Below are 57,670 nucleotides of genomic sequence, written 5' to 3'. Positions count from 1 at the left end.
GGGACTCGCTGCGCTGCGACGTGGACACCGAGGCCGATCTGCGCGCCGCCCGCGCCCTCGGACTCGGTCCGCGAACTGCTGCCGCCACCGCGTGAACCACCGATTCCGCGCGAATCCGGCAGCGGGTCCCCGTCGGGGCACAACAGCGACGCGAAACGCCCATGAACTCTTTTCACAGAAATCGGCTGAACCGGTTCGATGAGCGACAATGGACGGGTGAGCACCGACAGCACCGGCCGGGCCGAGCAGCCCGCCGCACGAAGCACCAGTGGCCGGTCCACTCACCGCGCATCGAGCCCGGCGCAAGGTGATCCGAGCCCGGCCTCCGAGGGCGCCCGCGTCCCGTCCGCGCCGCCCGCGGTGACGCGCGCGGCGGCGACCACGGACCTGCCCGAGGACCGCTACCTCAACCGCGAGCTGTCCTGGCTCGACTTCAACGCCCGGGTGCTGGCCATCGCCGAGGACAAGTCGCAGCCGGTGCTCGAGCGCGCCAAGTTCCTCGCGATCTTCGCGTCCAACCTGGACGAGTTCTACATGGTGCGCGTCGCCGGGCTGAAGCGGCGTGAGGAGACCGGGCTGGCGGTGCGCAGCGCCGACGGGCTCACCCCGCACGAGCAGCTGACCCGCATCGCGGCCCGCAACCAGGACCTGATGGAGAAGCTCAGCCGGGTCTTCCTCGACGAGCTGGTGCCCGAGCTGGAGGCGCACGGCGTCCGGATCCTGAACTGGTCGGAGCTGGAGACCGCCGACCAGGAGAAGCTGACCCGCTACTTCGAGGACCACATCTTCCCGGTGCTCACCCCGCTGGCGGTGGACCCGGCGCACCCGTTCCCCTACATCTCCGGGCTGTCGCTGAACCTCGCGGTCACCGTCGCCGACCCGGACGCCGGGTTGCGCCGCTTCGCCCGGGTGAAGGTGCCGGACAACGTGCCGCGGCTGATCCGCGTCGAATCCGACCGGGAGACCGAACGCGCCACGTTCCTGCCGCTGGAGGAGCTCATCGCCGCGCACCTGGGGAAGTTGTTCCCCGGCATGCGGGTCGCCGAGCACCACATCTTCCGGGTCACCCGCAACGCCGACCTGGAGGTCGAGGAGGACCGCGACGAGGACCTGCTGCAGGCCATGGAGCGGGAGCTCGCGCGGCGCCGCTTCGGGCCGCCGGTGCGGCTCGAGGTCACCGACACGATGAGCGAGAACATGCTCGAACTCCTGCTGCGCGAGCTGGAGGTCGACCAGCACGACGTGGTGGAGGTCAAGGGCCTGCTGGACCTGTCGTGCCTGTTCCAGCTGGAGCGGTTGCACCGCCCGGACCTCAAGGAGCAGCCGTTCGTTCCCGCGACGCACCCTGCGTTCGCCGAGGGCCAGACGCCCAAGAGCATCTTCTCCACGCTGCGCGAGGGCGACGTGCTGCTGCACCACCCCTACGACTCGTTCTCCACGTCGGTGCAGCGGTTCATCGAGCAGGCCGCGGCCGATCCGCACGTGCTGGCCATCAAGCAGACGCTGTACCGGACCTCCGGTGATTCGCCGATCGTCAACGCCCTCATCGACGCCGCAGAAGCCGGCAAGCAGGTGGTGGCGCTGGTGGAGCTCAAGGCCCGCTTCGACGAGCAGGCGAACATCCAGTGGGCGCGCACCCTGGAGCGCGCCGGGGTGCACGTGGTCTACGGCCTGGTCGGGTTGAAGACGCACTGCAAGACCGCGCTGGTGGTGCGCCAGGAGGGCTCGACGATCCGCCGCTACTGCCACCTCGGCACCGGCAACTACAACCCGAAGACCGCGCGCATCTACGAGGACCTGGGGCTGCTGACCGCTTCCCCGGAGATCGGCGCCGACCTCACCGACCTGTTCAACGTGCTCACCGGGTACGCCCGGCACGGCGAGTACCGCCGAATCCTGGTGTCCCCGCAGGGCATCCGCAACGGCATCGTGGAGCGCGTGGAGGCCGAGATCGAGCGGGCCAGGCAGGGCCTGTCGTGCGGCATCCGGATGAAGGTGAACTCGCTGGTCGACGAGCAGATCATCGATGCGCTGTACCGGGCTTCGCTGGCCGGGGTGCCGGTCAAGGTCGTGGTGCGCGGCATCTGCTCGCTCAAGGCGGGCGTCGAGGGCCTCAGCGAGAACGTCGAGGTGCGCTCGATCCTGGGCCGCTTCCTGGAGCACTCCCGCGTGTTCCACTTCGTCGGCATCGACGAGCGCTGGATCGGCAGCGCCGACATGATGCACCGGAACCTGGACCGCCGGATCGAAACCCAGGTGCGGGTCACCGATCCCAAGCTCACCGCCCAGCTGGACGCGCTGCTCGACTCGGCGATGCACCCGGCGACGCGCTGCTGGGTGCTCAACGCCAAGGGCGACTGGGAAGCGTCGCCGCGCAGCGGGGAGCAGGTCCGCGACCACCAGGTGGAGATGCTGCGCCAGCACGGGGCGCGCGAAGGCGCCGTGGGCCGGACCGACCGCTGAGACTGCTTTAGAGGACGATGAGCGTGACCGAGAACCAGCCGGGTACCGAGAAGATCGACGGCGAACCGACTGATGTCCCCGGCCGAACGGTGCGGGCCGCCGGAGCGGTGCTGTGGCGCGACGGCAGCGGCGGCCCGGAGGTCGCGGTGGTGCACCGCCCCCGCTACGACGACTGGTCGTTGCCGAAGGGCAAGCTCGACCCCGGCGAGCTGCCCGCGCACGCGGCGGTCCGCGAGGTCGCCGAGGAGACCGGGTTTTCCTGCGTGCTGTCCCGTTTCCTCACCCGGGTGAACTACGCGGTGCCCGCTGCGGGCGGAACCGCGGAGAAGGTCGTGGACTACTTCGCCGCCCGCGCCTGCGGCGGGTCTTTCGCGCCGAACAGCGAAGTCGACGATCTGCGCTGGCTCCCCGTCGCCCGGGCGCGGGAACTGGTCAGCTACCCGCACGACGGCCGCGTGCTCGACGTCTTCGAGCAGCTGCCGACCGAGCTGGCGACGGTTCTGCTGGTCCGCCACGCGAAAGCGGGCAAGCGCTCCGACTGGAACGGCGACGACGTCCTGCGCCCGCTCACCGAAGCGGGACGGCAGCAGCGGGACGCGCTGCACTCCCTGCTGCCGCTGTTCGGCCCGACGCGCGTCCACTCCGCGCCGCGGCTGCGCTGCGAGCAGACGGTGGCGCCGATCGCGGCGGACCTGGGCGTCGACATCGAGCCCGAACCGCTGTTCTCCGAGGAGGGATTCGTCTCCGACCCGGCCGCGGCGGTCGAGCGGATGGTGCGCGTGGCGGCCGGGAACGGGCCTGCGCTGGTGTGCAGCCAGGGCGGCGCGATCCCGGACCTCGTGGCGCGGCTGGCGGATTCCGGCGCGCTGGGCGACCGCCCCGGGCTGCGGCCCGGCGAGGTCGCCAGCCGCAAGGGCAGCGTGTGGATCCTCAGCTTCCGCCGGGACTCGGCGACCAGCAACGGCAACGGCCCTTCGCTGCACCTCGCCGCGGCCGACTACCTCGAAGACCCGATCCCCTGATCGGCCTTTAAAGACAATTCGACGGTGGGATTGTCAGCAATGCATGGTTCGTGAGCGCTTTGTGGCGTTATAACGCCATTAAGCGCTCACGAGCTTCTGCTGGGCGAAACGATGTCGGTACCGCGCATCGTCCGGCCGCGTTGACAGCGGCGGGATGCCGGTGCCCGGTGAAGGCTGATTCGCGAACTCCGCTCGCAAGCGATTCGCCTGATGTCCGGGTCGGATGCGCCGGCAGAGAAGTGCCGACGCCCCGGCTCCGGAATTCAGCGGTCTGGCACCGCTGTTGGGCGCTGATCGCGCCGTGGGGGCGTTGCGAACGCCCGGCCGGGCATCGGTCGCGGCCGACCGGTGTTCCGGCGGCTGCAGACCGCTCAGGCCCGTTCTCGCCGCGAGCGGACGTCCGTGCGCAGTGTCGCACCTGGACGCCGCTCCGCCGCTGGCCGGAGCCTCCCCTCCGAGCGGATCGGAGGCTTCCAGCCGAGAGCGGGCGGCACCTCATCCCGATGGCCGGGTTCAGGTGGCCGCCCGCTCGGTCCACTGTTGCTCGCTGCAGCGGCGAGCACTCACTTCTTGGTGGACTTGCGAGTCGTCGTCGCCTTCTTGGTCGCCGGACGGGTCGTCTTGGCAGCGGTGGCCTTGGTGGTGCTGGCCTTCGCAGTGCTGGCCCGCTTGGTGGTCGCCTTGGCGGTGCTGGCCTTGGCGGTGGTCGCCTTGGTCGTGCTCGCCTTAGTGGTGGCGGCCTTCGTGGTCCGCTTCGGCGCGGCCTTGGTGGCGGTCGCCTTGGTGGCAGCGGCCTTCGGCGCAGCCTTGGTGGCGGCGGCCTTCGGCGCGGCCTTGGTGGCGGTCGCCTTGGTGGCGGCGGCCTTGGTGGTCGCGCGACCGGTGGTCTTGGTCGCGGCGGCGCGGGTGGTGGTCGCCTTCGCCTTGGTGCCGGCCGGAGCCTTGGCGGTGGTCTTGGCGGCGGCGGTCCGGGTGGTGGCACCGCGGGTGGTGGCCGCCTTGACCGAGGACTGGCGCGGCAGTTTCCGCTGTCCGCCCACGACTTCCTTGAACTGGGTGCCGGCGCGGAAGGCGGGGACGTTGGTCTTCTTGACCTTCACGGACTCACCGGTGCGCGGGTTGCGGGCGGTACGCGCGGCACGGGCCCGCTTCTCGAAAACGCCGAAGCCGGTGATGTTGACCTTCTCGCCCTTGTTGACGTTGCGAACGATGATGTCCACGACGTTTTCCACAGCCTGGCTGGCGGTCTTCTTGTCTCCGAGGCGTTCTGCCAGAGCCTCGATGAGTTGGGCCTTGTTCACTTCAGTCCCTCCCAGGACACAACAACGGCCCCGTTGGGCCGACTCAATGTCAACGGTAAAGCCCCGGATAAACAAATGCCAATCGCCACGCCCCATTTTTTCGTTGGGGGCGCGGGCATTCGTCTCCGGGCAACGGGGCCGCAGTGCTCGTGGAGCAACTGTTCAGTTGTGCGCCGGGTGGCGGATTTTTCCTTGCACAGCAGAAAGAATCCGCCACCCGGTCAAGCCGCGATCACTCCGCGGGAGCGGGCAGCGTGGCCGGTTTGAAGCTCGGCCGCTGCTGCTCAAAAGTGTCGATCGTCTCGGCGTGCCGGAGCGTCAAACCGATGTCGTCGAGCCCTTCCAGCAACCGCCAGCGGGTGTAGTCGTCGATGCGGAACGACACGGTGAGATCCTTGGCGTGCACGGTCCGTTGCTCCAGATCCACCGTGACGGCGGTACCCGGCTCGTTCTCCAAGAGCTTCCACAGCAGTTCCACATCGGACTGCTCGCACTCGGCCGCCAGCAGGCCCTGCTTGCCCGAGTTGCCGCGGAAGATGTCGGCGAAGCGGCTGGAGATGACCACCCGGAAGCCGTAGTCCTTCAGCGCCCACACGGCGTGCTCGCGCGAAGATCCGGTGCCGAAGTCCGGTCCGGCGACCAGCACGCTGCCGGCGCGGAACGGCTCCTGGTTGAGGATGAAGTCCTCGTCGCCCCGCCAGGCGGCGAACAGCGCGTCCTCGAATCCGGTCCGGGAGACCCGCTTGAGGTAGACCGCCGGGATGATCTGGTCGGTGTCCACGTTGGACCGGCGCAGCGGGACGCCGACCCCGGTGTGCGTCTTGAACGGTTCCATCGTCACTGCTCCTGGTGGGTGGGTTTCAGTCGAGGTCTTCGGGCGAGGACAGGGTGCCGCGCACCGCCGTGGCGGCGGCCACGAGCGGCGAGACCAGGTGGGTGCGGCCGCCCTTGCCCTGCCTGCCCTCGAAGTTGCGGTTGGAGGTCGAGGCGCTGCGCTCGCCCGGGGTCAGCTGGTCCGGGTTCATGCCCAGGCACATCGAACAACCGGCCGAACGCCATTCCGCGCCGGCGGCGGTGAAAACCTCGTGCAGCCCTTCGGACTCCGCCTGCTTGCGGACCTTCATCGAGCCCGGCACGACCAGCATCCGCACGTCCTGCGCGACCTTGCGGCCCTTCAGGACCTCCGCTGCGGCGCGCAGGTCCTCGATGCGGCCGTTGGTGCAGGAGCCCAGGAACACCGTGTCGACCGACACCTCGCGCAGCGGCGTGCCCGCCGTCAAGCCCATGTAGGCCAACGCCTTCTCAGCGGCGAAGCGCTCGCCCTCGTCGGCGATCTGCGCCGGGTCCGGCACCCGCTCGCCCAGCGGCAGGCCCTGGCCCGGGTTGGTGCCCCAGGTGACGAAAGGCGTGAGCTCGTCGGCGTTCAGCGTGACTTCTGCGTCGAAAGTGGCGTCGTCATCGGTGCGCAGCGTCTTCCAGTACTCGACCGCGGCGTCCCACTCGGCGCCCTCGGGGGCGTGCGAACGTCCCTTCAGGTACTCGAAAGTCGTTTCGTCCGGCGCGATCATGCCCGCGCGGGCGCCCGCTTCGATCGACATGTTGCAGATCGTCATGCGGGCTTCCATGGACAGCTGGCGGATCGCCTCGCCGCGGTACTCGAGCACGTAGCCCTGCCCGCCGCCGGTGCCGATCTTGGCGATCACGGCCAGGATCACGTCCTTGCTGGTCACTCCTGGACGCAGGGTGCCCTCGACGTTGATGGCCATGGTCTTGAACGGCTTCAGCGGCAGCGTCTGGGTGGCCAGCACGTGCTCGACCTCGGAGGTGCCGATGCCGAAGGCCAGCGCGCCGAACGCGCCGTGCGTGGAGGTGTGGCTGTCGCCGCAGACCACGGTGGTGCCGGGCTGGGTCAGCCCGAGCTGCGGACCGACGACGTGCACGATGCCCTGCTCGGCATCGCCCATCGGGTGCAGCCGGACGCCGAATTCCGCGCAGTTCTTGCGCAAGGTCTCGACCTGGGTGCGCGAGACCGGGTCGGCGATCGGCAGGTCGATCCCGGTGGTGGGCACGTTGTGGTCTTCGGTGGCCAGCGTGAGGTCGGGGCGGCGCACCTTGCGGCCGGCCAGCCGGAGCCCTTCGAAGGCCTGCGGACTGGTCACCTCGTGCACCAGGTGGAGATCGATGTAGAGCAGGTCTGGCTCGTGGCCTTCACCGCGGCGCACGATGTGCGCTTCCCAAACCTTCTCCGCGAGCGTTTTTCCCATCGCTGCTCCCAGTCGAGCCTGCCGAGACCCCGGAACGGGTCTTCCCACAGAGTGGACTTCCCAGATGCCGGGAAGTTAGTATCGGTACGTGGGACAGCATAGCGGCATCGGAGTACTGGACAAGGCAGTGGCCGTTCTGCAGGCCGTTGCCAATGAACCGTGCGGCCTCGCGGAACTGTGCAGCCGCACGGGTCTGCCGAGGGCAACGGCGCACCGCTTGGCGGTGGGCCTGGAGGTGCACCGCCTCCTGCGCAGGGATTCGGACGGGCGCTGGCGCCCGGGAGCGGCTCTCGCGGAGCTCGCGGGCGGAGCAGTGGACCCGTTGCTGGAAGCAGCTACCACGGTACTGCCCAAACTCCGGGACATCACGGGCGAAAGCGTCCAGCTCTACCGCCGGGACGGCATGCAGCGCCTGTGCATCGCCACCGCGGAGCCCCCGAGCGGTCTTCGGGACACAGTCCCGGTGGGCACGGCCCTCTCGATGTTCGCAGGTTCCGGTGCCAAGGTCCTCGCGGCCTGGTCGGACCCGGCCACGCAACGAGCGGTCCTAGCAGAAGCGGTCTACGGCGAGCGAACCCTCATGGAGGTCCGAAGGAGGGGCTGGGCCCAGAGCGTCGCGGAAAGGGAATCGGGCGTGGCCAGTGTGAGCGCCCCGGTGAAGGACGCCCAAGGCCAGGTAGTAGCGGCGATATCGGTCTCAGGCCCGATCGACAGAATGGGCCGCCGCCCAGGAGCCCGCTGGGCAGCAGACCTACTAGCAGCAGCAGAAGCCCTACAAAACCGGCTGTAAACCCCAAACCCAACTAAAGGCGCGGGCCCAAAAGAGGGCCCGCCCAAAACACCCCCCCAACCCCAGCCCCCAGCCAAGCTGGACCAACACACAAAGAAGCCCCCACTCGATGAGTGGGGGCTTCCGTGGTAGTCCCGACGGGATTTGAACCCGCGCTACCGCCTTGAGAGGGCGGCGTCCTAGGCCGCTAGACGACGGGACCGCGCTACGTCAAGAACTCTACAACACGAACCCAACCCCCAAAAACCCACCCCCCAAAACCCCAACGACCAGCAAAAACCCACCCCAAACCACACCAAACCCCCAAACCCAACCCCAAGAGAAAAAAAGGAGACCCCCACCACAAACCCCCAAAGACCCGCCCCCGCAACAGGAAGATCACCCCCGCCATCGGGCAGGCCCCGCGAGCCCACCCCCGACGGTGCATTGTTCGCGATGCCAGCCGGCCCCACCGAAACGCGACCCCCACAAGGCCCCAACCCCACCCAATCAACGCCCACAAAAGCGGAAACAGAACGAGCAACCAAAGACACCAATGCCAAAGCCCGATAAGCCACCAAGCGCAACCGCCAGGCGCCGATCCCACAGAAGCAGTTGAAGGTCAGCCTGCGTAGGGCTGGTCCCCACCCAGACCGGGAACCCCACCCCTCGCAAGGAGCAGATACAAAAGCAACCCCCGCACCGTGGGGGGCATGGGGGGCTCGGCCCCCCAATAGAAAAACGGAAAGGGCCCTGTCTACGCATTACGTAGACAGGGCCCTCCCACCCTTGTAGTCCCGACGGGATTTGAACCCGCGCTACCGCCTTGAGAGGGCGGCGTCCTAGGCCGCTAGACGACGGGACCACGCTTGAGAGATCATCTTCTCGGCGTGCCGAGCTTCCGACCTTCTCGCTGGGGTACCAGGACTCGAACCTAGACTAACTGAACCAGAATCAGTCGTGCTGCCAATTACACCATACCCCATGGTGCCACCCCGGCCAGTTGTCCTTTTCCGATCTCCCCGAGGGGTTTTCGGCTTTCGGACTGCTGTCCGCGGCGTTGATAAATACTTTAGACCATGCCTCCAAGGCCGTTTCCAGGGGGGTCGGTTTTAGGCATCTCCGCAGGTCATGACGGCCGCAGCGCGCTTTCAGCGGATCAGCTCGGGAACGGCCGGGATGGCGGGCAGATCGGCGACGAGCATCTCGGGGAGTTCGTGGAGGCTCGTGATGGTCGGGACGTCGGCGGCCGCGGGCGCGCCGTCGCGGTTGAGCCAGATGCCGTGGAGGCCGGCGCTGGCGGCTCCGCGGGCGTCGGTGTCGAGCCGGTCTCCGACGTGGGCGACTTCTCCCGGGCTCAGGCCAAGGGCGTCGCACGCGGTGCGGAAGATCCGCGGATCCGGTTTCGCGACACCGACTTCGCCGGAGATGACGAGCACGTCGAAGACGTCGGCCAGCCCGACGGCAGCGATCTTCTTGCGCTGGTAGGCGCTGGGGGCGTTGGTGATGACGGCGAGCCGCAGGCCGCTGTCGCGCAGCCAGTCCAGGCAGGGGCGGGCGTCGTCGAAGAGGCCCCAGCCGCGCTGCATCGCGGCCATCCGCAGGTCTTCCCGGCGGGCGGCCTCGGTGTAGTCGATCTGCTCGCCGAAGGCCGCGAAGAAGGCCTTGGTGCGCTCGACGCACATCACGTCGAAGCGGAGCTCGTTGTTGACGTACCGCCCGTAGTAGTCGTCGGTGACCCGCTCCCACACCGGCCAGGCCCGGTCGGTGCCGAGGAGCTCCCGCAGGGCTCGCCGCGACGCGCGCGGCCCGTCCATCAGGGTGTCGTCCACGTCGAGGCAAACAGCCTTGAGCTGTCCGAGTTCGTGGGTGAAGGAGCTGGGGGGAGCGGATGTCACTCCGAGAGGCTAGGCGCTCACCCGCTGCGTCCGATTCGGCCAACCCAGTGATCCTGTCGGCCTATTTCCGTGACATACCTCCCGCAGATGCAACCGCACCCCGCGTCGGGACCGTCAGTGGACAGCCGCGGCGCGGGGTGCGGAGGCGTCAGCCCAGGGCCTTGCGGAGGCGGGCGAGGGAGACCTCGCGACCCAGGAGTTCCATCGACTCGTACAGCGGCGGCGACACCGTGCGGCCGGTGACGGCGACGCGGACCGGCGCGAAGGCCTTGCGGGGCTTGATGCCCAGGCCGTCGACGACCGCGTCCTTCAGGGCCTGCTCGATGGCACCGGTGGTCCACTCCGGCAGCGCTTCGAGGGCGCTGATGGCCGCTTCCAGCACCGGCTTGGCGTCCTCGCCGAGGGCCTTGTCCGCGGAAGCCTGCTCCGGGGCGAACTCGTCGCCGGCGAACAGGAATCCCATCATGCCGACCGCGTCGGAGAGCACGATGAGCCGCTCCTGCACCAGCGGCGCGGCGGCGCGCACGGTGGCCAGCTGCTGCTCGGTCGGCTCGCTGGGCAGCACGCCGCCCTTGACCAGGTACGGCACGATCCGCTCGACGAAGTCGTCCGGCGCGAGGGCCCGCAGGTGCGCGGAGTTGATCGCGTCGGCCTTCTTCTGGTCGAAGCGCGCCGGGTTGGCGCTGACCCGGCCGATGTCGAAGGCCTCGACCATCTCGTCCAGGCTGAACACGTCGCGGTCCTCGGAGATCGACCAGCCGAGCAGCGCCAGGTAGTTCAGCAGGCCCTCGGGCAGGAAACCCCGGTCGCGGTGGTGGAACAGGTTGGACTGCGGGTCGCGCTTGGAGAGCTTCTTGTTGCCCTCCCCCATGACGAACGGCAGGTGGCCGAACTCGGGCGTGAAGTCGGTGACCCCGATGCGCTGCAGCGCCTCGTAGAGGGCGATCTGCCGCGGCGTGGAGGACAGCAAGTCCTCACCGCGCAGCACGTGGGTGATCCGCTGCAGGGCGTCGTCGACCGGGTTGGTCAGGGTGTAGAGCGGATCTCCGTTGCCGCGCACCAGGACCGGGTCCGGGACGCTGCCCGCGGGGAAGGTGATCTCGCCGCGCACCAGGTCGGTGAAGGTGATGTCGCGGGCCGGCATCCGCAGCCGCAGCACGGGCTTGCGGCCCTCGGCGCGGAACGCGGCGATCTGCTCTTCGGTGAGGTCGCGGTCGAAGTTGTCGTAGCCGAGCTTGGGGTCGCGGCCGGCCGCCTTGTGCCGGGCCTCGACCTCCTCGGGCGAGGAGAAGGACTCGTAGAGCTCCCCGGCGGCCAGCAGGCGCTGCGCGACGTCGGCGTAGATGTCGCGGCGCTCGCTCTGCCGGTAGGGGCCGTAGGGACCGCCGACCTCGGGGCCTTCGTCCCAGTCCAGCCCCAACCAGCGCAGCGCATCCAGCAGCGCCTGGTAGGACTCTTCGCTGTCCCTGGCTGCGTCGGTGTCCTCGATGCGGAACACCAGGGTGCCCTTGTTGTGCCGGGCGAACGCCCAGTTGTAGAGGGCGGTGCGGATGAGGCCGACGTGCGGAGTGCCGGTCGGCGAGGGGCAGAACCGGGCCCGGAGGGGCCTGGCGTCGGCTGTTGCTGCTGCTTCTGGCGTGCTCATAACACATCCAGCCTAGTCACCGGTCGGCGGCGCTTGACGAGCGCGTCCCGGCGAGTCATCCTGAGCTTATTCAACAGACGTTGAAATACATCGGGAGGGATCGCAATGGAGCGAACCACCTGCTGCATCGTGGGCGGCGGACCGGCGGGAGTGGTCCTGGGGCTGCTGCTGGCCCGCTCGGGCGTCGAGGTGACCGTGCTGGAGAAGCACGGCGACTTCCTGCGCGATTTCCGCGGCGACACGGTGCACCCCACGACCCTGCACCTGCTGGACGACCTCGGCCTGGCCGAACGCCTCGACGAACTCCCCCAGCGCCGCCTGAACCGGGTGTCGGTGCCGGTCGGCCCGAACGACGAGCTGTTCGCGCTGGGCGACTTCAGCAGGCTGAAGATGAAGTACAACTACATCGCGATGGTCCCGCAGTGGGACTTCCTGGACCTGCTCGCCGACGCCGGCAAGCAGGAGCCCTGCTTCGACCTGCGGATGAACACCGAGGCGACCGAGCTGATCCGCGAAGGCGGCCGCGTCAACGGCGTGCGCTACCGCACCTCCGACGGCAGCACCGGCGAGCTCCGGGCGACCATCACGGTGGCCTGCGACGGCCGGAAGTCGTTCGTGCGCACCATGCCCGAGCTGGGCCTGCAGGACTTCCCGACGCCGATGGACGTCCGGTGGTTCCGGGTGCCGCGCCACCCCGACGACCCGGTGGGCGCGATCGGGCTGATCCGGGACCGCGCGTTCATGGCGATGCTGGACCGCGGCGACTACTTCCAGGTGGCCCAGATCATCGCCAAGGGCACCGACGCGCAGGGCCGCAACCGGCCCGTCGAGGAGTTCAACGCCGACCTGGTGCACAAGATCCCCTGGCTCGCCGGGCGGGACCTGGTGGCCGACTGGGACGACGTGAAGCTGCTGCACGTCACCCTGGACCGGCTGCGCAAGTGGCACGTCCCGGGTCTGCTGTGCATCGGCGACGCCGCGCACGCGATGTCGCCGGTCGGCGGGATCGGGATCAACCTCGCGGTCCAGGACGCGGTCGCGGCGGCCCGCTACCTGGCCGGCCCGCTGCGCGAAGGCCGCTTGGAGCGCAAGCACGTCGCGGCGGTGCAACGCCGCAGGTGGCCGACGACCGTCCTGATCCAGCGGCTCCAGCGCGTGATCCACGACAACGTGATCACGCCGGCCCTGCACGGCGAGATCGACTTCGGCAACACCGCACGCCTGCCGCTCCCCCTGCGGGCGACGGCGAAACTCCCGTGGCTGCGCAAGATCCCGCCGTACGTCCTCGCCTACGGCGCGGTCCGCGAACGCCCACCGGAAGCCGCGCTCCGGCCTTGACCGACCGTTCTGGGAACCGGCGGAACCCGTCGCGACGCTGCTCGTAGCCGCGATCGCCCTCCACGAGCTAGCGGCCGGGCGCCCGCGCGAAGACCTGCGCGCGGGCGTCCGACAGCTCGCCGAACGGACGGCGTCGTAGCCGGGATCAGCCCTGCTGGACCGGGTTGGTCAAGGTGCCGAGGCCGTCGATGGAGACCGAGACCTTCTGACCCGCCTGCATCGGGCCGACGCCCGCCGGGGTGCCGGTGAGGATCACGTCACCGGGCAGCAGGGTCATCACGCGCGAGATCCACGACACCAGCGCGCCGACGTCGTGCAGCAGCAGCGAGGTGCGCGAGTTCTGCTTGAGCTCGCCGTCCAGCTCGGTGCGGATCGCCAGGTCGGCCGGGTCGACGCTGGTGTCGATCCACGGACCCAGCGGGCAGAACGTGTCGTAGCCCTTGGCGCGGGTCCACTGGCCGTCGGCCTGCTGCTGGTCGCGCGCGGTGACGTCGTTGGCGATCGTGTAGCCGAGCAGGACCTCGGTGCCGCGCGCCTCCGGCACGTCCTTGCACGGCTGGCCGACGACCGCGGCCAGCTCGCCCTCGAAGTCCACCCGCTCGGAGTTCGGGGGCAGCTTGATGGGCATGTTCGGGCCGATCACCGAGGTGTTCGGCTTCATGAAGATCACCGGGTTCGCCGGCGGCTCACCGCCCATCTCCCGGGCGTGCTCGGCGTAGTTCTTGCCGATGCAGATGACCTTCGTGGGCAGGATCGGGGCGAGCAGCCGGACATCGCCCATCGGCCACTTGCGCCCGGTGAAGGTGGGGTCGCCGAAGGGGTGCTGGTCGATCTCGACCGCGAGCACCTTCTCCTGCGGCGCAGCCGGATCCGGCTCCAGTGCCACGAAGGACACCCCGTCGGAGTGGGCGACACGTGCCAAGCGCAAGACGAACCTCCGCGATCAACTGTGGACTTCCGACTCGAAAGCCTATCTCCGAACCGCACCACCAGCTCCAGCGGCGGAACCCGGAGCCCGGTCCCCCGCGAATTCCGTCGAGGTTTTTCCATCCTCGTCCTGCGTGGCGGTGCGGGTAGCGGAACCTCAGCGCCCGCCTGGACTCCGGTTGCCCGACTTTATGTATGGCCAATACACGGCAGTCGAGCCGTCCTCGCCAGGCGAACGCTGAGAACCCGCGGCGGCGCAAGCGCCGAGGGTGGGCTATGCGCCTGCGGCGCATGCGACCCGCACCGCACGGTGCCGGTCATGCCTCGCGGTCACAGACCGCACCTGATGCAATTTCAATGGAAATTGGACGTCCGATTTCAATGGAATTTGCGGCGCACGTCACGTCGAAGCGGTCAGCGGGAGGTGGTGGGCTTGCGGGAGGCCTTGTAGACCAGGGCGTCGCAGAGGGCCAGCCAGCTGGCTTCGACGATGTTGGCGTGGACGCCGACGGTGGTCCACTCCTCCTCGCCGTCGCGGGACTCCACCAGCACCCGGGTCACCGCGTCGGTGCCGGGGGCGTCGGTGAGGATGCGGACCTTGTAGTCGGCCAGCTCCACCGATTCCAGCCACGGCAGGTGCGGGACGAGTGCTTTGCGCAGCGCCGCGTCCAGCGCGTTGACCGGGCCGTTGCCCTCCGCGGTCGCGATGACCCGCTCCCCCGCCACGCGCACCTTCACGGTGGCCTCCGCGATCACCTCGCCGTCGGAGCGGTGGTCGAGCACCACGCGGTAGGACTCCAGCTCGAACGGTGCTTCCACCGGTTCGGCACCGGCCGCGGTGACCATCTCGCGCCGCAGCAGCAGTTCCAGCGAGGCGTCCGCGGCTTCGAACGACCAGCCGCGCGCTTCGAGCTCCTTGACCCGGCGAACCGCGCCGGTGACCGCATCCGGCGCCGACGACAGGTCGAGACCGAGTTCAGCGCCCTTGAGCTCCAGGCTCGCGCGCCCGGCCATCTCGGTCACCAGCACCCGCATCCCGTTGCCCACCACGGCCGGATCGATGTGGTTGTACAGCTCGGGGTCCACTTTGATCGCGCTCGCGTGCAGACCCGCCTTGTGCGCGAAGGTCGACTGCCCCACGTACGCCTGGTGCGTGTCCGGCGCCAGGTTGGCGATCTCGGCGAGCGCGTGGGAAGTCCGGGTGAGCTCGCGCAGCTTTCCCTCCGGCAACACGGGCATCTCGAGCTTCACGCCCAGATTCCCCAGCACCGCGAACAGATCCGCGTTGCCGGCCCGCTCGCCGTAGCCGTTGGCGGTGCACTGCACGTGCGTGGCACCGGCCTGCACCGCCGCGACGCTGTTGGCGACCGCGCAGCCGGTGTCGTCCTGGCAGTGGATCCCGAGGCGGAATCCCGTGCGCGCAACGACTTCCCCGACCGTCTCGGCGAGCTGCAGCGGCAGCTGACCGCCGTTGGTGTCGCACAGCACCACGACGTCCGCGCCGGCCTCCACAGCGGATTCCAGCACGCGCAGCGAGGTGTCCGGGTCGAACGCGTAACCGTCGAAGAAGTGCTCGGCGTCGAGGAACACGCGACGCCCCTCGCCGACGAGGTGGCGCACCGTGTCGGCCACCATCGCGCAGTTCTCGGCGACATCGGTGCGCAGAGCCCGTTCGATGTGCCTGCGGTCCGATTTGGCCACCAAGGTCACCACCGGGGCGCGGGAGTCCAGCAGTGCCCGGACCTGCGGATCTTCGTCCACTTTGGCCCCGGCCCGGCGGGTCGAGCCGAACGCGACCAGCGCGGCGTGCCGGAGTTCGAGCTCGCCTTCGGCGGCGCGGTGGAAGAACTCGGTGTCCTTGGGGAGCGCGCCCGGCCAGCCACCTTCGACGAAGCCGACGCCGAGCGAGTCCAGCAGCCGCGCGACGGCGAGCTTGTCGGTCACCGAGTAGGAAATGCCCTCGCGCTGCGCGCCGTCCCGCAAGGTCGTGTCGTACACGTGGAATTCGTCGCCCAGAGGGGTTCCGGCCGGAGTCGTGCGGGTCACTGGATCTTCTCCCGATGGCGTCGGAGTTGGGTGGGTGCGGCGGGCGCAGGCAACAAAAAAAGACCCCCCGCAGGGATGCGAGAGGTCAGCGCGCCGGGGTGCGGAGTCGTCTACCCGGCGCGCTCGCCAATAATGATCACACTGCGGAAAGCCACGTCCCCATGCTGCCACAACGCACCACGCGACCACCAGCTGATCACAACTTCCCACCATCCGGACAGGCGCCCGATGCCCGGCTCCGGCCGGGACGGACTGCAGTTTCAATTGAAACTGCAGATCCCACCCACGGCGGACCGCAGTTTCAATTGAAACTGCGGATCCACGACACTCGATCGGGGCAACGAAAAAGGCGCCCCCGGAGGGACGCCTTCTTCGTCGCGATCGATCACGCCTGGGGCGCGACCTCCCGCGAGGAGACCAGGGCCGCGAGGCGGTCGCCGATGGCGAAGGTCGCCCCCGGCGCCGAGTGGTCGCGGGTCGCCAGGTCGAACGCGACCGACGCCTCGACGCGCTTGGCCGCCTCCGACATCCCCACGTGGTCGAGGAGCATGGCCACCGACAGCACCGCGGCCGTCGGGTCCGCCACGCCCTGCCCGGCGATGTCCGGAGCGCTGCCGTGCACCGGCTCGAACATGCTCGGGTTGCGGCGGGTGGCGTCGATGTTGCCGCTCGCGGCGAGCCCGATGCCACCGGTGACCGCACCGGCCAGGTCGGTGATGATGTCGCCGAACAGGTTGTCGGTGACGATCACGTCGAACCGGCTCGGGTCGGTGACCATGTGGATGGTCGTGGCGTCCACGTGCTGGTAGGCGACGGTGACGTCCGGGTACTGCAGCGAGACCTCCTCCACCACGCGCGACCACAGCGAGCCGGCGTGGGTGAGCACGTTGGTCTTGTGCACCAGCGTCAGGTGCTTGCGCGGCCGGGAGGCCGCACGGGCGAACGCGTCGCGCACCACGCGCTCCACGCCGAACGCGGTGTTGATGCTGACCTCGGTGGCGATCTCGTGCGTGGTGTCCTTGCGCAGCAGGCCGCCGTTGCCCGCGTACGGGCCCTCGGTGCCTTCGCGCACGACGACCATGTCGATCTCACCGGGGTCGGCCACCGGGCTCTTCACGCCCGGGTACAGCCGCGCCGGGCGCAGGTTCACGTGGTGGTCGAGCTCGAAGCGCAGCCGCAGCAGCAGACCGCGCTCCAGGATGCCGCTGGGCACCGAGGGGTCGCCCACGGCGCCGAGCAGGATCGCGTCGTGCTGCCTGAGCTCCCCGAGGACCGATTCGGGAAGCAGTTCTCCCGTCGAGTGCCAACGCGCGGCGCCGAGGTCGTATCGAGTGATCTCGGTATCCGGTACGACTTCACCCAGGACCTTGAGTGCCTCGGCAATCACTTCCGGCCCGATCCCGTCACCGGGGATCACAGCGAGCCGCATCTACACACCTCCCGAGAACCACCCCGAACTGCGGGGCTCGAACTGTTGAGCCGAAGGCTACCGGCACGAACGTGGACAGCGGCATGCCGGGCCCACCAAGTGGATGAACCTTCCCGAACTGTGGGACACCCGAAAGAGTGAAACGACCTTGGAGTCCTGGTCCGACGCTGAGGACGTCCCACAACGCGGAACGCACACAGGTTCACCCAACCGTGCAGTAACAGGCAAAACCGGCCCAACGCAGACGGGGGGGGCGCGGGTTCCGGCGCACCCCGCGTCTGGGCCCTTGAGGACTTACTCGAACGTCACCGTGCGGACGATGCGGGCGCCGACGGCGGCACCGATCGGCTCCAGCACACCCGGCTCGACCGGACGGTCCACGCGCAGCAGCATGATCGCGTCGGAGCGCTCGGTGGTCTGGCTGACGGTGGCCGCCTCGATGTTCACGCCGACCTCGCCGAGCAGCGTGCCGACCTTGCCCATCACGCCCGGGCGGTCCGGGTACTCCAGCAGCAGCACGTTGCCCTCGGCCCGCAGGTCGAAGTGGCGGCCGTTGACCTCCACCAGCTTCTCGACCAGGTTCGAGCCCGACAGCGCACCCGAAACCCGCGCGGTGCGGCCGTCGGCGAGCCCGGCGCGCACGGTCACCACGCTGCGGTGGTTCGGGCTCTCCGGCGAGGTCACGACCTCGACCTGCACGCCCAGGTCTTCGGCCAGCTGCGGGGCGTTGACGAAGGTGACCTGGTTCTCCACCGCACCGGCGAACACGCCGCGCAGCGCCGCGAGCTGCAGCACCGAGACGTCCTCGGCGGCGAGCTCACCGCGCGCCTCGACGGTCACCGAGCTCGGGGTGGTGCCCAGCAGCGCGGCCAGCAGCTGGCCGAGCTTCTGGGTCAGCGACAGGTACGGCTGGACCTCTTCGCCGACCGCGCCGCCCTGCACGTTGACCGCGTCCGGCACGAACTCGCCGCGCAGCGCCAGCCGCACCGAGCGGGCCACGTCGGTGCCCGCGCGGTCCTGCGCTTCCGCGGTGGAGGCGCCCAGGTGCGGGGTGACGACCACGTTGTCCAGCTCGAACAGCGGGCTCTCGGTGGTCGGCTCGGTCTTGAACACGTCGATGCCCGCGCCGCCGATCTGGCCGTTGCGCAGCGCGTCGACCAGCGCGTCCTCGTCGATCAGGCCACCGCGGGCGGCGTTGACGACCAGCAGCCCGGGCTTGGCCTTCTTCAGCTCCTCGGCGCCGATCAGGCCCAGCGTCTCAGCGGTCTTGGGCAGGTGGATGGAGATCGCGTCGGCGCGGGCGAGCAGCTCCTCCAGCGACACCAGCTCGATGCCCAGCTGCGCGGCGCGAGCGGCCGAGACGTAGGGGTCGTAGGCGATCAGCTTGGTGCCGAACGCGGCCACCCGCTGCGCGAACAGCTGGCCGATCTTGCCCAGGCCCACCACGCCGACGGTCTTGCCGTTGAGCTCGACACCGGTGTAGGAGCTGCGCTTCCACGCGCCGCCCTTGAGGCTCGCGTCGGCCTGCGGGACGTTGCGGGCCAGCGACAGCAGCAGCGCCATCGCGTGCTCGGCGGCCGAGACGATGTTGGAGGTGGGAGCGTTGACCACCATGACGCCGCGCTCGGTGGCGGCCGGTACCTCGACGTTGTCGAGGCCGACCCCGGCGCGGGCGACGACCTTGAGCTTCTTCGCCGCGGACAGCACCTCGGCGTCGACCTTGGTGGCGGAACGGACCAGCAGCGCGTCGGCCTCGGCAACGGCGTCGAGCAGCGCGGGCCGGTCCGTACCGTCCACGTTGCGGATCTCGACACCGTCTCCCAGCGCGTCGATCACGGACGGAGCCAGCTTCTCGGCGATCAGGACGACAGGACGGCTTGCGTTGGTCACGGGCGAACTCCAGTTGGAAGATCACGGTCGGCACGACGATGTGCCCGGACGAATGGCGAGTTTAACGGGAGATTGAGAAAGAGTTCACAAGGGTGTAGCCCGGATCACCGGTTTTCCGACCACTCATCCGAGAACCCGCCTGACCAGCATTGTCGCAGATCAATCCGGGTGTGAAAAAAGGAGGGCGCGAGCTCGACGGGGCTAATTGCCACCAAATCGGACTAGTGGTTCTGGATGCGACGTCGCACTCGAGCGCAGCAGGCGGGTTCTCAGACGTCTTCCCGGCGACGAGAAGGCGCCTGAGGTTTCCGCGGATCGTTCACGGCTCGTCGAACTCGCCGTCCTTGGCGCCGGCGACGAAGGCGTCCCACTCCTCCGGGGTGAACACCAGGACCGGCCCTTCCGGGTCCGCACCGTTGCGCATGCCGATGTAGCCGTCGACGAACGCGATCTCCACGCCGGGCTCGTCGGGGTCGTCGGTGCTGGTGATCCACTCGGCGGTGGAGAAGTCCAGCCGGTCGCGGATGTGCGCCTTGTCGTCGACGATCTCGTTCTCACTCACGATCCGCACTGTATCCCTCACGCACAGCCGCGAAACGCCCCCCAGCAGGGGGAATTTCCGCAGGTCCACGAACAGCGCGCGGCCCGGTGTCCCTTGTGGGGGCACCGGGCCGCGCACATCGGCGGAACGCGCGGATGGGCGCGCAGCCGAAGCTTTTCGCCTGCCTAGATCACTTGTTGGTCCAGGACATCAGGGCGCGGAGCTTCTTGCCGACCTCTTCGATCTGGTGGGCGTTGCCCTCGGCCTGCAGCTTGGTGAAGTTCGGGCGACCGGCCTCGTCCTCGGCCACCCACTCCTTGGCGAAGGTGCCGTCCTGGATCTCGCCCAGGACCTTGCGCATCGACTCCTTGACGTGGGCGTCGATGACGCGCGGGCCGCGGGTCAGGTCGCCGTACTCAGCGGTGTCGCTGCAGGAGTAGCGCTGGCCGGCGATGCCGCCCTCCCACATCAGGTCGACGATCAGCTTGAGCTCGTGCAGCACCTCGAAGTAGGCGATCTCCGGCTGGTAGCCCGCCTCGACCAGGGTCTCGAAACCGGCCTGGACCAGCGCGGAAGCACCACCGCAGAGGACGGCCTGCTCACCGAACAGGTCGGTCTCGGTCTCCTCCTTGAAGGTGGTCTTGATGACGCCGGCGCGGGCACCACCGATGGCCGCGGCGTAGGACAGCGCCAGCGCCTGGGCGTTGCCGGAGGCGTCCTGCTCGACGGCGATCAGGCACGGAACGCCCTTGCCGTCGACGAACTGGCGGCGGACCAGATGGCCCGGGCCCTTCGGGGCGACCATCGCGACGTCCACGTCGGCCGGCGGCTGGATCAGGCCGTAGCGGATGTTGAAGCCGTGGCCGAAGAACAGCGCGTCGCCCTGCTTGAGGTTCGGCGCGATGTCGTTGGCGTAGATCTCGCGCTGCTTGGTGTCGGGCGCCAGGATCATGATCAGGTCGGCTTCGGCGGAGGCCTCGGCCGGGGTCAGCACCTTCAGGCCCTCCTCCTCGGCCTTGGCGCGCGACTTGGAGCCCTCCGGCAGACCGATCCGCACGTCGACGCCCGAGTCCCGCAGGCTCAGCGCGTGGGCGTGGCCCTGGCTGCCGTAGCCGATGACGGCGACCTTGCGCCCCTGCACGATGCCCAGGTCGGCGTCCGCGTCGTAGAAGATTTCAACTGCCATGGGAATTCAGCGTTTCCTTTCGGATTTTCGACCTGCTTCGAAGCGGCGAAGCCGCTTGGCCTCACCCTCGCAACCTGCACCGCCGCGGGTTCTCAGACGTCGTCTGGCGAGGACAGCCCCAGCGCTGTGTATTGGTCATACATGAGTCGGGGATCCCGCAGCCAGACGGCGTCTGAGGTTCCGCTACCGGCACCGCTACGCAGGACGGCTCCGCAGATCTTCAATTTTTTCGGCCTGTGGCGGGGGTTTATCGCACTGCTGTGGCCGTGATGGAGCGGGGGCCACGACCGATCGCGATCGTTCCCGACTGCACCATCTCGCGGACGCCGTAGGGTTCCAGCATTCGCAGCAATGCGTCGAGCTTATCGGCGGTACCCGTCGCCTCGATGGTCAGTGCCTCAGGCGAGACGTCCACCACCTTCGCGCGGAACAGCTGCACGGTCTCCAGGACCTGGCTGCGCACCGACGCATCACCGCGGACCTTGACCAGCAGCAGTTCCCGCTGGACCGCCACCTCCGGTTCCAGCTCCACGATCTTGATCACGTTGACCAGCTTGTTGAGCTGCTTGGTGACCTGTTCGAGCGGCTGCTCGTTGACCGCGACCACGATCGTCATCCGGGAGATCTCCGGGTGCTCGGTCGGGCCGACGGCGAGCGACTCGATGTTGAAGCTGCGGCGGGAGAACAGCCCGGCCACGCGGGCCAGGGCGCCCGGAACGTTCTCCACCAGCACGCTGAGCGTGTGTCGACTCATCGCCCGCTCACTCCTCGTCCTCGAAATGCGGGCGGCTGTCGCGCGCCGCCATGATCTCGTCGTTGCTGGTGCCGGCGGCCACCATCGGCCAGACCTGGGCGTCCGCGCCCACCACGAAGTCGATCACGACGGGGCGGTCGTTGATCTCCATCGCCCGCTGGATGACGCTGTCGACGTCCTCCTTGGACTCGCAGCGCAGGCCGGCGCAGCCGTAGGCCTCGGCGAGCAGCTTGAAGTCCGGGATGCGGTGCTTGTGGGTGCCGAGGTCGCTGTGCGAGTAGCGCTCGGCGTAGAACAGGTTCTGCCACTGGCGGACCATGCCGAGGTTGCCGTTGTTGATGACGGCGACCTTGATCGGCAGGTCTTCGATGGCGCAGGTGGCCAGTTCCTGGTTGGTCATCTGGAAGCAGCCGTCGCCGTCGATGGCCCACACGACCTTGTCCGGCTCACCGGCTTTGGCGCCCATCGCGGCCGGAACCGCGTAGCCCATGGTGCCCAGACCGCCGGAGTTCAGCCAGGTGCGCGGGTTCTCGTACTTGACGAACTGCGCGGCCCACATCTGGTGCTGGCCGACGCCGGCCGCGTAGATGGCCTCCGGCCCGGCGATCGCGCCCAGCCGCTCGATGACGTACTCCGGCGACAGGCTGCCGTCGCCGGGCCACTCGTAGCCCAGCGGGAACCGGTCGGTCCAGTCGTTGAGCTGCTCCCACCAGGCGGTCAGGTCCGCCGTGCCGTGCTCGGTGGTGGCGGTGGCGACCGCGTCGATCAGCTCGGCGAGGACGTCCTTGCAGTCGCCGACGATCGGCACGTCCGCGTGGCGGTTCTTGGAGATCTCCGCCGGGTCGATGTCGGCGTGCACGACCTTCGCCTCGGGCGCGAACGACGACAGCTGGCCGGTGACCCGGTCGTCGAAGCGGGTGCCCATCGCGATCAGCAGGTCGGCGCGCTGCATCGCGGTGACCGCGGCGACCGTGCCGTGCATTCCGGGCATGCCCAGGTGCTGGGGGTGCGAGTCGGGGAACGCGCCGCGCGCCATCAGCGTGGTGACGACGGGGATCCCGGTGCGCTCGGCCAGTTCGCGCAGTTCGGCGTGCGCGTCGGCCTTGATCACGCCACCGCCGACGTAGAGCACCGGGCGCTGCGCCTCGGTGATCATCTTGGCGGCCTCGCGGACCTGCTTGCCGTGCGGCTTGCTGGTCGGCTTGTAGCCGGGCAGCTTCATCTCCGGCGGCCAGGAGAACGAGGTGGCGGCCTGCTGGACGTCCTTGGGGATGTCGACCAGCACCGGACCCGGGCGACCGCTGGCGGCGATGTAGAACGCCTCGGCGATGGTGCGCGGGATGTCCTCGGCCTTGGTGACCAGGAAGTTGTGCTTGGTGATCGGCAGCGTGATGCCGCAGATGTCGGCTTCCTGGAAGGCGTCGGTGCCGATCAGCGCGGTGCTCTGCTGACCGGTGATGGCCACCACCGGCACCGAGTCCATGTGCGCGTCGGCCAGCGCGGTGACGAGGTTGGTCGCTCCGGGGCCGGAGGTGGCCATGCAGACCCCGACCTTGCCGGTGGCCTGGGCGTATCCGGTCGCCGCGTGCCCCGCGCCCTGCTCGTGCCGGACCAGCACGTGCCGGACCTTCTGCGAGTCGAGCAGCGGGTCGTAGGACGGGAGGATGGTGCCGCCCGGAATGCCGAAAACGATCTCGCAGCCCACGGATTCCAGGGAACGCACGAGTGCCTGCGCACCGGTGACCTTCACTGGGGCACCGCTGGGCGGTGCGGGTTTCGGGCGGCGTCCAGGCGGGGGCGCCGGGACCGGATTCTGCCTGGTGTTGGCGCTGGTCATCGGGTCTGCCTCAAGGTCGGTAGGTTGGGCTGGACACGAAAAAACCCCCGCGGACCACAAATGGCCCCACGAGGGTTGGCGCGTCGACGCTGCGAACTTCCTAGGCGTCGACGCGCCGGGGAAGTACGAGAATGTCGTGCAGTCGCAGCATGGCTTGGACGTTAATCGGCGCGACCCGTTCCGTCAAACAATGCGGGACAGCTTTCCCGCATGCTGGACTCCCGATTTCCGCCCGGAACACCATCGCCGCAGCTCAGATGTGTTCCAACTGCCCGCAGTGTGACACACAACGCGCCCGGTCGGGGCATATGCCGTCCACCGAGCAGGACCTTGGCGGGGCTCCGACCGCAGGTGAGACCATCGATGGCGTGAGCGAGACCCCCCAGCAGCAGCCCGAGCAGCCCGAGGACGACCAGGTCGCCGAGACCCCGGCGAGCTCCGAGCAGCCGAAGCAGCCCGAGCTCCCGAAGTCGCTGACCTTCCGGATCACCCCGGTGTCGCAGCTCGCGGTGCTCGCCATCCTCGTCTGCGCCACCCCGCTGGCCTGGGCCGCGTACCCGTGGGGCCTGCTGGTCTACCTGATCCCGCTGGGCCTGTCCTGGTGGATCGTGCGCACCCGCACCACGGTGAGCCCGGAGCGCGTCGCGGTGCGCACCGCGTTGAGCGGCGACCGGTTCGACTGGGACGAGGTCGTCTCGCTGCACCTGGACGAGAAGCGCTGGCTCAAGGCGGTCCTGACCTCCGGCAAGGAGATCACCCTGCCCGCGGTGCGGGTGCGCGACCTGCCCCGCTTGTCCGTGATGAGCGGTGGGCGCCTGCCCAACCCGGAATCGCAGGAGTAATCTCGGCGGCACCGCCACTCCCCGCGCCCACAAGGTGCGTTCCTTCGGCGACGGGTGTTTCCAGCGGAAGTCGCCGCGCGCGTTCCCGTTGAGACCACCGAACACCCGCGCCGGGTGAAATGCGTTGCTCTTCCCGAACGAGAAGGTGGATATGCCTCAGCTGCGCTCTCGTACTACTACCCATGGACGCAATGCCGCGGGCGCCCGATCGCTTTGGCGTGCCACCGGCATGACCGACGACGACTTCGGCAAGCCGATCGTCGCGATCGCCAACTCCTACACCCAGTTCGTGCCCGGGCACGTGCACCTGCGCGACCTCGGCGACGTGGTGGCCGAGACGATCCGCGAAGCGGGCGGCGTGCCCCGGGAGTTCCACACCATCGCGGTCGACGACGGCATCGCCATGGGCCACAGCGGCATGCTCTACTCCCTGCCCTCGCGCGAGCTGATCGCCGACTCGGTGGAGTACATGGTCAACGCGCACAAGGCCGACGCGCTGGTGTGCATCTCCAACTGCGACAAGATCACCCCGGGCATGCTCAACGCCGCGATGCGGCTGAACATCCCGACGGTGTTCGTCTCCGGTGGTCCGATGGAGGCCGGCAAGGCCGTCGTGGTCGAAGGCGTCGCGCAGGCCCCGACCGACCTGATCACCACCATCGCCGCCTCCGCGAACTCCGCGATCGACGACGACGGGCTCAGCGAGGTGGAGCGCTCCGCCTGCCCGACCTGCGGCTCCTGCTCGGGCATGTTCACCGCGAACTCCATGAACTGCCTGACCGAGGCGCTCGGCCTGGCGCTGCCCGGCAACGGCTCGACGCTGGCCACGCACGCCGCGCGCCGCGCGCTGTTCCAGGAGGCCGGCCGGACCGTCGTGCGCATCGCCAAGCGCTACTACGGCGAGGACGACGAGTCGGTGCTGCCGCGGTCGGTCGCGAACAAGAAGGCGTTCGAGAACGCCATGGCGCTGGACATGGCGATGGGCGGCTCGACCAACACGGTGCTGCACACGCTGGCCGCCGCGATCGAGGGCGAGGTCGACTTCGACCTGGACGACATCGCCGAGACCAGCCGCCGGGTGCCGTGCCTGTCGAAGGTCAGCCCGAACTCCGACTACCACATGGAGGACGTGCACCGGGCCGGCGGGATCACCGCGATCATGGGCGAGCTGGACCGCGCGGGCCTGCTGCACCGCGACGTCTCCTCGGTGCACAGCTCGAGCCTGACCGAGTGGCTGTCCAAGTGGGACATCCGCGGGGAATCCCCGTCGCCGGAGGCCATCGAGCTGTTCCACGCCGCGCCGGGCGGGGTGCGCACCACCAAGGCGTTCTCCACCGAGAACCGCTGGTCCTCTTTGGACACCGACGCGGTGGGCGGCTGCATCCGCGACGTCGAGCACGCCTACACCGCCGACGGCGGGCTGGCCGTGCTCAAGGGCAACCTCGCCGAAGAGGGCGCGGTGGTCAAGACCGCGGGCGTCGAGGAGGACCTCTGGTACTTCCAGGGCCCGGCGCGCGTGCTGGAGAGCCAGGAGCAGGCCGTGTCGGCGATCCTGAAGAAGGAGATCCAGCCCGGCGAGGTGCTGGTGATCCGCTACGAAGGCCCCTCCGGCGGCCCCGGCATGCAGGAGATGCTGCACCCGACGGCGTTCCTGAAGGGCTCCGGTCTGGGCAAGAAGTGCGCGCTGATCACCGACGGCCGGTTCTCCGGCGGTTCGTCGGGCCTGTCGATCGGCCACATCTCCCCCGAGGCGGCCAACGGCGGCGCGATCGGTCTGGTGGAGGACGGCGACCAGATCCTGATCGACGTCCGCGAGCGCAAGCTGGAACTGCTGGTCTCCGACGAGGTCCTGGCCGAGCGCCGGGCCAAGATGGACGCCAGCGAGCAGCCGTGGCAGCCGGTGGGCCGCGAGCGCCAGGTCACGGCGGCGCTGCGCGCCTACGCCCGCCTCGCCACCTCCGCCTCCTACGGCGCGGTCCGCGACGTCAACAAGTAACCGCCCGCACGAAGAACGGGCCCGCATCTGCTCGATGCGGGCCCGTTCTCACGTTTTCGGGAACTAGTGTTGACGCGGAGTCCCAGGAGGTGGCGGGTCGTGTCGGACGAGATCAGCGCGCTGGTGGCCGCGGCGCAGGGCGGCGATCAGGTCGCGTTCGGCGAGTTGACCGGGCGCTACCGCCGGGAGCTGCAGGTGCACTGCTACCGGATGCTCGGCTCGTTCGACGACGCCGAGGACGTCGTCCAGGAGGCGCTGCTGCGGGCGTGGCGGCGCCGCGAGTCCTACGAGGGCCGTTCGACGTTCCGCGCCTGGCTGTACAAGATCGCCACCAACGCGTGCCTCGACCTGATCGACCGGAACAAGCGGGTCGCCGGCCCCTACCGGGTTCCGCCGCTGGCCGGAGCGGGGTCGCCGCCGATCGAAGTTCCCTGGCTGCAACCGGTTCCGGACCACCTGCTGGAACCGGTCGCCGACGCCGAGCAGGAACCCGCCGCGGTGGCGGTCGCGCGGGAGACCGTCGAGCTCGCGCTCCTGGCCGTGATCCAGCAGCTGCCCGCCCGGCAGCGAGCGGTGCTGATCACCCGCGACGTGCTGGGCTGGCCCGCCACCGAAACCGCGGCGCTGCTGGGGACAAGCGTCGCCTCGGTGAAGAGCGCGTTGCAGCGGGCGCGGGCGACGTTGAAGCAGCAGCTTCCCCGCAACCGGGACGACTGGACGCAGTCCGCGGAACCGAGCGCCGATGAGCGCGCACTGGTGCGGCAGTACGTCGAAGCGCACCAGCAGGCCGACCTGGACGCCCTCGCCGGACTGCTCGCCGAGGACGTGCGGCAGACGATGCCGCCGCACCCGGCCTGGCTGGTCGGCCGCGACCCGCTGCTCGACTTCGCCCGGCAGGTCTTCGACCGCGATTCGCAGTGGTACCTCGGCGCGTGGCGCAGCGTGCCGACCAGCGTGAACCGGCAGCCCGCCGTCGCGCACTACGTCCAGCGCCCGACCGCCGAGCACACTCGCGACCTCGCCGGGGAGTTCCGCGCGCAGGTGCTCGACGTGCTGCGCGTCGACGACGGCCGGATCACCGCGATCACCTCGTTCGAACCGCGCTGGTTCGCCGCGGCCGGCCTGCCGCTGGTGCTGCCGCCGAACTGATCTCCGCCGCACCGATTCCTTTTCCGCCGAGGGGCCGTCACACGAGCAGAAGACGGCACCGGGGACGGAGAAGACATGAGCACCACGAAACACGCAGTCCGCTCGCAGGACGGCACCGAGATCGCGTTCGAGGAATCCGGCAGCGGCCCGGCGGTCGTCCTGGTGTCCTCGGCGCTGGCCGACCGGTCCGACGCCCGCAAGCTCGCCGCCCTGCTGGCCGAGCACTTCACCGTCATCAACTACGACCGGCGCGGCCGGGGCGCGAGCGGCAACGCGGCGGACTACGCGGTCGAGCGCGAGATCGAGGACATCGCAGCGCTGATCGAGCACGCCGGTGGTTCGGCCTCGCTGTTCGGCAGTTCTTCCGGCGCGGTGCTCGCATTGCGCGCCGCGGCCGAGCTCGACGTCGAACGGCTGGCTGCTTACGAGCCGCCGTTCGTGGTCGAGAAGGGAGATTTCGGCCCGCCGTGGGACTTCGCGCGGCACATCGACGCACTGCTCGCCGATGACCGGCGCGGCGCGGCCGTCAAGTACTTCATGACCAAGGCGCAGGGCATGCCCGGGTTCGTGGTCGCCATGATGCGGCTGATGCCCGGCGTGTGGTCCGGCCTCAAGGCGATGGCGCACACGCTGCCCCACGACATCGCGGTGATGGGTGACTCCCAGCAGGGCGAACCGCTCAAGGCCGAGGAGTGGTCGACGGCTTCGCCCGCTCTCGTGCTGACCGGCGGCAAGAGCCCGGCCGGGTTCCACAGCGCGGCCCGCGCCATCGCCGAAGTGCTTCCCACCGCCGAGCACCGCACGCTGCCCGGTCTCAACCACGGCGCCGTGATGATGGCGCCAGCCGAGCTCGCCGCGCCGATCGTCGAATTCCTGCGCGGCTGACCGATTCCGATTTCCCGTTGAAAGGCGGAAAGCACCGTGGACGACACCATTCGCGGCCTCGACCGGCTCGTCGGCACCTGGCGGGTGAGCGGCGGCGCCACCGGCCAGGTCACCTACTCGTGGTTGCCGGGCGAGCACTTCCTGCACCAGGAGATCGACATCGAGCAGGACGGGCACCGGGTGCGCGGCATCGAGATCATCGGCCGCGAGAAGCCCTTCGGCGCCACCGAACCCGGCGCGGACCTCAAGTCCCGGTTCTACGGCGCCGACGGCGAAACCCTCGACTACGTCTACGAGATCGACGGTGACACGCTGATCATCTGGGGCGGCGAGAAGGGTTCGCCCGCCCACTACCGCGCCCGGTTCAGCGCCGACGGCGATCACCTCGCGGGCGACTGGGTCTGGCCGGGCGGCGGATACCACGCGGAGCAGACCCGAATCCGCTGACCACACCTTCCGCAGGTCAAAGGCCGTGAGTGCTTTGTGGGGCTATAGCACCCGAAAACACTCACGACAGCAAGCGGGGGCGCGCACTTCGCGTGCGCGCCCCCGCTTCGGAATGCCGATCAGGGCTTGTGGAACAGGAGCAGCACCGCTGCCGCCGCTCCGGCGGCGATGATCAGGCTGATGAAGCCGAAGATCAGCGGACGGCGGAACCACACCCGCCCGTAGTCCAGCGCCACCCGGCCCGGGCCGGTGAACATCAGGCCGAGGCCCAGCACGCCGAGCGTCGCCTCGAACTCGAAACCGCCGGTGGCGGCGAAGAATCCGCTGCCGAGCTTCAGGAAGACGGCGTTGGCCATCACACCGACCACACCGGCCGCGGCCAGCGGGGTGAACAGGCCGAGCACCAGCAGCGCACCGGCACCCAGCTCGGTGCCGCCGGTGACCAGCGCCAGCACACCGCTGTTCTGGAAACCCATGCCGGCCAGCATCTTGGCCGCGCCTTCCGGGCCGGGGCCGCCGAGCACGCCGAAGAGCTTCTGCGCGCCGTGCACGAGGAAGATGCCGCCCAGCGCCAACCGCAGGATCAGCAGACCGAGGTCGGTGCTGCCGCTCCAGGCGAACGGCTTGCGGCGGTCGCGGACGTCGTCGTAGTACAGGTCGTCGTCGCGCCCGCCGGTGTTGACCAACGACGTGGCTTCGGCGTCGCTGTAGCCGTCGTCATCGTCGTAGTAGTCGTAGCTCTTCTGCGCACCGAGGCTCTGCGTGCTCCGTGCACCTGGCGCGCCCGCACCGGGCTGCTGGGCGTGCGCGCCGTAGTTGCGGTCGTCGGGGGAGCCGCCCGCACCGCCGGGGCGATCGTCGTGAGTCCTCACGCCGGACGAGGCTAGGGCATGTTCACCCCAACGTGCGACCCCTTCAGGTAAACACTCACCGACACGTGACTGCTTCGAGACCGCCCGCGCGCAGCTGCGGCAGAATGGTCCGATGACGCGCCAGGCATTCCCGGATCACGATGTTTCCGCAGGACAAAGCACGTCTTTCCGGGAGTGGGCGGAGGCCGGTGCGGCCGCTCGGCCGATGGTGCTGCGATGCCCGGAGCTGAGCGCGGAACCCGAACTGCTGCCGGTCGATTCCGCCGCCCGGACACTCACCTGGACGCCTCGCCGCAGTCGTGCGGCCACCCCGCGTGATCACGCGGAGGACGCGATCGCCGCGCTCGACGCTGCCGGAGCGGAAACCGGCGTCGTGGTCGGCTGGTCCGGCGGCACCGTGCTGGCGGTCGAGCTCGCCCAACGCTTTCCGGACCGGATCCGCGGACTGCTGCTGCTCGCCGGTCCGCCCACGCTCGGCGCGGACGCCCTGCTGCACGCCCTCGGAGTTCCGGAGAGCGCCCGCCGACTGCTCGCGCTGGGCGGATCGGCGTCGCTGCGAGTGGTCTGCGACTTCGTCGAATCGATCGCCGCTCGCCTCCCGCGGCTCAAGACCGCGCACCTGCTGCCGGACCGGACGCTGGCCGCCTCGATGCGCCGGATGCTGCAGCACGACTGGCGCTGGCACGCCGAACTGACCCTCGCGTGGAGCGCTGCCGCCCGATCTCGCGTCTCCGGGCTGTCCTGCCCGATCACGGTCCTGACCGGCGCCCACGACGTCCTCTCCGACACCCGCACCATCGCGAAGTCCCTGGCGGAGCTGCCGCAAGCCCGGGTCCGGACCCTGCCCGCCTCCCACTTCCTCCCGTTCGAAGCCCCGGACGCGGTCCGAACCGAACTCGCCCTCCTGCTGCGCCGGGTGGAGGCCGTCGAGTGCGCCCGCCTCGGCATCGATCCGCCGCCCCCGTCGATCCCCCGCATCCGCCTGCCCCTCCAAACCCGAGGCCCCCGCCGCCGAAGCACCCGGCGATGACGCGGATCAGCTGGTGATGCCCTGCTCCGCCGCCATTTCCCGCAGCACCTTCGGCGCCGCCCACAGGGTGGGCAGCAACACGAAACCGGCTGGCACCGCGGTGATCACGATGAACGACTGCAGCGCGCTGACCCCGCTGTCCCCCACCGCGATCAGCGCGACCGCCGCGACGCCCATCAGCAAGCCCCAGAAGGCCCGGGAGAACTTGTTCGGCTCCCCACAGGTCGTCCCGGCAGTGGCGATGGCCAGCGACATCGAATCGGTGGTGGTGGCCACGAAGGTCGTGGTCAGCACCAGCAGCACCACGCCGAGCACACCGCCCCAGGGCAGCTGCTGCGCGATCGAGACGAGCGCGGCGGGCAATCCGACGTCGGTGAGCGGCCCCGACACCGAACCGGGAGTGCGCTGCTCCAGCATGATCCCGGTGCCGCCCAGCACGGTGAACCACAGCGCGGTGGCCACCGGCGCCACACCGGCGGTGAAGCCGATCAGGTTGCGCGCCGTGCGACCGCGGGAGATCCGCGCGACGAAGATGGCCATCAGCGGCGCGTAGCCGATGAACCAGCCGAAGAAGAACACCGTCCAGCTGCTCAACCACTCGGTGTCCCCGCGGTACAGCGTCATGGGCACGAAGTCCTGCACGTACCGCGCGAAACCGCCCAGGAAGCCGTCCACCACGAACGCCGCCGACCCGAGCACCAGGATCGCCGCCATCGTCGCCACCGCCAGCCACACGTTGAACCGGCTGAGCAGCTGGATCCCCTTGTCGACACCGGTGATGACGGAGATGACCGCGACCGCGGTGAGACCGAGGATGATCGCGACCTGCATCGCGTAGTCGTCCGGCGTGCCGAACAACGTCGACATGCTGTAGGAGACCTGCATGCCCAGGAAACCGATCGGGCCAACGGTGCCCGCGACCACGGCGATGATGCAGATGACGTCGACGACGGTGCCCAGCCAGTGGCGCTGGATGCGCTCGCCGAAGACGGGGTGCAGCAGGGTGCGCGGCCGCAGCGGCAGGCCCTTCTCCTGGGCGCGCATCATCACGATCGCACCGAGCGTGCCGAGCACCGCCCAGGCCAGGAACCCCCAGTGCGAGAAGCTCTGCGCGAGCGCGACGGTGACCGCCTCGGTCGATCCGGGCGGCACGTCCGCGTAGGCGGGCGGCAGGTCGGCGAAGTGGTAGACCGGCTCGGCGGAGGCCCAGAACACACCACCCGCGGCGAGCAGGGTGCACATGATCATGGCCAGCCACTTGAAGGTGCCGAACTCGGGCTCCACGTCGCCGCCGAGCCGGACCCGGCCGTAGCGCGAGGCACCGAGCACGACCGCGATCCCGAACGTGGCCAGCAGCAGGACCTGCCAGTACGGACCGAACCAGCTGGCGCAGGCGGTGAACGCGGCGGTCACCACGTCCCCGGTCGCTTGCGGAGCGAGCAGCGCGGCCACCACGAAAGCGGTGAGCAGCCCGCCGGCCAGCACGGACACGACCAGGTCGGTCCGGGTGCGTGGCTCGCCGTTGTCCAGGATTTCCGCGCTCGTCGAAGTCACGGGGTACCAATCTTCTCGGGTGCGGGGCGCCTGATCAGGCGCATCGACGGCTCCTGGTTCGCACGCGCGATCGCCGAGGACGGCGGAGCGGAACGCATCGGAGGTCGGCGCCTGATCGGATCGGCCTGAGCCGATCGATTCAACTGGGGAAGTCCTCCGGATCGGCGCCAACGAACCCGGAAACGCTAGCCTTCCGGTGCCGAACTGGTCGAAACCACCCCGCCGGAGCATGACGAGGGACACGGAATCGGACCGGTGCCGAGCGCGGCTCGCCTCCTGGCGGGGAGGGTGGAGCTCCAGTGCGGGCGCCGATCTTCCGCCCAGCGGAATGCCGAAGGCTCACCGAGGATTCACCGGCAGGCCGATAGGCTCGAGCGTCGTGGCAGTCCCGAATCGCATGCGCCGAGTCCTGCTGAGCACCACCGCAGTGCTCGGCACCTTGCTGGCGGGCTGCGCGCAGTTCCCGGACGAGCACCCCAGGCCGTGGTCCGATCCGCCGTCGCTGGCGCCGCAGGCCGGTCCCCAACCGTCCTTCGAGAGCGAAGCGCCACCGCCGGTGCCCGGCACCCCCGGGGAAGAACCGGCCAAGCCGGTGGGCTGCGAGGACCCCGACCCGGCCGTGGTGGCGACCTGCCTGGACCCGATCGGCGCGATCGCGGTGCTGCCCGACGGCAGCGCCGCACTGGTCGGCGAGCGCAGCACCGGACGCGTGCTGCGGGTCGAGCGCAACGCGAAACCCGTTGAGCTGGCCCGGATTCCGGTCGACGCCGGCAACGGCGGAGGACTCACCGGACTCGCCCTGTCCCCGACCTACCACGAGGACGAGCTCTTCTACGCCTACATCACGACCGGCAGCGACAACCAGGTCGTTCGGGTGGCCGCGGGCGACCGCCCCAAGCCGGTCCTGACGGGCATCCCCAAGGGGTCGAACGGCAACTCCGGCGCCCTGATGGACGACGGCCAGGGCGCGCTGCTGGTCGCCACCGGCAACGCGGGCGACGCGGCGAACGCAGCCGATCCGAAGTCGCTGGCCGGGAAGTTGCTGCGGATCGACGGTTTCGGCAAACCGGCCGCGGGGAACCCCGATCCGAAGACCCCGGTGGTCGTCTCCGGCCTGACCGACCCGGGCGGGCTGTGCGGCACGCCGGGCTTGGGCATGTACTGGGTGACCGACCGCCTGGGCGACCAGGACGCGCTGTTCCAGATGAAGCTCGGCCAGCCGCTGGGCGCCCCGGCGTGGACGTGGGCGGACCGCCCCGGCGTCGCGGGCTGCGCCGCCGACCCGGCGAACGTGGTGGTGGCGCTACGCGACGCCGCCGCCCTCTACACCCTCAGCCCGGCGCCGGACGGCACGGTCACCGGCCAGCCGGCGAAGGTCATGGAGAAGACCTACGGCCGCTTCTCCGCAGCGGCCCTCGCCCCCGACGGCCTGATCTGGCTCGGCACCTCCAACAAGGACGGCGGAGCCCCGATCTCCAGCGACGACCGGGTCCTCCGCCTCGAACCCCCGTCGGGCGGCACCGCGGGCAAGGACTGACGAACCGGCCGGCGGGAGCTGGTGCCGCTGCGGGGTCGTCGCTAGGGTTCCCGGTGCGGCTCGGCGGGGTGCTGGCCGAACTCGACGTGCAGTCAGGAGTTCCCATGTGCACTGCCGGTGGCCGACACCCCGAAGTTCCGGATCCCGCTTCTCGGGACCACAGCCTGCTGATGACCGAGGCCGAGCAGGCCGAAACCACGGCCCGCCTCGTCGACCTGCAGCAGCGCTGCGCGGAGCTCCGGCAGTTCGCAGTCCCGGACCCCGCCGCTCAGCGGTACCTCGACGAGCAGGCCGACGAGTTGGACGACCTGATCGCGCAGGCCTGCGATGCGCTGCGGAACGTCGTCACCGTCGAGGAGCGCATCGGACACCTCGACTTCGAACCGTCGGACGACGTCTGACCCGCAGCAGCACGAAGGGCACCCCACCGCCGGAGAACCAGCGGGGAAGTGCCCTTCGCGCGGTGCTTACTGGCCGCAGGCCGCGAGGACGAGTTCGCGGACCCGCTTCGCGTCCGCCTGCCCCTTCGTGGCCTTCATGACCGCGCCGACGATCGCGCCCGCGGCCTGGACCTTGCCGCCGCGGATCTTGTCCGCGATGTCCGGCTGGGCCGCCAGCGCCTCGTCGATCGCCGTCTGCAACGCGGAGTCGTCGGAGACGACCTCCAGGCCCCGGGCCGCCACGACCTCGTCCGGCTCGCCCTCGCCGGCGAGCACGCCGTCGACGACCTGCCGGGCCAGCTTGTTGGTCAGCTTGCCCTCGGCGACCAGCGCGATCACCCGCGCCACCTGCTTCGGGGAGATCTCCAGGTCCGCCAGCTCAACACCGCGGGTGTTGGCCTGCTGCGCGAGGTAGGCGACCCACCAGGACCGGGCGTCGCCCGGCTGCGCACCGGCCTCGACGGTCTCCGCGATCAGCTCCAGCGCCCCGGCGTTGACCAGGTCGCGCAGCTCCTCGTCGGACAGGCCCCACTCCTCCTTGGCGCGCTTGCGGCGCTCCCAGGGCAGTTCCGGCAGGGTCTTGGACAGCTCCTCGACCCACTCGCGGGACGGCGCGATCGGCACCAGGTCCGGCTCCGGGAAGTACCGGTAGTCCTCGGAGGTCTCCTTCTTGCGCCCCGCCGAGGTGCTGCCGGTGGACTCGTCGAAGTGCCGGGTCTCCTGCAGGATCTCGCCGCCGCCGGTCAGCACCGCGGCGTGCCGCTGCATCTCGAACCGGACCGCGCGTTCGACGCTGCGCAGCGAGTTGACGTTCTTCGTCTCGGTGCGGGTGCCGAACTCCGCCGAGCCCTTCGGCATCAGCGACACGTTCGCGTCGCAGCGCAGCGAGCCCTGGTCCATCCGCACGTCGGAGACGTCCAGCGCGCGCAGCAGGTCCCGCAGCGCCGCGACGTAGGCGCGGGCGACCTCGGGAGCGCGCTCACCGGCACCGGTGATCGGCTTGGTGACGATCTCGATCAGCGGCACGCCCGCGCGGTTGTAGTCCAGCAGCGAGTGGCTCGCACCGTGGATGCGACCGGTGGCACCGCCGACGTGCAGCGACTTGCCGGTGTCCTCCTCCATGTGCGCGCGCTCGATCTCGACGCGGAACGTCTCGCCGTCGTCCAGCACCACGTCCAGGTAGCCGTCGTGCACGATCGGCTCGTCGTACTGCGAGGTCTGGAAGTTCTTCGGCATGTCCGGGTAGAAGTAGTTCTTCCGGGCGAACCGGCACCACTCCGCGACCTCGCAGTTGAGCGCGAGACCGATCCGGATCGCGGCCTCCACGGCCTTGCCGTTGACCACCGGCAGCGCACCCGGCAGGCCCAGGCACACCGGGCACACCTGGGTGTTCGGCTCCGCGCCGAAGGCGTTGGCGCAGCCGCAGAACATCTTCGTGTTCGTCGACAGCTCGACGTGCACCTCGAGGCCCAGCACCGGGTCGAACCGGGCCAGGACCTCGTCGTAGTCCATGATCTCGGCGACAGCGGTCACTTGTCGTCCTCCCCCTTGCGCAGCGCCCGCACGGCCAGCGCGGTGCCGGTGACCAGCCCGGCAGCGGTGATGATCGCGTCCGCCAGCTCGAGCTTGTCCTTGTTCTCCCGCGCCGCGCGGATGCTCGCCCGCAGCCCGAACGCGGCGGAGAGCACCGACGCGAGCTGGAAAGCCGCCTTCATCTTCGGGTTCACACCGTCACCTCCAGCTCGGGCACGCGGAGCGCACCGCGCGCGGTCTCGTACGCAGCACCGACCCGGTAGAGCCGGTCGTCGGCCATCGCCGGGGCCATGATCTGCAGACCCACCGGCAGACCGTCCTCATCGGACAGTCCGCAGGGGACGCTCATCGCGGCGTTGCCGGCCAGGTTCGACGGGATCGTGCACAGGTCGGCGAGGTACATCGCCATCGGGTCGTCGACCCGCTCGCCGATCGGGAACGCGGTGGTCGGGGTGGTCGGCGAGACCAGCACGTCGACCTGCGCGAACGCGGCGTCGAAGTCGCGGGTGATCAGCGTCCGCACCTTCTGCGCCTGCCCGTAGTAGGCGTCGTAGTAGCCCGAGGACAGCGCGTAGGTGCCGAGCATGATGCGCCGCTTGACCTCCGGGCCGAAACCGGCCTCGCGGGTCAGCGACATGACCTCCTCGGCGCTGCGCTCGCCGTCGTCGCCGACGCGCAGGCCGTAGCGCATCGCGTCGAAGCGGGCCAGGTTCGAGGAGCACTCGCTCGGCGCGATCAGGTAGTACGCCGGCAGCGCGTAGTCGAAGTTCGGGCAGGAGACCTCGACGACCTCGGCGCCCAGCGCGGACAGCTGCTTCACCGCGGCGTCGAAAGCCCGCTGCACGCCCGGCTGGTAGCCGTCACCGGAGAACTCGCGGACCACGCCGACGCGCACGCCCTTGAGGTCGCCCTTCGCACCTTCCTTCGCCGCGGCCACGACCTGCGGCACCGGCTGCGCGATCGAGGTGGAGTCCATCGGGTCGTGCCCGGCGATCACCTCGTGCAGCAGCGCGGCGTCGAGCACCGTGCGCGCGCACGGACCCGGCTGGTCCAGCGACGAGGAGAACGCGACCAGGCCGTAGCGGGACACCCCGCCGTAGGTGGGCTTCACGCCGACCGTGCCGGTCACCGCGCCCGGCTGGCGGATGGAGCCGCCGGTGTCGGTGCCGATGGCCAGCGGCGTCTCGAACGCGGCCAGCGCCGCCGAGGAACCGCCACCGGAACCGCCCGGGATCCGGTTGAGGTCCCACGGGTTGCGGGTCGGGCCGTAGGCCGAGTTCTCCGTCGACGAGCCCATCGCGAACTCGTCCATGTTGGTCTTGCCGAGGATGACCACGCCGGCCTCGCGCAGGCGCTTGGTCACCGTGGCGTCGTACGGCGGAACCCAGCCCTCCAGCATCTTGGAGCCGCAGGTGGTGGGCATGTCGGTCGTGGTGAGGACGTCCTTGAGCGCGAGCGGCACACCGGCCAGCGGCGAAGCCGCCTTCCCCGCGGAGCGGTCCTCGTCGGCGCTGCGCGCGGCGGCGAGCGCGCCGTCGCCGTTCACGTGCAGGAAAGCGTGCACGGCGGAGTCGACGGCGGAGATCCGGTCCAAGTGCGCCTGAGTCACCTCGACCGACGAGACCTCACCCGCCTCCAGCTTCGCGGCGAGCTCGGACGCGGTCAGCCCGGTCAGGCTGCCGCCAGATGCGGTCGTCATCAGGCCTCCTCGGTGAGAATCCGCGGCACGCGGAACCGGTCCTCTTCAGCGGCGGGCGCGGCAGCGAGCGCCTGCTCGCGCGTCAAGCCCGGCCGCACTTCGTCCTCGCGGAAGACGTTGGTCACCGGCACGGCGTGGGAGGTCGGCGGGATGTCGTCCGCAGCGACCTCGCCCACCTTCGCCACCGAGTCGAGGATCTGGTCCAGCTGGCCGGCGAAGGTGTCGAGCTCGGCCTCGGTGACGGCCAGCCGCGCCAGGCCGGCGAGGTGCGCGACCTCGTCGCGGGAGATCTTGGACACTGCGAAGCTCCCTGGTCATGTCCGGTTTCACGGGTACCGCCCAGTCTATTGACCGGTCGGCTGGCGGGTTCCGCGGGGAGTGGCGACGGACTTGCGAGCGGCGGTGGCCGCTCCTGGCACCGCCGCCGCTCACGACTCCGGTTTCACTGCGCGGACGGCGGTATCACCAGGAGCGACCGGCGTCTGCCACAATTTCAAAGGCCAGTTCCTCGTGCGAGGAGCCGCTGGAGTGCGGCCTCGTGCGCCTTGGAGCAGCGCGACCGGCGAGGTGTCGCGCACGAAACTGGAGGCGTTGAGTCCGGTGTCCTTCCTCATCCGGGTGCAGATTCCGGACCGACCGGGCAACCTCGGTTCGGTGGCGACCGCGCTCGGCGAGATCGGGGCCGACATCCTCAGCGTCGACGTCGTCGAGCGAGCGGGCGGCGTGGCGATCGACGACCTGGTGGTGGAGCTGCCCTCCGGGCGCCTGCCGGACGTGCTGATCACCGCGGCCGAATCCGTCGAAGGCGTCAGCGTCGACGCGGTCCGCCCCTACGCGGGCGTGCTGGACACCCACCGCGAGCTCGAGCTGGTCGAGGAGATCGCCGCCGAGCCGGGTCGTGGCCTGCAGATCTTCGCCGAAGGAGTCCCCAAGATCATCCGATCGGGTTGGGCGATCGTCTTCGGGCACCGCTCCGGCGGCGCGGAGCAGCTGGCGGCGAGCACCTCGGCCCCGCAGGAGGGCTACCTGGAGCTGCCGTGGCTGCCGCTGCCGCGCGCGACGATCCTCGACGGCGACGACAGCTGGGTCCCGGAGACCTGGCAGGAGCTGGGCACCGAGCTGGCCGCGACCCCGATCGGCAAGCCGGACCGGGTCCTGCTGGCCGGCCGCCCCGGCGGTCCGATGTTCCGCGCCGCGGAGCTCGCCCGCCTCGCCCACCTCGCAGGCATCGTCTCCGTCGTCCTCGACGGCTGAGTTTCCGCTGGTCACGACCCGTGAGTCTTTTGGGGTGCTATAGCAACCCAAAGTGCTCACGGCACTTGACCAGCGGAAACGTCGCCCCTCACAGGTCCAGGGCGTAGGCCAGGAGGTGGACGCTCGGAGCCGGGGACCAGTCGCGTTCCGGGCAGCGCTCGAAGCCGAGGCTCTCGTAGAGGCGCCGGGCCGGTTCCGAGGTGTCCTTCACGCAGAGCACCACGCGCTTCGCGTCGTGCTCGCGGGCCCGGTCGATCACCGCCCGCACCAGGGCGCGGCCGACGCCGTTGCCCGCGGCCTCCGGCACCACCGCCAGCATGCGGAACTCCAGCTCACCGGGCTGGGAGATCTCGGCGTAGGCGGTACCGGGCTGGACCACGGTGACCGTGCCGAGCGGCCGGTCGCCGGCCAGGGCGATCAGCAGCTCGCCGTGCTCCGCGCGGTCGGCGGCGTCGCGCAGCACCGAGGCGTAGTCGACGTCTGCGGGCAGGCTGCCCGCCTCGGCGTAGGCGCGGACGGCGATCTCACCGATCACCTCGTAGTCGGTGGGCCGGGCCACCCGGATGGTCGTCATGACTCCGATCCTGCCAACGCGCACCGACAGCGCACGGTCACTCCTCGGCCGGCAGCGCGGCCTCCGCGGCGGCCTCCGGGCCGTCGTCGAGCAGCACGCGGAACCCGTCCTCGTCCAGCACCGGCACCTTGAGCTGCATCGCCTTGTCGTACTTCGAGCCCGGCGCGTCACCGACGACCACGAACGCGGTCTTCTTCGACACCGATCCGGCCGCACGACCACCGCGGGCCATGATCAGCTCCTTCGCCTCGTCCCGGGAGAAGGTCTGCAGGGTGCCGGTGACCACGATCGACATGCCCTCGAGGGTGCGCGGGATCGACTCGTCGCGCTCGTCGGCCATCCGCACCCCGGCGGCCCGCCACTTGCGCACGATCTCCTGGTGCCAGTCCACCGCGAACCACTCGCGCACCGCGGTGGCGATGGTCGGGCCGACCCCGTCGGCGGCCGCCAGCTCCTCCTCGGAGGCCTCCTCGATCCGCTCCAGCGAACCGAACTCGCGGGCCAGCGCCTGCGCCGCGGTCGGGCCGACGTGCCGGATGGACAGCCCCACCAGCACCCGCCACAGCGGCTTCTCCTTGGCCACCTCGAGGTTGGCCAGCAGCTTGGCGCCGTTGGCGGAGAGGTTGCCCTCCTTGGTGGTGAACAGCGGGGTCTTGAGCAGCTTCGGCTCGTCGAGGTCGAACAGGTCGCCCTCGTCCTCGATCACCCCGGCGGTCAACAGCGCGCCCGCCGCCTCGTAGCCGAGCGCGTCGATGTCCAGCACCTTGCGGCTGGCCAGGTAGAACAGCCGCTCGCGCTGCTGCCCGGGGCAGCCCCGGGCGTTCGGGCAGCGCAGGTCGACGTCGCCCTCCTTCTGCTGCGCCAGCGGCCACCCGCAGCTCGGGCAGGTCGCGGGCATCGTGAACTCCCGCTCGTCGCCGGTGCGCACGTCGACCACCGGACCGAGCACCTCGGGGATCACGTCGCCGGCCTTGCGGATGACCACCCGGTCACCGATCAGCACGCCCTTGCGGCGCACCTCGTCGCCGTTGTGCAGGGTGGCCATCGACACCGTGGACCCGGCGACCTTGACCGGCTCCATCACCGCGAACGGGGTGACCCGGCCGGTGCGCCCGACGTCGACCTGGATGTCCAGCAGCTTCGTGGTGGCCTGCTCGGGCGGGTACTTGTAGGCGATGGCCCAGCGCGGGGCGCGGGAGGTGGTGCCGAGGCGGCGCTGCAGCGGCACCTCGTCGACCTTGATCACCATGCCGTCGATCTCGTGCTCGGCGGAGTCGCGGTGCTTGCCCCAGTGCTCGATGTGCTTGATCAGCTCGTCCACAGTGGACAGCACGACGGTGTGCCGGGACACCGGCAGGCCCCACGCCTTGAGCGCCGCGTAGGACTCCGACTGCCGCTCCGGCTCGAAGCCCTCGCGCTTGCCCAGGCCGTGGCAGATCAGCCGCAGCGGCCGGGTCCGGGTGATCCGCGGGTCCTTCTGCCGCAGCGAACCGGCGGCGGCGTTGCGCGGGTTGGCGAACGGCGGCTTGCCCGCCTCCACCAGACCGGCGTTGAGCTCGGCGAACTCGTCGACGCGGAAGAACACCTCGCCGCGCACCTCGACCAGCCCCGGCACCGGGTACTCGTCGGTGCCGGTCAGCTGCTCGGGCACGTCGGCCATGGTGCGCACGTTGAGCGTGACGTCCTCGCCGGTGCGGCCGTCACCGCGGGTCAGCGCCCGCTCCAGCCGGCCGTCCCGGTACAGCAGGTTGATCGCCAGACCGTCGATCTTCAGCTCGCACAGGTACTGCGCGCTGCTGCCGACCTCGCGCTCCACGCGATCGACCCAGGCCTGCAGCTCCTCGGTGCTGAACGCGTTGTCCAGGCTCAGCATCCGCTCGAGGTGCGCGACCGGGGTGAACTCGGTGGAGAAGGTGCCGCCGACGACCTGCGTCGGCGAGTCGGGTGCCTGCAAGGCCGGGTGCTCGGCCTCGAGCCGCTGCAGCTGCCCGAACAGCTCGTCGAACTCACCGTCGGAGATGGTCGGCGCGTCGAGCACGTAGTAGCGGAACTGGTGGCCGCGGACTTCTTCTGCGAGTTCCGCGTAGTGCTCGCGCACGTCGGCGGGCACGTCCTCGACGCCCTCGGCCGCGCGATCGGCAGCGGGGTCTGTCGGCACGTTCTCCTCGGCGCCGTTGTCCGGGTTGCGGTCGTCCACGTCCTTGCTGGTCACGCACCGAGACTAACGAGCGCCCCCGACAACGGCACGCAGCGGCTCGCCGACCGCCCCTCCCCGCCGGAGGTGTCGATTCCGCACGAAATCGAGCGCCACCCGGGTGAACGCCGATTTCGTGCGAAATCGACCACCCGGGGCCGTCAGGACTCCGAGGCGGTGCGATCGAGGTCCTGGACGAGCTCGCGGAGCTCCAGGAGGCCGATCGTGCCCTCCGGCTGGTTCTCGGCGGTCTCCACGCGGCCGAGCCGGTCGGCCGCCAGCCGCTCGCCGAGGGTGGCGTCCAGCGGCAGGAAGGTCAGCGCCTTGCGCTTCTTGTCCTCCATGGCCTGGAAGCCGGGGTGGTAGACGGCCACGTCGACCACGCCTTCGGCCTCGTCGACCTGCGCGACGACCCGCACGTCGGCCAGCTGGTACTTCTCCTCGCCCAGGTTGACCGTGACCTCGGTCGGGTCCGGCACCGGGGGCACCGAGTCGTGGTACTCCCACAACGTGTCCGCTGCCGGGGCGGCCGCGATCCAGGCGTCGGTGTAGGGCCGCAGCTCCGGGTCGGCCTGGCCGCTGACGACCAGCGCGTACACGGCCTTCTCGCCGTGCTCGATGGCGAAGGTCAGGTTCGGGTGCACCGCGGCCACCATGTCGGCGACCAGGTTCTCGACGCGCAGCGGCTCGCTGTCGCCGAGCGCGGCGGCGAGCTCGGGCAGCAGGTCGTCCCACTGCTGCCAGAACGCCTCGGCGCGGGCGGCTGCTTCGGCGGGCACGTCGACTGGTTCGGCGGCGGCGTCTTCAGCCGCACGGCGGCGGAGGAACCTGAACATGCCGCCCATTGTGCCGGTCGGCCTGCCGCGCGCGTGGCCGAACGGGTGGACTCACCCCGCCAGTTCGGCTGTGACGATGCCCGCCAGCTCGACGATCTCCACCCCGCGCACCTGCCGAGCCGCATCGAGCGCGCCGGTCAGCGCGGTCAGCGGATCGTCGTGGGTGGCCTGCCGAACGGCCTCCGCAGCCCGCCGGTGCGCGCGGACCTTGCTGCACGGACGGCTCCGGATGCTCTGCCAGGACAGCTCCCGCACTGCTTCCGCGAGCGCGTCCTGGTCGACCGGCGAACCGGTGCTCAGCGCGCACGCGGTGCGGCGCAGCACGGGGTGGTCCACGCAGTCGGCGGCGACGATGACATGTCGGGCGACAGCTGCCGCAGCATCCCGCAGCGGCTGACCGCCGGCTTCCCGCAGCGTCGGGAGCAGCTCCGCCGGGTAGCCGACGACTTGTTCCATCGGGTCGGCGACCGCGACCAGGTCGTCCGGCCACGGTGCGACGGGGAAGGTCCGGAGCCGCCCGGCCAGCCAGCCCGGGGTCGGCGGCAGCCCGGTGAGCCGCCCGGCCAGGGCCAGCATCAGCGCCACCGGATCGGCTTGCGACCAGGGCAGATCGGCCCGCAGTTCTTCCAGCTCGTCGGGCGCGCTGCCCTCCCGGTATTCCGGCAGCACCGCCTCGAACGAGGTGCGCAGCTCACCGCCGACGGCGTGCGAGAAGCGGGTCAGCCCGCTGCCGTCCCAGAACACCGAGACCGCGGTGGTCTCGGCGACCCGGCGCAGGACTTCGGGACGCCGCCCCTGCTCGCCACCGTCCTCGATCACCAGCAGCCAGTCGTCGAGCTGCTTGAGCGCGATCATCGGGTGCCGCTCCTGGTTGGCGAAGGCCTCCTCGCAGAACTCGTCGACGTCGAGCTCCCGCCCGAACTCGACGACCCCGCCGAACGCCGCGGCGACCTGCTCGAGGTCACCGCCCCTCACGAACGTCAGGCACGCCGCTTCCTGGATGATGCTGCGCCGAACCCACTCGGCGCGCTCGATCTCGCTGACGCAGTAGCTGCCCACGGCGTACTTCCTACCAGCGCACGAAGGCCCTCACGCCCGAATCGGGAAAAGACCCACCAACAACCGCCCCGATCACCGACCGAAGTCCACAGAGGACTCATCCGGCGGCGTTGGTTGCGCCGCTCGGACCACGTCGATCGTCGGGCCCGGCTACTTCTCGGCTTCGTCGGTGAAGAGCTTGGCGAGGTCGTTGGTGAGGGTGATCGCTCGGCGGGTCCAGGCCGGGGTTGCGCCGGCGAGGCCGCAGGTGGGGGTGGGGACGCTTCGCTCGGCGAGGGCTTTTCGGGCGAAGCCCAGGCGGGAGGCCAGGTCGAACGCCGGTTGTGCGAGGGTGCGCAGGGCGGAGTTCGCCGGTTCGGTGCTGGGCACCAGGCCGAGGAACAGGGTGGTTCCCTCCTCCCACGCCTCGCCGAGTTCGTCGGCCAGCTCGCCGGACACGTCGCCGAGCCCGGAAGCGTCCAGCGCGATCGCGCCCGCACCTGCGCGGCGCAGCATCGCAACCGGCGGGCGCGGGGCGCAGCAGTGCACGATCACCGGAGAATCCGTTGCGGCGGCGAGCTTTTCGATGACTTCACCGAGCAGGCGTTGCGCTTCGGGCTCGGGGACGGCGGGAACCTTGCCGTAGCCGGACGGCGTGGGCAGGGCGCCTTTGAGCACCGCCGGCAGCATCGGCTCGTCGAGCTGAACAACGACACGGGAACCGGTGCGGTTCGCGACCTGCGTCACGTGCTGGCGCAGTCCCTCGGTCAGCGACTCGGTGAAGTCGCGCAGCGCGCCGTGGTCGGTGAGCACGCGGTGCCCTCGGTGCAGTTCGATGCCCGCTGCGAGCGTCCACGGGCCTGCCGCCTGCACCTTCACCGCGCGCGGTGCGCCCTTCTCCGCGACCGCTTGCTCCACCGCGTCCACGTCCCAGCGCAGCAGGTCGATGGCGCGCTGCTGGTCGCGGCCGGGGCGGCCCGCGACGCGGTAGCCGGAGGGCACGACCTCGACGGCCAGGTCCACCAGCAGTCCCGCGGTCCGGCCCAGGATGTCGGCGCCGACGCCGCGTCCCGGCAGTTCCGGGAACGGCATCAGGTCGGGCAACTCCCCGGCCACGGTGCGCGCGGCCTCCACCGGATCCGTCCCGGGCATCGAGCCGATGGCGGTGGCGATCCCCGGACCCCAAGCTGCGTCAGTCACCCCGCCATTATCGACAGCCCGCGCCCGCGCACCCGACAGAGGTCGCTCCGCCGCTCATGGGCCGTGAGTCTTTTGGGTCGCCATGGCAGCCCAAAAGACTCACGGGACCTGACCAGCCAGGACGGAGCCGTCAGTCGGTGAACTGGTCGCGGAGGACTCGCTTGAGGAGCTTGCCGGAGCTGTTGCGCGGCAGGTCGTCGAGGAAGTGGATCTCCTTGGGCACCTTGAACCCGGCCAGTTGGCCGCGGACGTGCTCGATCAGCTCCGCCTCGGTCACCTCGTCCTTGGGCACCACGACCGCCGCGATCCGCTCGATCCACTTCGGATCGGGCACCGCGACCACCGCCACCTCGCCCACCGCCGGATGCGTGTAGAGCGCGTCCTCCACCTCGCGGGAGGCGACGAGCACCCCGCCGGTGTTGATCACGTCCTTGATCCGGTCCACCACGAACACGTAACCGGCCTCGTCGCGACGCACCAGGTCACCGGAGTGGAACCAGCCGTCCCGGAACGCCTCCGCGGTCTCCTCCGGCTTGTTCCAGTACCCGGTGCACAGCTGCGGCGACCGGTAGACGATCTCGCCCGACTCCCCCGGCGCGACCTCCTCGCCGCGCTCGTCGACGACCTTCGCCTCCACGAACAGCACCGGCCGCCCCGCCGAGTCCGGTCGATCGGCGTGCTCCTCGGGCCGCAGCACGGTGGCCAGCGGCGCGATCTCGGACTGCCCGAAGCAGTTGTAGAAACCGAGTTCCGGCAGGTGGTCGCGCAACCGCTGCAGCACCGGGCCGGGCATGATCGAGGCGCCGTAGTAGGCCTTGCGCAACGACTTCAGGTCCCGCTCGGCGAAGTCGGGGTGGTTGGCCAACGCGACCCAGACCGTCGGCGCGGCGAAGAACGAACCGATCCGCTCGGCTTCGATGCGCCGCAGGACGTCGCCCGGCTCCGGCACTTCCACGAGCCGGTTGGTGGCACCGATCATCAGGTTCGGCAGCAGGAACACGTGCATCTGCGCGGAGTGGTACAGCGGCATCACGTGCAGCGGCTGGTCGTCCTCGGCGAAGTCCAGCGCGGCCAAGCAGGACAGGTATTCGTGCAGCAGCGCGCGGTGCGTCATCATCGCGCCCTTGGGCGACGAAGTCGTGCCCGAGGTGTAGAGCAGCTGCACCAGGTCGTCGTCGGCAACATCGACGTCGATTTCGGGCAGCGGTCCCGCGGAGCATTGCGCCAGCAGCGAATCCGCGTCGCCGCGCAGCGGGATCACGCGCTCCAGCGAGGTTTCGCCGCGGACCTCGTCGAGCTTGCCCGCCAGCGCCGGGTCGACCAGCGCGATGCTGCTCTCGGACTGCGCCAGCAGGTAGGCGAGTTCGCCGGAGGTCAGGTTGTAGTTGATCGGCACGTGCACCAGACCCGCCCGCGCGCAGGCGAGGAAACCGATCAGGTAAGCGTCGGAGTTCTTGCCGTAGGCCGCGATCCGGTCGCCCTTGCTCGCGCCCGCGTCCAGCAGCACCCCGGCCGCGCGGGTGACCGCGTCGTCGAGCTCGGCGTAGGTCCACTCCGCCTCCTGCCCGGCGCTGTCGACGAACCGCAGGGCGACTCGGTCGGGAATCCGCGCGGCGCTGCGGCGCAGGACGTCGGCAACGGTGCTGGCGCGAAGATCGGACATCGGACCTCCAGTTCGCAGGTGGTCCACGACACTAACCGCGGAACGCGCCCGCTTTCCAGAACTCGCGCAGAGCCGCGTTGACGACGTCCGGACGTTGGCTGTGCGGCCAGTGCGAAGCGCCGGGCACCCGCAGCAGGTCGGCGCCGATGCGCTCGGCGGTGACCCGGGCGCATTCCATGATCGGCTCGCCGCCGTGCTCCCGGTACGCCTGCGGCGCGTTCTCCCAAGTGCCGGTGACCACCAGCTTCGGGAAGTCGCTCTCGGCGAGGGCGTCGGCCGGAACTTGCGCCTCCCAGGTCGGGAACTCGTTCAGCGCGGTCCGGGTGGCGCGCGCCAGTTCCGGCGTCGGCTCCGGCGCTTCGAAGCCGACCGACTCGAAGTTGAGCCGCACGAGATCGGCGTCGGTCAGATCCGGCGGCACGGATGCAACAGCGGCCCGGTTGCGCTCGAGAGCCGCGGCGACCAGCGGCGCATCGGCAGCGACCTGGAAGCACGCCGGCTCGATCAGCGTCAGCGACCGCACCGGACCACGCGCCGCGGCCAGCATCGCGACGACGCCACCCGACGAGTGCCCGACCAGGTGCGCGCCGCCGTCGAGCAGCGCGGCGATGTCTTCGGCGTCCTGCGCGTAATCGCTGCGCTCGACGTCCGGACTGCCCCCGTAACCACGCCGGTCCGGCAGCACGATCCGGAATTCCCCGGCCAGCGGCAGCTGCGCGCCGAAACCGAACGCATCGTGCGTCGCCCACGTACCCGAGCCGTGGACGAACACCACGCGCTCACCGTCTCCCCGCTCAACCACGTGAAGAACACTCATGGAGCCGATCATGCCGCGAAACGCGCCGCGGTCAACTGCGCAGCGCGGCGATCGCCGCACCCAGCGCCGCCTCGCGGAAATCCTCCACCGAACCTTCGGTGAGCGCGCAGTCCTGCAACCCGCCGATCGCGACGGTCGCCTTGGCGATCTGCGCGGGCGTGGCGCCCTCGCCCACCAGCAGGCGGTAGGTCCGCTCGCGCCAGCCGAGCATCTGCTCCATCAGATCGAGCTGCGCCAGCGCCCCGACATCGCGGATGACCAGCTCGAACACCTGGCGGTGGCGCAGCACCACGTCGAAGTAGTCGGCCAGGAAACCCTGCGGATCACCCTCTCCGGCCTCCGCCAGCAGTGCTTCGACGTCGTCGAGCAGCGGCTGCACGATGCCGCGCACGAGGTCCACCTTGGACGGGAAGTGGTAGTACAGCGCGGCTTTGGTGATGCCGAGCTGCTCGGCGACCTCGCGCAGGCTGGTCTTCTCGAACCCCTGGCGGGCGAACAGCTCGGTGGCGACCGCGCGGATCTCCGCGCTGGTGTCGACCCGTGTCCTCGGCATCAGCACCCTCCTCCCCGAGGATCCTAGTGCTTACCGCCCGGTAAATTACTTGCCGCCCGGTAAGTAACCGCCTAGCGTGAGCGGCATGACCAAGACGATCCTGATCTCCGGAGCCAGCATCGCCGGCCCGGCGCTGGCGTTCTGGCTGCACGAACACGGCTTCCACCCGACGGTCGTGGAGCGGTCACCCGCGATCCGCGACGGCGGCTACGCGATCGACGTGCGCGGCGCGGCGGTCACCGTGGCCGAGCGGATGGGCATCCTCACCGAACTGCGCGAAGCCCGCACCGGTATGCAGGGCATGACCATCGTCGACGGCGACGGCCGAGATCTCGCCTCGGTGCGGATGGACGAGCTGGTCAGCGGCCCCGACGACGTCGAGCTCATGCGCGGCGCGCTGAGCCGGATCTTGCACGAGCGCACCGACGGCGTCGAGTACGTCTTCGGTGACTCCATCACGGCGATCGAGCAAGGCCCCCACTCCGTCCGGGTGGAGTTCGAGCGGGCCGAGCCCCGCGAGTTCGACCTCGTGATCGGCGCGGACGGATTGCACTCCACCGTCCGGCGCCTGGCGTTCGGCCCCGAATCGGACTTCACCCGCTACTTGGGTTTCCACGTCTCGATCTTCGGCACGGAGAACTTCCTCGACCTCGACCGCTGGACAACCGTGCACAACACGCCCGGCAGGCTCGGCGGGCTGTACCGGGCGCGGACCGACCGCGGCGCGAAGGCGATCCTCGGCTTCGCATCACCGCGACTGCGCTTCGACCCGCGCGATCCGAGCACCCAGCTCCCGCTGCTGGACAAGGCGTTCCGCGACGAGCGCTGGATCGTGCCGCAACTGCTCGAAGCCGCCCGCAACGCCCCGGACTTCTACTTCGACTCGATCACCCAGATCCGGATGGACAGCTGGTCCCGCGGTCGCGTCGCGCTGGTCGGCGACGCGGGCTACGGCCCGTCCCCGCTCTCCGGCCAGGGCTCCAGCCTGGCGCTGGTCGGTGCCTACGTGCTGGCCCGCGAACTGCACGCAGCCGACGGCGACCACCATTGGGCGTTCCGCGCCTACGAGCGCGAGATGCGGAACTTCGTGGCGCTGAACCAGAAGATCGCCACGGACGGCGCGAAGACCCTCATCCCGAAGACCCGCACCGGCCTGTGGCTGCGCAACCAGATGTTCCGCCTGATGCCCCACCTGCCGAAAACCGCGACCCTGTCCAAGAACGTCGAACGAGCGGCCAACGCGATCGACCTCCGAGACCGGGTTCCGCGGTGAAGGACATCTACCGGAGCGAGCGGAGCCGGCAGCTGATCGAGCAGTGGTGCCGCGGCCGGCTCGACGCGTGGGCAGTACCGCACCAACGCCGCGTGATCGCCGCGAGCGGAAGCACGACGCACCTGGTCATCGCCGGTTCAGGAGCGCAGACCGCGCTGTTCGTGCCGGGCACCAACTTCAGCGCGGCCAGTTGCCTGCCGCTCGCGACCGCACTCGCCGAGCGCTGCCGCGTGGTGCTGGTCGACGTCCCCGGTCAACCCGGGCTCAGCAGCGGTCGGCGAATTCCCGCGCCGCAACGGCAGTCCTGGTACGGGCGGTGGCTGGCGGAGGTGATCGACGAGATCACCGAGTTCCCCGTGGTTCTGGCCGGTCACTCGCTGGGCGCGGCGATCGCGATGGCCACCGGATCACCGCTGGTCTCGCGGCAGGTGCTCCTGTCCCCCGGCGGCCTCGTCCGAGCGCGGATCACGCCCGGCATCCTCGCCGCGTCGATGTCCTGGCTGCTCCGCCGCCGCCCGACCGACAGCGCCCAGCTGCTCGGCACGATGCTCGCCCCCGGCCACCGCCCCCGACCGGAGCTGGTGGAGTGGATGACGCTGGTCGCCCGCCACGTGCGATCGAGCCTGGACCCCGCAGGAGCCGTGGTGGCGGATCAGCAGGTGGACCGCGTGGTCGTCGTCGGCGACCACGACCGCTACTTCCCCAGCAAGCCCCTGGCCCGCGCGGTGCGGCACACCCTCGACCGGCCGCTCAGCGTGCTCCCCTCAGCAGGACACCTGCTGATCGAAGAGCACCCCGACCACATCGCCGGCCTGATCAGCGGGTCTCCGCGATGATGCCGCTGCCCAGGACCAGATCGCCTTCGCCGTCCGGGCGGTACAGGACGATCGCCTGGCCCGGGGCCACGCCGCGCAGCGGCTGGCGGAGCTGGACGCGGATGTCCTCGCCGTCGGCTTCGGCGACCGCTTCCGCGGTGCCGCCGTGGGCGCGGACCTGGATCACGCACTCCGTCGGCCCGGCCAGCGGCTCCTCGGACGGCCAGATCGGGCGCTTGGCGTCGATCTCGGTCACCGACAGGCGTTCCGCCGCACCGACCTTGACCGTGCCGGACACCGGCTCCAGCGACAGCACGTAGCGCGGTCGGCCGTCCGCCGCCGGGGCGTCGATGCCCAGGCCCTTGCGCTGGCCGATGGTGAAGCCGTGCACCCCGGTGTGCTCTCCGAGGACCGCGCCGGTCTCGTCGTCGACCAGCTTGCCCGGCGTCTGGCCGAGCTTGTTCTCCAGGAACTTCTTGGTGTCGCCGTCCGGGATGAAGCAGATGTCGTGGCTGTCCGGCTTCTTGGCCACCGCCAGGTCGCGCTCGGTCGCCTCCACCCGCACCTCGGACTTCAGCGAGTCGCCGAGCGGGAACATCGAGTGCCGCAGCTGCTCGGCGGTCAGCGAGGCCAGCACGTAGGACTGGTCCTTGCCGTCGTCGCGGCTGCGCCGCAGCTCCGGCACACCGTCCACGATGGACAGACGGGCGTAGTGGCCGGTGCAGACCGCGTCGAAGCCCAGCGCCATCGCCTTGTCCAGCAGCGCCTCGAACTTGATCTTCTCGTTGCAGGTCAGGCACGGGTTCGGGGTGCGGCCCGCGGCGTACTCGCCGACGAAGGTCTCGATGACCTCCTCGGTGAACCGCTCCGCGAAGTCCCACACGTAGAACGGGATGCCCAGCAGATCGGCGGCGCGCCGCGCGTCGCGGGAGTCCTCGATGGTGCAGCACCCGCGGGCCCCGGTGCGCAGCGTGCCGGGCTTGGCCGACAGCGCCAGGTGCACCCCGACGACGTCGTGCCCGGCGTCCACCGCTCGCGCCGCCGCGACCGCGGAGTCCACCCCGCCGCTCATGGCTGCCAGTACTCGCACGCCTCACACCTCCGTGGCGGTGGCCGTCGACCCCGCCGAAGATCGTCGCAACCCGGCCAGACCGGCGCTACGCGCTCGTCGCACCACCGGCCCGATGGCCTCGGTGAGTGCCTGTACATCTGCCGCCGTCGAGGTGTGCCCCAGCGAGAAGCGCAGCGACCCCCGCGCGGCCTTGGGGTCTGCCCCCATCGCGAGCAGCACGTGGCTGGGCTCGGAAACCCCGGCGGTGCAGGCCGAACCCGTGGAGCACTCGATGCCCTTGGCGTCCAGCAGCATCAGCAGGCTGTCGCCCTCGCAGCCGGGGAAGGTGAAGTGCGCGTTGCCGGGCAGCCGCGACGGACCGCCAGCGACGACGTCGTCGCCGGGGTCGCCGTTGAGGACGACGTCCGGAACCGCGCTGCGAACACCGCTGATCAAGTCGTCGCGCAGCTTCGCCAGCTGCGGCGCGTGCGCCTCGCGGGCGTCGACGGCCTCGCGCACCGCCGCAGCCAGCCCCAGCACACCCGGGGTGTCCAGCGTGCCGGAGCGCACCTCGCGCTCCTGCCCACCGCCGTGCAGCACCGGCGTGCACTTCACGTCGCGCCCCAGCAGCAGCACGCCCACCCCGTAGGGTCCACCGACCTTGTGGCCGGTCATGGTCAGCGCGGAAGCCCCCGAAGCGGCGAAGTCCACCGGCAAGGTCTCGACGGCCTGCACCGCGTCGGTGTGCAGCGGCACCCCGTAGCGGTCGGCGATCGCGGCCAGCTCCGAGATGGGGTTGACCGTGCCCACCTCGTTGTTGGCCCACATGACCGTGGCCAGCGCCACGTCGTCCGGGTTCTCCGCCAACGCTGCCTCGAACACCTCCGGGCGCACCCGGCCGCAGGCGTCCGCGCTCAGCCAGGTGACCTCGGCGCCCTCCTGCTCGGCGAGCCACTCGACGGCGTCGAGCACCGCGTGGTGCTCCACCATCGAAGCCAGGATGCGGCGGCGCGCCGGGTCAGCGGCCCGGCGAGCCCAGAAGATCCCCTTGACGGCCAGGTTGTCGCTCTCGGTCCCACCCGCGGTGAACAGCACCTCGGACGGCCGGGCGCCCAACGCGTCGGCGATGTCCTCCCGCGATTCCTCGACCGCACGCCGCGCCCGGCGTCCCGAGGTGTGCAGCGACGAGGCGTTGCCGATCCGGGTCAACGCCTCGCTGAGCACAGCGACCGCCCCCGGTCGCATGGGTGTGGTGGCGGCGTGGTCGAGGTAAGTCATCGCTCGTCCAGGGTAATACAGGCCGACCGGGCGGAAGGCGCTGGTCAGGACGCCCGGCCGCGAGTCGCGCGCACCAGCGGCAATGCGGCCAGCACCGCACCGATCAACAGCACGAGGTCCAGCGGCAGGACACCCCTGGTCGGACTCGCCGGGGTGGCGAGCGCGGCGACCACCACGCCGCCCAACCCGACCAGCGTGGCCTGGCCGAGCATGTCCGAGATCTGCAGCGCGGACGAGTTGAACCCGCGTTCGGCCTCCGCCGACAGCGCCAGCACCCGCACCGAAGTGCTGGTGATCCCGATGCCCATCCCGCAGCCGGCGACGAACCAGCACGCGTAGACCAGCCACGGCAGCCCCCATTCGGGCAAGCTCAGCGACAGCCCGGCGACACCGAATCCGACCAGCGAGAACCCGACCGCGACCACCCGCTCGCGGCGGAGCTCCCGCTGCCGGCCCTGCCACAGCGAACCCGCGGCCCAGCCGATCGAGGCCACCGTCAGCGGTACGCCCGCAGCCGTCGGCGAGTAGTGGTGCACCACCGTCAGCGACAGCGGCACGAACGCCTGCGCGGTGAAGAACAGCCCGGCGAGCAATCCGCGTGAAAGCACCATCAGCGGGATTCCCGGCCGGGCGCGCAGGGTGCCCTTGGGCAGCAGCAGGCGCAACGACGGGACCAGCGCCACAACTCCGGCCAGGCCGACGAGCAGCGAGATCAGCGTCGGATCCTGCACCGCCCAGTTCAGCGCCACGACACCACCAGCCGCCCCCACCGCGGCCAACGGCAACCCGGGCCGCGGCTCCGGAGGATCTTCAGAGCGCGCGCCGAACCGCCGTGCCGTGGGCACCAGCATCGCCGTGCCGAGGCACACCAGCGGCGCCAAGCCGAGGAAGACCCACCGCCAACTCGCGTGCTCGGTCAGCGCGCCCGACACCACCGGACCGACCAGCGCGGGCACCACCCACGCCGAGGACAGCGCACCGAACGCGGCCGGCCGGTGCTCCTCCGGGAAGACGCGGGCGATCATCACGTACAGCGCGACGATCAGCACGCCACCGGCCAGCCCCTGCAGCACCCGGGCCACCAGCAGGACCAGCATGCTGTGCGCGAACCCCGCGACCACCAGCCCGAGCGCGAACGTGGGCAGCGCCACCAGCAGCGGCAACGCCGGACCACGCCGGTCGGACTGGCGCCCACCGATCACCGTCCCGATCGCGCTCGAAGCGAGGAAGACGGTGAACGGCCAGGAGTACCAGTGCTGCGCGTCGAGCTCCGCGACGATCGTGGGCAACGCCGTGCCCAACCCCATCGCCTCGAAGGCGACGAGCGTGATGACCAGGACCAGACCTGCGGTGAAGGTGCGGCGTCGCGGGTTCCACAGAGCGCTTCGGGACATCTCGGCAGTGGCCACCCGGTCAGCCTGCAACCTCCACCGCGCTGCAAGTCCAGTGGTCGCGGGCAACTCCGCCCCTTCAGACCAGCGTCAGGCGGCGAGGTCGTGCCGGGACTGCTCGGCGCGATGCCCGTGCACCGCGCCGCTGGCCAGCGCGATCTCCTCCTGCGCGCGCCGGGCCAGCTCCCGGCGATCGGTGCCGCGCAGTTCGGGAAGCACGACCAGCTCGACCACCAGACCGCGCGTGCGGGCAACGGTCAGCAGCGAGCTGACCAGCGTCGTCTCGCCCAGGAAAGCCGCCGCCGTGGTGAACTGCCCCGCCCCGTCGCGGAACCTCAGCGCCACCGGCTGCATCCGCACCCCGGCGTCGACCGCGGCCTGGAAGACCGCGGGCCGGAACGTCCCGACCGCCCGGCCGCACCAGGTGGTGCCCTCCGGGAAAGCGCCGATCACCGCCCCGGCGCGCAGCTCGTCAGCGATGGTGCGCACCGAGGTCGGCAGCGCCGACAGCCGCTCGCGGTCGATGTAGACCGTGCCGATCCGCCCGGCCAGCGGGCCCAGCAGCGGCCACGACCCGACCTCCACCTTCGCCAGCATCCGCATCGGGCACAGCACCTGCAGCGCGACGATGTCCAGCCACGACACGTGGTTGCAGACCACCAGCGCACCCCCGGCGGGCAACCCGCCGTCGAGCACGAGACGAATCCCCAAGGCTCGCAGCAGAAGCCGGAACCACGCCACCAGCGCCCAGTGCCGCGCCGGACCCAGCACCGGCAGCACCAGGACCAGGACGCAGCCGCCGAGCAGCAGCACGACGACCCCGCTCAGGCGCAGGACCAGCTGCAGCGGACCGACCTCGGCAACGCGATCGCGCGGCGGCATGCACTGGTCGCCGCACGGCGAAACCGGCATCCACGGGTGGTTCATGCCGCATCGCCCAGGAAGAACCGCAGGTAGCGCTGGTCCGCGCGGTCGAGGTCGAGCAGCACGAAGAAGTCGGCGACGTTGAAGTCCGGGTCGTGCGCCGGCCGCCCGCACACCTGAGCACCCAGCCGCAGGTAGCCCTTGAGCAGCGGCGGCAGCGCGGTGCGGCCGGTGACGGCGAACGGTTCCCAAGGCCGGTGCGGGTGCACTCGGTACTCCTCGGGCGCGTAGTGCTTCTCCGACACCGCGTTCCACACGTGGGAAGCCAGCACGCCACCGTCGTCGAGCGGCACGGACGCGCACCCCACGAGCATCCGGTGCCCGTGCAGCAGCATGTACCGCGCGATTCCCGTCCACACCAAGCCGATCACGGCACCGTTGCGGTGCTCCGGGTGCACGCACGAACGCCCGGTCTCCACCAGCGAGGAGCGCAGCGGAGCCAGCGCGGACATGTCGAACTCGGTTTCCGAATAGAGCATCCCGGCTTCCGCCGCCCGGTCCGGCGGAAGCATCCGGTAGGTCCCCACGACCGCCCCCGAGTTGTCCTCCCGGACGACGAGGTGGTCGCAGTGGTCGTCGAAGGAGTCGCGGTCGAGACCGAATTCCCGACCGCTGACCGTGGCCCCCATTTCCTCGGCGAACACCTGGTACCGCAGGCGTTGCGCGGCGTGCACTTCGTCGGAGTCTCGGGCGACCAGCAGCGAGTAGTGGGCGTCGGCCGCCGCGTTCGGTGCGGCGCTGGCCAGCAGCTGCGTCTCGGACATGCCGCAGGTGTATCGCCGCGCGGCGAACGCCCAACACACCGGACGAGGGCACGGAGCAGGAACTTTCGGTGAACCCCTGGTGCGGGCCGGAAGCACTGCCCCGAACGGCCTACCCGCGGAAGGCGGACAGAGCCCGTTCCAGCACCGAAGCCGGGCTCGGCTGGGTCGCCATCTCCTCGCGCACCTCGCGCGCCGCATCGCTGAACGCGGGCTCGTCGAGCAGCCTGCGGACCGCAGCACGCACCATCTCGACGTCCACTGTGGTCGGATCGTGCGAGAGACCGACGCCGCGGTCCACGACCCGCTCAGCGGACATCGGGTTGTCCGCGAAAGCGGGCAGCACCAGCTGCGGCACGCCGTAGTGCAGCGCGGCCGCCGTGGTCCCCGACCCGCCGTGGTGGATCAGCAGCGAACTGGTCGGCAGGAACGCCGACAGCGGCAGGAAGCCCACCGCCCGCACGTTGTCCGGCAGCGACCCGACGTCGGCGAGATCGGTCTCCTTCGCCGCCAGGACCACGTCCACGTCGAACTCGCTGAGCGCCTCGACCACCACGGACAGGCTGCTGGTCCCGGACATGACCGGAACCACGGTGCCGAGCGTGACACCGATGCGTGGTCGTTCCGGCCGCTGCAGCGCCCACTCCGGCACCGCCGAGCCGCCGTTGAACGGCACGAACCGCATCGGCCACCACGGCAGGCCGTCCACCTGGTCCACGTCGTCCTCGACCAGCCCGCCCATGCTCGGCGGCCGCGGATCGATCCGCGCGATCACCTCCGGCACACCGTCCGGGATGGCCAAGTGGGCGCGCAGCGCCGCAGTCAGGTCGTCCTCGTCGTAGAAGTTCCGCCCGATGCGGAAGCTCCCGTCGCGCGACGACCAGGACACCCGGTTGCCGACCTCCAGCACCGGGACCCCGAGCGCGACCGCGGTCAGCCGGCCGGTCGCGTGGTCGGTGGTGTGCACGACGAGGTCCGCGCCGAACGCCCGCCCCGCGTCGATGCTGCCCTCGGTCATGGTCAGGGTGAACAACCAGAACGGGCCGCCGGACCGCGGCGCCTTCTCGAACGCCTCGGTCAGCCCCCGCTCCTCGAGGTACTTCTTGAGCTCGGGCGTGGTTTCCTGCGAGGTGGTCGCCCGCAGCAGCTCGGCCCACACGTCGTGCCCCGGGAACACGTCCACCACCGGCAACCCGGCCCGCGCACCGGCGTCGACCATCTCGCCGGTCGTGGCCACCAGCACCTCGTGCCCGGCAGCCCGGGCGGCCCAGACCATCGGCACGATCGGGAACATCAGCCCGTAGCCGGGCGCAGCAGTGAACAAGATCCGCACGGAACCACAGCATGCCACCAACCGATCACCGCGCGCAGCTGGTTTTCCGTGAGCAGGCTCTTCTTCCCGATCAGCCGGCAGCTAGATTCCGGGACATGCAGCGAACGACCGAGCGCGTCGACCTCTACACCGACGGCGCATGCAGTGGGAACCCCGGCCCGGGCGGCTGGGGCGTCGTGCTGCGCTACGGCGACCACGAGCGCGAGCTCTACGGCAAGGACGCCGCGACGACGAACAACAAGATGGAGCTCATGGCGGTGATCGAGGGCCTCGCCGCCCTGACCCGCCCGATGCCCTCGGTGCGCATCTACACCGACAGCACCTACGTGCTCAAAGGCATCACCGAGTGGATGCGCGGCTGGAAGCGCAACGGCTGGATGACCTCGGCCAAGAAGCCGGTCAAGAACGCCGACCTGTGGCAGCGCCTCGACGCCGAATGCGCGCGCCACGGCGACGTCCAGTGGGAGTGGGTGAAGGGCCACGCAGGCCACCCCGAGAACGAACGCGCCGACCGCCTCGCCTGCCAAGGCCGAGACGAAGCCCGCGACGGCTGACTGCACGTCTGAAGCTCTCGTTTTGCGTAGCGGTGCGGGTGGCGGAACCTCAGCGCCCGCCTGGACTCCGGGTGCCCGACTTTATGCATGCCACTCTGACAAGCGAAAAGGCGGGTCGCACCGAGGTGCGGCCCGCCTTTTCCGGCTTGGCGATCAGCCCTTGCGCTTGGAGACTTCCTCCGTGAGCTGCGGGGCGACCTTGAACAGGTCGCCCACCACGCCGTAGTCGGCGATCTCGAAGATCGGCGCCTCGGGGTCCTTGTTGACCGCGACGATCGTCTTCGAGGTCTGCATGCCCGCACGGTGCTGGATCGCACCGGAAATACCCAGCGCGATGTAGAGCTGCGGGGACACGGTCTTACCGGTCTGCCCGACCTGGAACTGGTGCGGGTAGTAACCGGAGTCCACCGCCGCACGCGACGCACCCACCGCAGCACCCAAGCTGTCAGCGAGCTTCTCCACAACCTCGAACGACTCCGCCGAACCGACACCACGGCCACCGGAGACCACGATGCTGGCCTCGGTCAGCTCCGGACGGTCCCCGGCCTCGGCCGGCTGACGACCGGTGATCTTCGCACCGGACGCGGCCGGAACCTCGACCTGCTCCACCGCCCCGGCACCCGCGGCCTCCTCGGCCTCGATCGAGCCCGGCAGCACCGTGATCACCGGAACACCCTTGGTGACCTTGGCCTTCGCGTCGTAAGTGCCACCGAACAGCGACAGCGAACCCACGCCCTCGCCGTCGAGGTCCACGACCTCCGACAGCAGACCCGAACCCAGGCGCACCGCCAGACGACCGGCGATCTCCTTGCCGTCGATCGACGCCGGTACCAGCACCGCCGCCGGGCTCGCGCTGCCCACCAGAGC

General features: G+C 70.2%; 50 protein-coding genes and 3 tRNA genes. 16 read left to right on the top strand and 37 right to left on the bottom strand.

The window, feature by feature from the left end; genetic code table 11:
* Positions 1-216: 216 nt before the first annotated feature.
* Both OU415_RS23005 and OU415_RS23000 read left to right on the top strand, forming a co-directional pair.
* A complete protein-coding gene (locus OU415_RS23005; protein WP_408641895.1) occupies positions 217-2,463 on the top strand; it encodes an RNA degradosome polyphosphate kinase in 2,247 nt (748 codons plus the stop codon).
* Positions 2,464-2,480: 17 nt separating this feature from the next.
* Positions 2,481-3,485, top strand: a complete 1,005-nt coding sequence (locus OU415_RS23000; RefSeq protein ID WP_270951134.1) for an NUDIX hydrolase — start codon at positions 2,481-2,483, stop codon at positions 3,483-3,485.
* 563 nt (positions 3,486-4,048) lie between these two features.
* Here OU415_RS23000 and OU415_RS22995 read toward each other — a convergent pair.
* From OU415_RS22995 to leuC, 3 genes are all read right to left on the bottom strand, one after another.
* The gene (locus tag OU415_RS22995) at positions 4,049-4,786 is read right to left on the bottom strand and encodes an HU family DNA-binding protein (RefSeq protein ID WP_270951132.1); all 738 of its coding nucleotides are present in this window, start codon (positions 4,784-4,786) and stop codon (positions 4,049-4,051) included.
* A 232-nt stretch (positions 4,787-5,018) separates the two neighbouring features.
* Positions 5,019-5,621, bottom strand: a complete 603-nt coding sequence (gene leuD / locus OU415_RS22990; RefSeq protein ID WP_270951131.1) for a 3-isopropylmalate dehydratase small subunit — start codon at positions 5,619-5,621, stop codon at positions 5,019-5,021.
* A gap of 25 nt (positions 5,622-5,646) precedes the next feature.
* Positions 5,647-7,050, bottom strand: coding sequence for a 3-isopropylmalate dehydratase large subunit (leuC, locus tag OU415_RS22985; protein ID WP_270951130.1), 1,404 nt, complete (start codon positions 7,048-7,050; stop codon positions 5,647-5,649).
* An 88-nt stretch (positions 7,051-7,138) separates the two neighbouring features.
* Here leuC and OU415_RS22980 point away from each other — a divergent pair, with 88 nt between their 5' ends.
* Entirely contained in the window at positions 7,139-7,840 is a 702-nt protein-coding gene (locus OU415_RS22980) for an IclR family transcriptional regulator (protein ID WP_270951129.1), read from the top strand.
* Positions 7,841-7,966: 126 nt separating this feature from the next.
* Here the strand turns inward: OU415_RS22980 and OU415_RS22975 are convergent.
* From OU415_RS22975 to gltX, 5 genes are all read right to left on the bottom strand, one after another.
* A tRNA-Glu gene (locus OU415_RS22975) sits at positions 7,967-8,042 on the bottom strand.
* A 569-nt stretch (positions 8,043-8,611) separates the two neighbouring features.
* A tRNA-Glu gene (locus tag OU415_RS22970) sits at positions 8,612-8,684 on the bottom strand.
* A 48-nt stretch (positions 8,685-8,732) separates the two neighbouring features.
* Positions 8,733-8,804, bottom strand: a tRNA-Gln gene (locus OU415_RS22965).
* Between the two features lie 166 nt (positions 8,805-8,970).
* Positions 8,971-9,717 carry an HAD family hydrolase gene (locus tag OU415_RS22960; protein WP_270951128.1) on the bottom strand — a complete coding sequence of 249 codons (747 nt, stop codon included), beginning with the start codon at positions 9,715-9,717 and terminating at the stop codon, positions 8,971-8,973.
* Positions 9,718-9,865: 148 nt separating this feature from the next.
* Entirely contained in the window at positions 9,866-11,362 is a 1,497-nt protein-coding gene (gene gltX, locus OU415_RS22955; RefSeq protein ID WP_270951127.1) for a glutamate--tRNA ligase, read from the bottom strand.
* Positions 11,363-11,467: 105 nt separating this feature from the next.
* On the opposite strand from gltX, the gene OU415_RS22950 reads away from it, so the two are divergent.
* The gene (locus OU415_RS22950; RefSeq protein WP_270951126.1) at positions 11,468-12,700 is read left to right on the top strand and encodes an FAD-dependent oxidoreductase; all 1,233 of its coding nucleotides are present in this window, start codon (positions 11,468-11,470) and stop codon (positions 12,698-12,700) included.
* 145 nt (positions 12,701-12,845) lie between these two features.
* Here the strand turns inward: OU415_RS22950 and OU415_RS22945 are convergent, their stop codons facing one another.
* From OU415_RS22945 to OU415_RS22910, 8 genes are all read right to left on the bottom strand, one after another.
* Positions 12,846-13,628 carry a fumarylacetoacetate hydrolase family protein gene (locus OU415_RS22945; RefSeq protein ID WP_270951124.1) on the bottom strand — a complete coding sequence of 261 codons (783 nt, stop codon included), beginning with the start codon at positions 13,626-13,628 and terminating at the stop codon, positions 12,846-12,848.
* Between the two features lie 413 nt (positions 13,629-14,041).
* Positions 14,042-15,673, bottom strand: a complete 1,632-nt coding sequence (gene cimA, locus OU415_RS22940) for a citramalate synthase (RefSeq protein WP_270951122.1) — start codon at positions 15,671-15,673, stop codon at positions 14,042-14,044.
* A 385-nt stretch (positions 15,674-16,058) separates the two neighbouring features.
* A complete protein-coding gene (locus OU415_RS22935; protein ID WP_270951120.1) occupies positions 16,059-17,102 on the bottom strand; it encodes a 3-isopropylmalate dehydrogenase in 1,044 nt (347 codons plus the stop codon).
* Positions 17,103-17,396: 294 nt separating this feature from the next.
* Positions 17,397-18,992 carry a phosphoglycerate dehydrogenase gene (gene serA, locus OU415_RS22930; RefSeq protein ID WP_270951118.1) on the bottom strand — a complete coding sequence of 532 codons (1,596 nt, stop codon included), beginning with the start codon at positions 18,990-18,992 and terminating at the stop codon, positions 17,397-17,399.
* A gap of 319 nt (positions 18,993-19,311) precedes the next feature.
* Positions 19,312-19,557: a DUF397 domain-containing protein gene (locus OU415_RS22925; protein WP_270951140.1), complete on the bottom strand. Its 246-nt coding sequence runs from the start codon at positions 19,555-19,557 to the stop codon at positions 19,312-19,314.
* A 166-nt stretch (positions 19,558-19,723) separates the two neighbouring features.
* A complete protein-coding gene (gene ilvC / locus OU415_RS22920; protein ID WP_270951116.1) occupies positions 19,724-20,719 on the bottom strand; it encodes a ketol-acid reductoisomerase in 996 nt (331 codons plus the stop codon).
* Positions 20,720-20,966: 247 nt separating this feature from the next.
* The gene (ilvN, locus tag OU415_RS22915) at positions 20,967-21,473 is read right to left on the bottom strand and encodes an acetolactate synthase small subunit (RefSeq protein ID WP_270951115.1); all 507 of its coding nucleotides are present in this window, start codon (positions 21,471-21,473) and stop codon (positions 20,967-20,969) included.
* A 7-nt stretch (positions 21,474-21,480) separates the two neighbouring features.
* On the bottom strand, positions 21,481-23,310 hold the full coding sequence (locus OU415_RS22910) for an acetolactate synthase large subunit (protein ID WP_270951113.1): 1,830 nt from the start codon (positions 23,308-23,310) through the stop codon (positions 21,481-21,483).
* Positions 23,311-23,678: 368 nt separating this feature from the next.
* Between OU415_RS22910 and OU415_RS22905 the strand changes: the two genes are divergently transcribed.
* From OU415_RS22905 to OU415_RS22885, 5 genes are all read left to right on the top strand, one after another.
* Positions 23,679-24,152, top strand: coding sequence for a PH domain-containing protein (locus OU415_RS22905; protein WP_270951112.1), 474 nt, complete (start codon positions 23,679-23,681; stop codon positions 24,150-24,152).
* Between the two features lie 151 nt (positions 24,153-24,303).
* On the top strand, positions 24,304-26,148 hold the full coding sequence (ilvD, locus tag OU415_RS22900; protein WP_270951111.1) for a dihydroxy-acid dehydratase: 1,845 nt from the start codon (positions 24,304-24,306) through the stop codon (positions 26,146-26,148).
* 99 nt (positions 26,149-26,247) lie between these two features.
* Complete coding sequence (locus tag OU415_RS22895) at positions 26,248-27,297, top strand: RNA polymerase subunit sigma-70 (protein ID WP_270951109.1); 1,050 nt, start codon at positions 26,248-26,250, stop codon at positions 27,295-27,297.
* Between the two features lie 75 nt (positions 27,298-27,372).
* Positions 27,373-28,182 (top strand): alpha/beta fold hydrolase, encoded by an 810-nt coding sequence (locus OU415_RS22890; RefSeq protein WP_270951108.1) that lies wholly within the window; start codon positions 27,373-27,375, stop codon positions 28,180-28,182.
* Between the two features lie 36 nt (positions 28,183-28,218).
* A complete protein-coding gene (locus tag OU415_RS22885) occupies positions 28,219-28,629 on the top strand; it encodes a hypothetical protein (protein WP_270951106.1) in 411 nt (136 codons plus the stop codon).
* Positions 28,630-28,748: 119 nt separating this feature from the next.
* Here the strand turns inward: OU415_RS22885 and OU415_RS22880 are convergent, their stop codons facing one another.
* Complete coding sequence (locus OU415_RS22880) at positions 28,749-29,501, bottom strand: DoxX family protein (RefSeq protein WP_270951104.1); 753 nt, start codon at positions 29,499-29,501, stop codon at positions 28,749-28,751.
* Positions 29,502-29,613: 112 nt separating this feature from the next.
* Between OU415_RS22880 and OU415_RS22875 the strand changes: the two genes are divergently transcribed.
* Positions 29,614-30,531: an alpha/beta fold hydrolase gene (locus OU415_RS22875; protein ID WP_270951103.1), complete on the top strand. Its 918-nt coding sequence runs from the start codon at positions 29,614-29,616 to the stop codon at positions 30,529-30,531.
* Positions 30,532-30,537: 6 nt separating this feature from the next.
* On the opposite strand, the gene OU415_RS22870 is transcribed toward OU415_RS22875, so the two are convergent.
* Positions 30,538-32,085 (bottom strand): BCCT family transporter, encoded by a 1,548-nt coding sequence (locus OU415_RS22870; protein WP_270951102.1) that lies wholly within the window; start codon positions 32,083-32,085, stop codon positions 30,538-30,540.
* Positions 32,086-32,464: 379 nt separating this feature from the next.
* Here OU415_RS22870 and OU415_RS22865 point away from each other — a divergent pair, with 379 nt between their 5' ends.
* Positions 32,465-33,622, top strand: a complete 1,158-nt coding sequence (locus OU415_RS22865) for a PQQ-dependent sugar dehydrogenase (RefSeq protein ID WP_270951101.1) — start codon at positions 32,465-32,467, stop codon at positions 33,620-33,622.
* 104 nt (positions 33,623-33,726) lie between these two features.
* Entirely contained in the window at positions 33,727-34,023 is a 297-nt protein-coding gene (locus OU415_RS22860; RefSeq protein WP_270951100.1) for a hypothetical protein, read from the top strand.
* Between the two features lie 66 nt (positions 34,024-34,089).
* Here the strand turns inward: OU415_RS22860 and gatB are convergent, their stop codons facing one another.
* Genes gatB through gatC form a run of 4 tightly spaced genes read right to left on the bottom strand, consistent with a single transcriptional unit; the run spans position 34,090 to position 37,593 of the window.
* Entirely contained in the window at positions 34,090-35,595 is a 1,506-nt protein-coding gene (gatB, locus tag OU415_RS22855) for an Asp-tRNA(Asn)/Glu-tRNA(Gln) amidotransferase subunit GatB (RefSeq protein WP_270951097.1), read from the bottom strand.
* Positions 35,592-35,789, bottom strand: coding sequence for a hypothetical protein (locus OU415_RS22850; protein WP_270951096.1), 198 nt, complete (start codon positions 35,787-35,789; stop codon positions 35,592-35,594). Before OU415_RS22850 ends, gatB begins: the two co-directional genes overlap by 4 nt.
* Entirely contained in the window at positions 35,786-37,294 is a 1,509-nt protein-coding gene (gene gatA, locus OU415_RS22845; RefSeq protein WP_270951094.1) for an Asp-tRNA(Asn)/Glu-tRNA(Gln) amidotransferase subunit GatA, read from the bottom strand. Before gatA ends, OU415_RS22850 begins: the two co-directional genes overlap by 4 nt.
* Positions 37,294-37,593 carry an Asp-tRNA(Asn)/Glu-tRNA(Gln) amidotransferase subunit GatC gene (gene gatC, locus OU415_RS22840; RefSeq protein ID WP_270951093.1) on the bottom strand — a complete coding sequence of 100 codons (300 nt, stop codon included), beginning with the start codon at positions 37,591-37,593 and terminating at the stop codon, positions 37,294-37,296. Before gatC ends, gatA begins: the two co-directional genes overlap by 1 nt.
* Positions 37,594-37,894: 301 nt before the next feature.
* Here gatC and OU415_RS22835 point away from each other — a divergent pair, with 301 nt between their 5' ends.
* The gene (locus OU415_RS22835; RefSeq protein ID WP_270951139.1) at positions 37,895-38,548 is read left to right on the top strand and encodes an ACT domain-containing protein; all 654 of its coding nucleotides are present in this window, start codon (positions 37,895-37,897) and stop codon (positions 38,546-38,548) included.
* Between the two features lie 88 nt (positions 38,549-38,636).
* Here the strand turns inward: OU415_RS22835 and OU415_RS22830 are convergent, their stop codons facing one another.
* From OU415_RS22830 to OU415_RS22795, 8 genes are all read right to left on the bottom strand, one after another.
* Positions 38,637-39,122, bottom strand: coding sequence for a GNAT family N-acetyltransferase (locus OU415_RS22830; RefSeq protein ID WP_270951092.1), 486 nt, complete (start codon positions 39,120-39,122; stop codon positions 38,637-38,639).
* Between the two features lie 37 nt (positions 39,123-39,159).
* Complete coding sequence (gene ligA, locus OU415_RS22825; protein WP_270951138.1) at positions 39,160-41,280, bottom strand: NAD-dependent DNA ligase LigA; 2,121 nt, start codon at positions 41,278-41,280, stop codon at positions 39,160-39,162.
* Between the two features lie 197 nt (positions 41,281-41,477).
* Positions 41,478-42,152 carry a hypothetical protein gene (locus OU415_RS22820; protein WP_270951091.1) on the bottom strand — a complete coding sequence of 225 codons (675 nt, stop codon included), beginning with the start codon at positions 42,150-42,152 and terminating at the stop codon, positions 41,478-41,480.
* Between the two features lie 51 nt (positions 42,153-42,203).
* Positions 42,204-43,211, bottom strand: coding sequence for a DUF6461 domain-containing protein (locus OU415_RS22815; protein ID WP_270951090.1), 1,008 nt, complete (start codon positions 43,209-43,211; stop codon positions 42,204-42,206).
* A 150-nt stretch (positions 43,212-43,361) separates the two neighbouring features.
* Positions 43,362-44,390 (bottom strand): methionine synthase, encoded by a 1,029-nt coding sequence (locus OU415_RS22810; RefSeq protein ID WP_270951089.1) that lies wholly within the window; start codon positions 44,388-44,390, stop codon positions 43,362-43,364.
* Between the two features lie 130 nt (positions 44,391-44,520).
* On the bottom strand, positions 44,521-46,053 hold the full coding sequence (locus OU415_RS22805) for a fatty acyl-CoA synthetase (protein WP_270951088.1): 1,533 nt from the start codon (positions 46,051-46,053) through the stop codon (positions 44,521-44,523).
* Positions 46,054-46,084: 31 nt separating this feature from the next.
* Positions 46,085-46,870 carry an alpha/beta fold hydrolase gene (locus tag OU415_RS22800; RefSeq protein WP_270951087.1) on the bottom strand — a complete coding sequence of 262 codons (786 nt, stop codon included), beginning with the start codon at positions 46,868-46,870 and terminating at the stop codon, positions 46,085-46,087.
* Between the two features lie 31 nt (positions 46,871-46,901).
* Positions 46,902-47,423, bottom strand: a complete 522-nt coding sequence (locus OU415_RS22795; protein WP_270951085.1) for a TetR/AcrR family transcriptional regulator — start codon at positions 47,421-47,423, stop codon at positions 46,902-46,904.
* A gap of 85 nt (positions 47,424-47,508) precedes the next feature.
* Here OU415_RS22795 and OU415_RS22790 point away from each other — a divergent pair, with 85 nt between their 5' ends.
* Both OU415_RS22790 and OU415_RS22785 read left to right on the top strand, forming a co-directional pair.
* Entirely contained in the window at positions 47,509-48,696 is a 1,188-nt protein-coding gene (locus OU415_RS22790; protein WP_270951083.1) for an FAD-dependent monooxygenase, read from the top strand.
* A complete protein-coding gene (locus OU415_RS22785; protein WP_270951081.1) occupies positions 48,693-49,532 on the top strand; it encodes an alpha/beta fold hydrolase in 840 nt (279 codons plus the stop codon). Before OU415_RS22790 ends, OU415_RS22785 begins: the two co-directional genes overlap by 4 nt.
* Here the strand turns inward: OU415_RS22785 and mnmA are convergent.
* From mnmA to OU415_RS22755, 6 genes are all read right to left on the bottom strand, one after another.
* A complete protein-coding gene (gene mnmA, locus OU415_RS22780; protein WP_270951079.1) occupies positions 49,513-50,601 on the bottom strand; it encodes a tRNA 2-thiouridine(34) synthase MnmA in 1,089 nt (362 codons plus the stop codon). The two genes, OU415_RS22785 and mnmA, sit on opposite strands and share 20 nt — an antisense overlap.
* A gap of 3 nt (positions 50,602-50,604) precedes the next feature.
* Positions 50,605-51,840 carry a cysteine desulfurase family protein gene (locus OU415_RS22775; RefSeq protein WP_270951077.1) on the bottom strand — a complete coding sequence of 412 codons (1,236 nt, stop codon included), beginning with the start codon at positions 51,838-51,840 and terminating at the stop codon, positions 50,605-50,607.
* Between the two features lie 44 nt (positions 51,841-51,884).
* Positions 51,885-53,249, bottom strand: coding sequence for an MFS transporter (locus OU415_RS22770; RefSeq protein WP_270951075.1), 1,365 nt, complete (start codon positions 53,247-53,249; stop codon positions 51,885-51,887).
* 72 nt (positions 53,250-53,321) lie between these two features.
* On the bottom strand, positions 53,322-54,158 hold the full coding sequence (locus OU415_RS22765) for a lysophospholipid acyltransferase family protein (RefSeq protein WP_270951073.1): 837 nt from the start codon (positions 54,156-54,158) through the stop codon (positions 53,322-53,324).
* Positions 54,155-54,919 (bottom strand): GNAT family N-acetyltransferase, encoded by a 765-nt coding sequence (locus OU415_RS22760; RefSeq protein WP_270951072.1) that lies wholly within the window; start codon positions 54,917-54,919, stop codon positions 54,155-54,157. The genes OU415_RS22765 and OU415_RS22760 overlap by 4 nt, the downstream gene beginning before the upstream one ends.
* A gap of 109 nt (positions 54,920-55,028) precedes the next feature.
* The gene (locus OU415_RS22755; RefSeq protein ID WP_270951071.1) at positions 55,029-56,249 is read right to left on the bottom strand and encodes a glycosyltransferase; all 1,221 of its coding nucleotides are present in this window, start codon (positions 56,247-56,249) and stop codon (positions 55,029-55,031) included.
* A 95-nt stretch (positions 56,250-56,344) separates the two neighbouring features.
* On the opposite strand from OU415_RS22755, the gene rnhA reads away from it, so the two are divergent.
* The gene (rnhA, locus tag OU415_RS22750; protein ID WP_270951069.1) at positions 56,345-56,803 is read left to right on the top strand and encodes a ribonuclease HI; all 459 of its coding nucleotides are present in this window, start codon (positions 56,345-56,347) and stop codon (positions 56,801-56,803) included.
* Positions 56,804-56,956: 153 nt separating this feature from the next.
* Here rnhA and OU415_RS22745 read toward each other — a convergent pair.
* On the bottom strand, positions 56,957-57,670 hold a 714-nt coding region (locus OU415_RS22745; RefSeq protein WP_270951068.1), incomplete at its 5' end, for an electron transfer flavoprotein subunit alpha/FixB family protein.

The organism is Saccharopolyspora oryzae, from assembly GCF_027853915.1.
GTDB classification, from domain to species: domain Bacteria; phylum Actinomycetota; class Actinomycetes; order Mycobacteriales; family Pseudonocardiaceae; genus Saccharopolyspora; species Saccharopolyspora oryzae.
This window is presented reverse-complemented; position numbering and strand designations above follow the sequence as displayed.

Coding starts and splice junctions, on each gene's coding strand:
- OU415_RS23000 (WP_270951134.1), top strand. CDS start 2,481: ATGAGCGTGACCGAGAACCAGCCGGGTACCGAGAAGATCGACGGCGAA.
- leuD (WP_270951131.1), bottom strand. CDS start 5,621: ATGGAACCGTTCAAGACGCACACCGGGGTCGGCGTCCCGCTGCGCCGG.
- leuC (WP_270951130.1), bottom strand. CDS start 7,050: ATGGGAAAAACGCTCGCGGAGAAGGTTTGGGAAGCGCACATCGTGCGC.
- gltX (WP_270951127.1), bottom strand. CDS start 11,362: ATGAGCACGCCAGAAGCAGCAGCAACAGCCGACGCCAGGCCCCTCCGG.
- OU415_RS22950 (WP_270951126.1), top strand. CDS start 11,468: ATGGAGCGAACCACCTGCTGCATCGTGGGCGGCGGACCGGCGGGAGTG.
- OU415_RS22935 (WP_270951120.1), bottom strand. CDS start 17,102: ATGCGGCTCGCTGTGATCCCCGGTGACGGGATCGGGCCGGAAGTGATT.
- ilvC (WP_270951116.1), bottom strand. CDS start 20,719: ATGGCAGTTGAAATCTTCTACGACGCGGACGCCGACCTGGGCATCGTG.
- ilvN (WP_270951115.1), bottom strand. CDS start 21,473: ATGAGTCGACACACGCTCAGCGTGCTGGTGGAGAACGTTCCGGGCGCC.
- OU415_RS22910 (WP_270951113.1), bottom strand. CDS start 23,310: ATGACCAGCGCCAACACCAGGCAGAATCCGGTCCCGGCGCCCCCGCCT.
- ilvD (WP_270951111.1), top strand. CDS start 24,304: ATGCCTCAGCTGCGCTCTCGTACTACTACCCATGGACGCAATGCCGCG.
- OU415_RS22890 (WP_270951108.1), top strand. CDS start 27,373: ATGAGCACCACGAAACACGCAGTCCGCTCGCAGGACGGCACCGAGATC.
- OU415_RS22875 (WP_270951103.1), top strand. CDS start 29,614: ATGACGCGCCAGGCATTCCCGGATCACGATGTTTCCGCAGGACAAAGC.
- OU415_RS22860 (WP_270951100.1), top strand. CDS start 33,727: ATGTGCACTGCCGGTGGCCGACACCCCGAAGTTCCGGATCCCGCTTCT.
- gatA (WP_270951094.1), bottom strand. CDS start 37,294: ATGACGACCGCATCTGGCGGCAGCCTGACCGGGCTGACCGCGTCCGAG.
- OU415_RS22830 (WP_270951092.1), bottom strand. CDS start 39,122: ATGACGACCATCCGGGTGGCCCGGCCCACCGACTACGAGGTGATCGGT.
- OU415_RS22820 (WP_270951091.1), bottom strand. CDS start 42,152: ATGTTCAGGTTCCTCCGCCGCCGTGCGGCTGAAGACGCCGCCGCCGAA.
- OU415_RS22805 (WP_270951088.1), bottom strand. CDS start 46,053: ATGTCCGATCTTCGCGCCAGCACCGTTGCCGACGTCCTGCGCCGCAGC.
- OU415_RS22800 (WP_270951087.1), bottom strand. CDS start 46,870: ATGAGTGTTCTTCACGTGGTTGAGCGGGGAGACGGTGAGCGCGTGGTG.
- OU415_RS22795 (WP_270951085.1), bottom strand. CDS start 47,423: ATGCCGAGGACACGGGTCGACACCAGCGCGGAGATCCGCGCGGTCGCC.
- OU415_RS22790 (WP_270951083.1), top strand. CDS start 47,509: ATGACCAAGACGATCCTGATCTCCGGAGCCAGCATCGCCGGCCCGGCG.
- OU415_RS22775 (WP_270951077.1), bottom strand. CDS start 51,840: ATGACTTACCTCGACCACGCCGCCACCACACCCATGCGACCGGGGGCG.
- OU415_RS22765 (WP_270951073.1), bottom strand. CDS start 54,158: ATGAACCACCCGTGGATGCCGGTTTCGCCGTGCGGCGACCAGTGCATG.
- OU415_RS22760 (WP_270951072.1), bottom strand. CDS start 54,919: ATGTCCGAGACGCAGCTGCTGGCCAGCGCCGCACCGAACGCGGCGGCC.
- rnhA (WP_270951069.1), top strand. CDS start 56,345: ATGCAGCGAACGACCGAGCGCGTCGACCTCTACACCGACGGCGCATGC.